Annotated in this window: 58 protein-coding genes (1 of these 58 cut by a window edge); 25 read left to right on the top strand and 33 right to left on the bottom strand. The window is 55.1% G+C overall.

The window, feature by feature from the left end; translation table 11 throughout:
- A protein-coding gene (locus tag ACR0KM_RS19175; protein WP_480861153.1) for a trimethylamine methyltransferase family protein crosses the window boundary here: on the top strand, positions 1 to 640 show its 3' end. Its footprint begins 929 nt before the window's first position; only the last 640 of its 1,569 coding nucleotides appear in the window; its start codon lies off the left edge, out of view; the stop codon is at positions 638 to 640.
- Positions 641 to 1,126: 486 nt separating this feature from the next.
- Here ACR0KM_RS19175 and ACR0KM_RS19170 read toward each other — a convergent pair whose 3' ends face one another.
- From ACR0KM_RS19170 to ACR0KM_RS19150, 5 genes are all read right to left on the bottom strand, one after another.
- Positions 1,127 to 1,990 (bottom strand): MBL fold metallo-hydrolase, encoded by an 864-nt coding sequence (locus ACR0KM_RS19170; RefSeq protein ID WP_480861154.1) that lies wholly within the window; start codon positions 1,988 to 1,990, stop codon positions 1,127 to 1,129.
- Positions 1,991 to 2,438: 448 nt separating this feature from the next.
- Positions 2,439 to 3,284 carry an alpha/beta fold hydrolase gene (locus ACR0KM_RS19165; protein WP_480861155.1) on the bottom strand — a complete coding sequence of 282 codons (846 nt, stop codon included), beginning with the start codon at positions 3,282 to 3,284 and terminating at the stop codon, positions 2,439 to 2,441.
- 1 nt (position 3,285) lies between these two features.
- Entirely contained in the window at positions 3,286 to 3,699 is a 414-nt protein-coding gene (locus ACR0KM_RS19160) for a winged helix-turn-helix transcriptional regulator (RefSeq protein ID WP_480861156.1), read from the bottom strand.
- Between the two features lie 34 nt (positions 3,700 to 3,733).
- Positions 3,734 to 4,120, bottom strand: coding sequence for a PaaI family thioesterase (locus tag ACR0KM_RS19155; RefSeq protein ID WP_480861157.1), 387 nt, complete (start codon positions 4,118 to 4,120; stop codon positions 3,734 to 3,736).
- Between the two features lie 591 nt (positions 4,121 to 4,711).
- On the bottom strand, positions 4,712 to 5,143 hold the full coding sequence (locus ACR0KM_RS19150) for a MarR family winged helix-turn-helix transcriptional regulator (protein ID WP_480861158.1): 432 nt from the start codon (positions 5,141 to 5,143) through the stop codon (positions 4,712 to 4,714).
- A 163-nt stretch (positions 5,144 to 5,306) separates the two neighbouring features.
- Here ACR0KM_RS19150 and ACR0KM_RS19145 point away from each other — a divergent pair, with 163 nt between their 5' ends.
- Positions 5,307 to 5,687: a hypothetical protein gene (locus ACR0KM_RS19145; protein WP_480861159.1), complete on the top strand. Its 381-nt coding sequence runs from the start codon at positions 5,307 to 5,309 to the stop codon at positions 5,685 to 5,687.
- A 183-nt stretch (positions 5,688 to 5,870) separates the two neighbouring features.
- On the opposite strand, the gene ACR0KM_RS19140 is transcribed toward ACR0KM_RS19145, so the two are convergent.
- The 3 genes from ACR0KM_RS19140 to ACR0KM_RS19130 are packed head-to-tail and all read right to left on the bottom strand — an operon-like array spanning position 5,871 to position 7,330.
- Positions 5,871 to 6,335 carry an MOSC domain-containing protein gene (locus ACR0KM_RS19140; protein ID WP_480861160.1) on the bottom strand — a complete coding sequence of 155 codons (465 nt, stop codon included), beginning with the start codon at positions 6,333 to 6,335 and terminating at the stop codon, positions 5,871 to 5,873.
- Positions 6,319 to 7,014: a glutathione S-transferase family protein gene (locus tag ACR0KM_RS19135; protein ID WP_480861201.1), complete on the bottom strand. Its 696-nt coding sequence runs from the start codon at positions 7,012 to 7,014 to the stop codon at positions 6,319 to 6,321. Before ACR0KM_RS19135 ends, ACR0KM_RS19140 begins: the two co-directional genes overlap by 17 nt.
- 7 nt (positions 7,015 to 7,021) lie before the next feature.
- Complete coding sequence (locus tag ACR0KM_RS19130) at positions 7,022 to 7,330, bottom strand: YciI family protein (RefSeq protein ID WP_480861161.1); 309 nt, start codon at positions 7,328 to 7,330, stop codon at positions 7,022 to 7,024.
- A gap of 83 nt (positions 7,331 to 7,413) precedes the next feature.
- Here ACR0KM_RS19130 and ACR0KM_RS19125 point away from each other — a divergent pair, with 83 nt between their 5' ends.
- The 12 genes from ACR0KM_RS19125 (at position 7,414) to ACR0KM_RS19070 (ending at position 18,149) form a co-directional block, all read left to right on the top strand.
- Positions 7,414 to 8,283, top strand: a complete 870-nt coding sequence (locus ACR0KM_RS19125; protein ID WP_480861162.1) for a LysR family transcriptional regulator — start codon at positions 7,414 to 7,416, stop codon at positions 8,281 to 8,283.
- 552 nt (positions 8,284 to 8,835) lie between these two features.
- The gene (locus ACR0KM_RS19120; protein WP_480825963.1) at positions 8,836 to 9,276 is read left to right on the top strand and encodes a VOC family protein; all 441 of its coding nucleotides are present in this window, start codon (positions 8,836 to 8,838) and stop codon (positions 9,274 to 9,276) included.
- A gap of 696 nt (positions 9,277 to 9,972) precedes the next feature.
- On the top strand, positions 9,973 to 10,344 hold the full coding sequence (locus ACR0KM_RS19115; RefSeq protein WP_480825961.1) for a DUF3768 domain-containing protein: 372 nt from the start codon (positions 9,973 to 9,975) through the stop codon (positions 10,342 to 10,344).
- A 251-nt stretch (positions 10,345 to 10,595) separates the two neighbouring features.
- A complete protein-coding gene (locus ACR0KM_RS19110) occupies positions 10,596 to 12,458 on the top strand; it encodes a ParB/RepB/Spo0J family partition protein (RefSeq protein WP_480825959.1) in 1,863 nt (620 codons plus the stop codon).
- A gap of 175 nt (positions 12,459 to 12,633) precedes the next feature.
- Positions 12,634 to 12,891, top strand: a complete 258-nt coding sequence (locus ACR0KM_RS19105) for an antitoxin (RefSeq protein ID WP_480457392.1) — start codon at positions 12,634 to 12,636, stop codon at positions 12,889 to 12,891.
- Positions 12,888 to 13,280, top strand: a complete 393-nt coding sequence (locus tag ACR0KM_RS19100) for a PIN domain-containing protein (RefSeq protein ID WP_480825957.1) — start codon at positions 12,888 to 12,890, stop codon at positions 13,278 to 13,280. The genes ACR0KM_RS19105 and ACR0KM_RS19100 overlap by 4 nt, the downstream gene beginning before the upstream one ends.
- Positions 13,277 to 13,819, top strand: coding sequence for a hypothetical protein (locus ACR0KM_RS19095; RefSeq protein WP_480825955.1), 543 nt, complete (start codon positions 13,277 to 13,279; stop codon positions 13,817 to 13,819). Before ACR0KM_RS19100 ends, ACR0KM_RS19095 begins: the two co-directional genes overlap by 4 nt.
- Before the next feature lie 332 nt (positions 13,820 to 14,151).
- Positions 14,152 to 14,688, top strand: a complete 537-nt coding sequence (locus ACR0KM_RS19090) for a hypothetical protein (RefSeq protein WP_480861163.1) — start codon at positions 14,152 to 14,154, stop codon at positions 14,686 to 14,688.
- A gap of 89 nt (positions 14,689 to 14,777) precedes the next feature.
- Positions 14,778 to 15,566: an HAD family hydrolase gene (locus ACR0KM_RS19085; RefSeq protein WP_480825951.1), complete on the top strand. Its 789-nt coding sequence runs from the start codon at positions 14,778 to 14,780 to the stop codon at positions 15,564 to 15,566.
- Positions 15,567 to 16,276: 710 nt separating this feature from the next.
- The gene (locus ACR0KM_RS19080; protein WP_480861164.1) at positions 16,277 to 17,143 is read left to right on the top strand and encodes a DUF932 domain-containing protein; all 867 of its coding nucleotides are present in this window, start codon (positions 16,277 to 16,279) and stop codon (positions 17,141 to 17,143) included.
- Complete coding sequence (locus tag ACR0KM_RS19075) at positions 17,140 to 17,343, top strand: hypothetical protein (protein ID WP_480825947.1); 204 nt, start codon at positions 17,140 to 17,142, stop codon at positions 17,341 to 17,343. The genes ACR0KM_RS19080 and ACR0KM_RS19075 overlap by 4 nt, the downstream gene beginning before the upstream one ends.
- Positions 17,340 to 18,149, top strand: coding sequence for an N-6 DNA methylase (locus tag ACR0KM_RS19070; protein ID WP_480825945.1), 810 nt, complete (start codon positions 17,340 to 17,342; stop codon positions 18,147 to 18,149). Before ACR0KM_RS19075 ends, ACR0KM_RS19070 begins: the two co-directional genes overlap by 4 nt.
- Positions 18,150 to 18,365: 216 nt before the next feature.
- Here the strand turns inward: ACR0KM_RS19070 and ACR0KM_RS19065 are convergent, their stop codons facing one another.
- Both ACR0KM_RS19065 and ACR0KM_RS19060 read right to left on the bottom strand, forming a co-directional pair.
- Positions 18,366 to 18,668, bottom strand: coding sequence for a hypothetical protein (locus tag ACR0KM_RS19065; RefSeq protein ID WP_480825942.1), 303 nt, complete (start codon positions 18,666 to 18,668; stop codon positions 18,366 to 18,368).
- 139 nt (positions 18,669 to 18,807) lie between these two features.
- Complete coding sequence (locus ACR0KM_RS19060) at positions 18,808 to 19,584, bottom strand: AAA family ATPase (protein WP_480861165.1); 777 nt, start codon at positions 19,582 to 19,584, stop codon at positions 18,808 to 18,810.
- Positions 19,585 to 20,089: 505 nt separating this feature from the next.
- On the opposite strand from ACR0KM_RS19060, the gene ACR0KM_RS19055 reads away from it, so the two are divergent.
- From ACR0KM_RS19055 to ACR0KM_RS19040, 4 genes are read left to right on the top strand one after another with little or no spacing between them, the layout of a single operon-like run.
- A complete protein-coding gene (locus ACR0KM_RS19055; protein WP_480861166.1) occupies positions 20,090 to 20,551 on the top strand; it encodes a MobC family plasmid mobilization relaxosome protein in 462 nt (153 codons plus the stop codon).
- Positions 20,548 to 20,886, top strand: a complete 339-nt coding sequence (locus ACR0KM_RS19050) for a hypothetical protein (protein ID WP_480861167.1) — start codon at positions 20,548 to 20,550, stop codon at positions 20,884 to 20,886. Before ACR0KM_RS19055 ends, ACR0KM_RS19050 begins: the two co-directional genes overlap by 4 nt.
- A gap of 27 nt (positions 20,887 to 20,913) precedes the next feature.
- Positions 20,914 to 23,343 (top strand): relaxase/mobilization nuclease domain-containing protein, encoded by a 2,430-nt coding sequence (locus ACR0KM_RS19045; RefSeq protein ID WP_480861168.1) that lies wholly within the window; start codon positions 20,914 to 20,916, stop codon positions 23,341 to 23,343.
- The gene (locus ACR0KM_RS19040; RefSeq protein ID WP_480825934.1) at positions 23,340 to 24,317 is read left to right on the top strand and encodes an ATPase, T2SS/T4P/T4SS family; all 978 of its coding nucleotides are present in this window, start codon (positions 23,340 to 23,342) and stop codon (positions 24,315 to 24,317) included. The genes ACR0KM_RS19045 and ACR0KM_RS19040 overlap by 4 nt, the downstream gene beginning before the upstream one ends.
- A 148-nt stretch (positions 24,318 to 24,465) precedes the next feature.
- Here ACR0KM_RS19040 and ACR0KM_RS19035 read toward each other — a convergent pair whose 3' ends face one another.
- Positions 24,466 to 25,356, bottom strand: coding sequence for a LysR family transcriptional regulator (locus ACR0KM_RS19035; protein ID WP_480861169.1), 891 nt, complete (start codon positions 25,354 to 25,356; stop codon positions 24,466 to 24,468).
- 103 nt (positions 25,357 to 25,459) lie between these two features.
- Here ACR0KM_RS19035 and ACR0KM_RS19030 point away from each other — a divergent pair, with 103 nt between their 5' ends.
- Genes ACR0KM_RS19030 through ACR0KM_RS19015 form a run of 4 tightly spaced genes read left to right on the top strand, consistent with a single transcriptional unit; the run spans position 25,460 to position 30,082 of the window.
- A complete protein-coding gene (locus ACR0KM_RS19030) occupies positions 25,460 to 27,073 on the top strand; it encodes a sulfatase (RefSeq protein WP_480861170.1) in 1,614 nt (537 codons plus the stop codon).
- Positions 27,070 to 28,062 carry a Bug family tripartite tricarboxylate transporter substrate binding protein gene (locus tag ACR0KM_RS19025; protein ID WP_480861171.1) on the top strand — a complete coding sequence of 331 codons (993 nt, stop codon included), beginning with the start codon at positions 27,070 to 27,072 and terminating at the stop codon, positions 28,060 to 28,062. Before ACR0KM_RS19030 ends, ACR0KM_RS19025 begins: the two co-directional genes overlap by 4 nt.
- Position 28,063: 1 nt before the next feature.
- On the top strand, positions 28,064 to 28,555 hold the full coding sequence (locus tag ACR0KM_RS19020) for a tripartite tricarboxylate transporter TctB family protein (RefSeq protein WP_480861172.1): 492 nt from the start codon (positions 28,064 to 28,066) through the stop codon (positions 28,553 to 28,555).
- Between the two features lie 6 nt (positions 28,556 to 28,561).
- Positions 28,562 to 30,082, top strand: a complete 1,521-nt coding sequence (locus tag ACR0KM_RS19015) for a tripartite tricarboxylate transporter permease (protein ID WP_480861173.1) — start codon at positions 28,562 to 28,564, stop codon at positions 30,080 to 30,082.
- 115 nt (positions 30,083 to 30,197) lie between these two features.
- Here the strand turns inward: ACR0KM_RS19015 and ACR0KM_RS19010 are convergent, their stop codons facing one another.
- The 15 genes from ACR0KM_RS19010 to ACR0KM_RS18940 all read right to left on the bottom strand — a co-directional run bounded on the left by ACR0KM_RS19010 (position 30,198) and on the right by ACR0KM_RS18940 (position 44,496).
- Complete coding sequence (locus ACR0KM_RS19010) at positions 30,198 to 32,378, bottom strand: type IV secretory system conjugative DNA transfer family protein (RefSeq protein ID WP_480861174.1); 2,181 nt, start codon at positions 32,376 to 32,378, stop codon at positions 30,198 to 30,200.
- A gap of 100 nt (positions 32,379 to 32,478) precedes the next feature.
- Positions 32,479 to 33,768 carry a TraB/TrbI/VirB10 family type IV secretion system protein gene (locus ACR0KM_RS19005; RefSeq protein WP_480861175.1) on the bottom strand — a complete coding sequence of 430 codons (1,290 nt, stop codon included), beginning with the start codon at positions 33,766 to 33,768 and terminating at the stop codon, positions 32,479 to 32,481.
- Positions 33,768 to 34,592: a TrbG/VirB9 family P-type conjugative transfer protein gene (locus tag ACR0KM_RS19000; protein ID WP_480861176.1), complete on the bottom strand. Its 825-nt coding sequence runs from the start codon at positions 34,590 to 34,592 to the stop codon at positions 33,768 to 33,770. The genes ACR0KM_RS19005 and ACR0KM_RS19000 overlap by 1 nt, the downstream gene beginning before the upstream one ends.
- Complete coding sequence (locus ACR0KM_RS18995) at positions 34,592 to 35,329, bottom strand: VirB8 family type IV secretion system protein (RefSeq protein WP_480861177.1); 738 nt, start codon at positions 35,327 to 35,329, stop codon at positions 34,592 to 34,594. Before ACR0KM_RS18995 ends, ACR0KM_RS19000 begins: the two co-directional genes overlap by 1 nt.
- Positions 35,330 to 35,488: 159 nt before the next feature.
- Entirely contained in the window at positions 35,489 to 36,568 is a 1,080-nt protein-coding gene (locus ACR0KM_RS18990) for a type IV secretion system protein (protein ID WP_480861178.1), read from the bottom strand.
- Positions 36,565 to 36,951, bottom strand: coding sequence for a hypothetical protein (locus tag ACR0KM_RS18985; protein ID WP_480861179.1), 387 nt, complete (start codon positions 36,949 to 36,951; stop codon positions 36,565 to 36,567). Before ACR0KM_RS18985 ends, ACR0KM_RS18990 begins: the two co-directional genes overlap by 4 nt.
- Positions 36,951 to 37,718 (bottom strand): type IV secretion system protein, encoded by a 768-nt coding sequence (locus tag ACR0KM_RS18980; protein ID WP_480861180.1) that lies wholly within the window; start codon positions 37,716 to 37,718, stop codon positions 36,951 to 36,953. Before ACR0KM_RS18980 ends, ACR0KM_RS18985 begins: the two co-directional genes overlap by 1 nt.
- Positions 37,719 to 37,742: 24 nt before the next feature.
- The gene (locus ACR0KM_RS18975; RefSeq protein ID WP_480861181.1) at positions 37,743 to 37,922 is read right to left on the bottom strand and encodes a hypothetical protein; all 180 of its coding nucleotides are present in this window, start codon (positions 37,920 to 37,922) and stop codon (positions 37,743 to 37,745) included.
- Positions 37,919 to 40,360, bottom strand: a complete 2,442-nt coding sequence (locus tag ACR0KM_RS18970; protein WP_480861182.1) for a VirB4 family type IV secretion/conjugal transfer ATPase — start codon at positions 40,358 to 40,360, stop codon at positions 37,919 to 37,921. The genes ACR0KM_RS18975 and ACR0KM_RS18970 overlap by 4 nt, the downstream gene beginning before the upstream one ends.
- Before the next feature lies 1 nt (position 40,361).
- Positions 40,362 to 40,652, bottom strand: coding sequence for a VirB3 family type IV secretion system protein (locus ACR0KM_RS18965; protein WP_480861183.1), 291 nt, complete (start codon positions 40,650 to 40,652; stop codon positions 40,362 to 40,364).
- Positions 40,652 to 40,954: a TrbC/VirB2 family protein gene (locus tag ACR0KM_RS18960; RefSeq protein WP_480861184.1), complete on the bottom strand. Its 303-nt coding sequence runs from the start codon at positions 40,952 to 40,954 to the stop codon at positions 40,652 to 40,654. Before ACR0KM_RS18960 ends, ACR0KM_RS18965 begins: the two co-directional genes overlap by 1 nt.
- A gap of 28 nt (positions 40,955 to 40,982) precedes the next feature.
- Entirely contained in the window at positions 40,983 to 41,621 is a 639-nt protein-coding gene (locus ACR0KM_RS18955) for a lytic transglycosylase domain-containing protein (RefSeq protein WP_480861185.1), read from the bottom strand.
- A complete protein-coding gene (locus ACR0KM_RS18950; RefSeq protein ID WP_480861186.1) occupies positions 41,614 to 42,942 on the bottom strand; it encodes a DUF1173 family protein in 1,329 nt (442 codons plus the stop codon). Before ACR0KM_RS18950 ends, ACR0KM_RS18955 begins: the two co-directional genes overlap by 8 nt.
- Positions 42,943 to 43,674: 732 nt before the next feature.
- Positions 43,675 to 44,088: a thermonuclease family protein gene (locus ACR0KM_RS18945; protein WP_480861187.1), complete on the bottom strand. Its 414-nt coding sequence runs from the start codon at positions 44,086 to 44,088 to the stop codon at positions 43,675 to 43,677.
- Between the two features lie 60 nt (positions 44,089 to 44,148).
- On the bottom strand, positions 44,149 to 44,496 hold the full coding sequence (locus tag ACR0KM_RS18940) for a hypothetical protein (protein ID WP_480861188.1): 348 nt from the start codon (positions 44,494 to 44,496) through the stop codon (positions 44,149 to 44,151).
- Positions 44,497 to 45,696: 1,200 nt separating this feature from the next.
- Between ACR0KM_RS18940 and ACR0KM_RS18935 the strand changes: the two genes are divergently transcribed.
- Positions 45,697 to 46,650 carry a helix-turn-helix transcriptional regulator gene (locus tag ACR0KM_RS18935; RefSeq protein WP_480861189.1) on the top strand — a complete coding sequence of 318 codons (954 nt, stop codon included), beginning with the start codon at positions 45,697 to 45,699 and terminating at the stop codon, positions 46,648 to 46,650.
- 510 nt (positions 46,651 to 47,160) lie between these two features.
- Here the strand turns inward: ACR0KM_RS18935 and ACR0KM_RS18930 are convergent.
- The 6 genes from ACR0KM_RS18930 to ACR0KM_RS18905 all read right to left on the bottom strand — a co-directional run bounded on the left by ACR0KM_RS18930 (position 47,161) and on the right by ACR0KM_RS18905 (position 53,078).
- Positions 47,161 to 48,195 (bottom strand): LacI family DNA-binding transcriptional regulator, encoded by a 1,035-nt coding sequence (locus tag ACR0KM_RS18930; RefSeq protein ID WP_480861190.1) that lies wholly within the window; start codon positions 48,193 to 48,195, stop codon positions 47,161 to 47,163.
- A 21-nt stretch (positions 48,196 to 48,216) separates the two neighbouring features.
- Complete coding sequence (locus ACR0KM_RS18925) at positions 48,217 to 48,654, bottom strand: ester cyclase (protein ID WP_480861191.1); 438 nt, start codon at positions 48,652 to 48,654, stop codon at positions 48,217 to 48,219.
- Positions 48,655 to 48,657: 3 nt separating this feature from the next.
- Entirely contained in the window at positions 48,658 to 49,497 is an 840-nt protein-coding gene (locus ACR0KM_RS18920; protein ID WP_480861192.1) for a carbohydrate ABC transporter permease, read from the bottom strand.
- On the bottom strand, positions 49,494 to 50,540 hold the full coding sequence (locus ACR0KM_RS18915; RefSeq protein WP_480861193.1) for a carbohydrate ABC transporter permease: 1,047 nt from the start codon (positions 50,538 to 50,540) through the stop codon (positions 49,494 to 49,496). The genes ACR0KM_RS18920 and ACR0KM_RS18915 overlap by 4 nt, the downstream gene beginning before the upstream one ends.
- Positions 50,541 to 50,608: 68 nt before the next feature.
- A complete protein-coding gene (locus ACR0KM_RS18910) occupies positions 50,609 to 51,838 on the bottom strand; it encodes an ABC transporter substrate-binding protein (protein ID WP_480861194.1) in 1,230 nt (409 codons plus the stop codon).
- A 28-nt stretch (positions 51,839 to 51,866) separates the two neighbouring features.
- Positions 51,867 to 53,078 carry a nuclear transport factor 2 family protein gene (locus tag ACR0KM_RS18905; RefSeq protein ID WP_480861195.1) on the bottom strand — a complete coding sequence of 404 codons (1,212 nt, stop codon included), beginning with the start codon at positions 53,076 to 53,078 and terminating at the stop codon, positions 51,867 to 51,869.
- A 183-nt stretch (positions 53,079 to 53,261) separates the two neighbouring features.
- Here ACR0KM_RS18905 and ACR0KM_RS18900 point away from each other — a divergent pair, with 183 nt between their 5' ends.
- Both ACR0KM_RS18900 and ACR0KM_RS18895 read left to right on the top strand, forming a co-directional pair.
- Positions 53,262 to 54,284: an ester cyclase gene (locus ACR0KM_RS18900; protein WP_480861196.1), complete on the top strand. Its 1,023-nt coding sequence runs from the start codon at positions 53,262 to 53,264 to the stop codon at positions 54,282 to 54,284.
- Between the two features lie 497 nt (positions 54,285 to 54,781).
- Complete coding sequence (locus ACR0KM_RS18895) at positions 54,782 to 55,210, top strand: hypothetical protein (RefSeq protein WP_480861197.1); 429 nt, start codon at positions 54,782 to 54,784, stop codon at positions 55,208 to 55,210.
- Positions 55,211 to 55,229: 19 nt separating this feature from the next.
- Here the strand turns inward: ACR0KM_RS18895 and ACR0KM_RS18890 are convergent, their stop codons facing one another.
- On the bottom strand, positions 55,230 to 56,246 hold the full coding sequence (locus ACR0KM_RS18890) for a GlxA family transcriptional regulator (RefSeq protein WP_480861198.1): 1,017 nt from the start codon (positions 56,244 to 56,246) through the stop codon (positions 55,230 to 55,232).
- Between the last annotated feature and the right edge of the window lie 104 nt (positions 56,247 to 56,350).

The raw sequence follows: 56,350 nt of genomic DNA, 5'->3' as shown, positions 1-56,350 counted from the left end.
CGACCTTCGGACCGGCGCGATGTCGGGAGGCAGCGCAGAACAAGGGGTGCTCATGGCGGCCTGCGCGCAGATGGCACAACACTACGGCATACCTTGCGCGGTCAGTGCGGGCATGACCGACTCCAAGTTACCGGATTTCCAAGCCGGTTACGAAAAGGGGATTACCGAGCTATTGAGCGCATTGGCGGGTGCCAACCTGATTTATGAGGCCGCCGGGATGTATGGCTCACTGCTTGCCGCAAGCAAAGAGAGCTTTGTGCTCGACAACGACCTCATTGGATCAGTTATGCGGGCCACGCGCGGTTTCGAGATCAACGAAGATGCATTGGCGTTTGATGTCATTCGCGAGGTGTGCCTCGAAGGCCCCGGTCATTTTCTTGGTAGCGACCAGACCTTGGGTAGAATGCAAAGCGACTACTACTACCCGGCCTTAGCAGACCGCGCGACGCCTCAAGCCTGGGCAGATGCAGAGACTCCAACACTTCTCCAGACAGCTCGTGAAAAGACACGAGATATTTTGGAGCAACCTGCGGATGCGGTTTTTGGCTCAGAAACGAATTCAGAGATCATGGCTAGGTTTCCTGAGATCCAAGAAGCTTGGTCTGATTTGCAAGGCATCAAATCGTCTGCACAAACTTAGCTTTTTCGCTCGTACAAAGTCTTGGCTGTTCCTCGATTCGAGCACTTGGAATTGGGTGGTGATAGTCAGTTTTAATGGCAGCTTTTGGGACTGCGCTGTCGCAAAGGCTGTTTAGGTCAAGGTCCGGTTAGGACCGGTCATCATGTGGAGTTGGACAGGGCGGCCCGCACTATGCTGCACTTTGGTCCTACGACTGCTCCTAGTCCAAAGTAGCTTCTATACAATGGGTCTTGGGTGCTAACCTGGACCAGTGACCGATCTTGTCTTATCCTACGACCCGCACAATTTAGATGCAGAAACATTATGCGGCGCGATACAAGCGGAGTATTGGGGACGTGATCTTTCGAAACACAGATCCTCACATCCTTTGAGCAATCTTATTTTATAATCGGCTTGATTGACGGAAGTTAAACTGGATTAGCGTGAGCTGTGCCGGATCGTTCAGCTTTCATGACTATGTCGATCTAACCGTGTAGTCCTCAATCATCAACCACCTGAGGCTTCATCTAGCCCCAGAGAGGCAGCACCGACAAAAAGCGTCGATAGGTTGTCGTGTAACGGAAACGCAGCCATCATTTTGGCAACAAATTCACCGGTTGATGGCTTCTCTGCCAAGAAGTGATTTGCTGTATTTAGATACGCGATCGTTTCTTCTATAGCGCGGATGTCGTTTACTGAATCCGGGGTCCGGTGAGAGGCCACGACAATCTGCGGCTCTAGATCCAGCAGATCCGAGAGCGTTTGGATCCAAGCCGTACGTTTGTCATGGTCACTATCAATCAACGTCGGGTGCACATGATTATAGGCTATGTCGCCCACAACAATTGCCGCAAGGCTGGGGATGTGCACGTAGCTTGATCGAGATATGTCCGATTGGCCCACTTCAACAGCGTTGATCTCATGACCTTCGATATCGAGAGTTCCGGTGGTAAGCTCAGGAATCGAAACTGTTTTTGCGATTTCTTCTGAAAAGAGCGACGCCCACATAGCGCGATCGCGCCCAGTTTCCTTTTCTTCTTCGATGAAATCTATCGTTGATTTGGTTCCGACAAGGGATGCTTCCGGAAAATGCTCCAGAAGTATTGACGCACCAATATAATGATCGAAGTGGCCGTGTGTGATGTAGATTGTGCGCAGTCGTTTACCCGAAGCTTTTATCCAATCAACGAGGCGCTTTGCGTCCTTCAAAGTAGGTGCCGTATCGACGAGGACTGCATCTTTCTCCCCGTAGATGAGTGTCGCGGTCGAATGCGGCCATGTCCAACCACCTTCAGGTGCCTTAAGGTCGGAAGGCATGTTCAGTGCACACGGAGGGATGTCAAAGGTTTCGATTGCGAGTTGCTTTTCCATGTTTGGCTCCTTCTGGGCGTAACGTGTTCGTTCGTATTGCATGGACTCTCAATTACCTTGGGCAAAAACATCGTTCAGGATCTGCCAAGACTGAGTTCTTTGAAGCCGCCTTAAGACTGCCGAGGCAAATGCCCATTGGCTGCTGAGGTATCCGGAATGCCTGGGCAGGGTGTCTCAAATCTTGCTGACGCGCCGGTGACAGAACTTGCAGAACGCGGACGCCGGGGCGCGATCCTGAGACCTCAACGTTTGTGTAAGTACAACGATCAGTTTCGGTACAAATAGAAAGCTGATTTGATCAGCTGCCCCGTCACCGCAGACAGGGCATTTGCCTCGATCAAAAACTGGCGACATCTGATGAAACTGATAGTCAATGCCTGTCTTAGGCCCTGGCAAGACACCCTTTGAACACGTCACACGAATATCCGCATGAAGAAACCGGGCGACATCATGCGCCCAAAAACTCCAGAGATTCTTGCACGAACTGATCGTAGTACTGGAAGATCCCACCGTGACCTGCATCCTTATAGAGCGATAAACGTGCGTCTGGGATGCCGAGCATCAGATGCGCAGAGTTTACACTGGGCACCATGATGTCATGTTCACCGTTCGCGACGAATGTTGGCTTTGTAATTTGGCTCAGATCGGGCGATGCGCTGCTTGCATATTCCGCAATGGCCGCTAACTGCGCGCGAAACGATTTCACTGATACCTTTTTGACCCGTCCGGTTTTCTTTTCGCTCAAGCGAGAAAGGAACTTGCGTGCCTCGCGCTTGCCGGTCTCAGTGCGGGTAAAAAACAAATACACCCGAATATCAGTGAACGTCAGAAGGCTTAGCAATTGATAGCGATAGGCTTGGCCCGGAATATGACGAATACCGATCCCTCCCCTTGGACCGATACCAGCCAAGACGATTTTTTGAGCAAGCTCGGGCTCTTTGAGGACGATATCCTGAACGACGGCACCACCAAGAGAGAACCCAAGCAGGCAGACTCGTTCGAGCCCCAGCGCCTTGATGAAGGCTATGCCATCATCCGCCATACCCGCGACCGTTTTTGGGGTGGCGCCTTCTGAGCCACCAATACCGCGATTATCGAAAGTGAAAACCTGATGCTGCGCCGCCAGCCCGTCAACGACCGCGGGGTCCCAATCGTCAATTGTACCCGCAAGATGATTGAACATCACGATTGGGACACCCGATTTAGGACCGATGGTCCGATAGGCAAACTTGGTACCATCTACAGAAACAAATTGTGTCTCGGCATCGACGTAGCGGGTTGTTTGCGTGCGCATTCTATGTGTTGTCCCTGATGAGCGTTTCGGTGACGGCCGCAATGAACGCAGCCTTGTCATCCTTGATGTCCTGGATGCGGCTGCGCAGCGCGTCCGTGAGATCCAAATGGGCATCCGACCATATGTAAATTTCCGCCATGATCGGGAGCAGACTGATCCCTTTCGGAGTGAGCCTGTAGGCAGAGCCTGATCTGGTTTGGGTTGAGTTAGACTGTTCTATGATGCCCTTTTCGGTCAGCATCTTGAGTCGGTCTGCGAGGATATTCGTCGATATCCCTTCCTCGGATTTCAAAAAATCGCTGTAGGTGCGTTTTCCCACGAACATCATGTCCCTGATTATGAGAAGGGTCCACTTATCCCCCCATATCTCCAGCGACAGGTTGATGGGACACCTCGATCGGTTGCCTTGTTTCATTGACATTCCCCCTGACAGTTCCTGCGGATGCACGTCATGCCGCAATATGAGTAGTGGTCAGGTCGAGCAATGTCCTGCCATCATCAGAGGAGACTGTTGTGCGTACAGTTGAAACGGTTCGACCCTTCTTCACAAACTCTGCCTTTGCATGAAGTGCGCCCTCCCGGCTGTTGGACAACATGTTGGCGTTAAGGGTGATGGCCAAAGGGAACCCTTTCATACCAGGCGTCGGGCGTTCGCCCCGAAGTGCAAGCGTTGTCGCCACGACATCTGCGAACCAGATCATCGCACCCGCGTGCACAGTTCCGAACGGGTTTCGGATTCCATCTTGGATCGGCATGAGGCCCGTCGCTTCACCTTCTGCAACGAACGAAATGTCAAATTCGATCGACCCATTCAGATTGGCAGTCAGGTGAGACATGCTCTCCGGCTCCTTTGTAATGGCGCTTGCGTTTTGCAAGTTCTGCGAACATGCGACATGAACTTGCATTTTGCAAGTCCTTAGACTTAACGGCAGGATCGAGAGGGTGAATGTCCGAACCGAACCGATTGTGTTGAAAACTCCGATTCTGCCGAAATTTGGTGAAGAAATCAGCCATACGGCGCTAGTCGGACAACTAAGCCAAGGGGTTGGGCCAAAACAATAGTTCGGCGATGTGAGAGGCGCTCACGGGATTCTGCGCGCAAATGGAGCCGACTTTTCTGATGAAACGGAACTCGGCAGAAAAATAGGTAGCAAAATATTAGAGTTTTTAAACGCAATCAGCCCAGAAAGACCGATGCAGCGCGAGAGGCAAAGCTCTGTTTGCGCTGGTTCAACAAGCCTCTTTTCTTGCACTCGCAGCTAACGGCAGGTTCGAAAGGCAGCATCTCAATATCGGATGGCAAAGCTCTATGATGGGTTAGGGCAGTCCGTTGGTCTAAATGATTTGCAGGTGTTCGAATGCTGCGTGACCTCCTCGGCTGGCTTAACGACGGCAATATTTGATGCGGTCTGAGCGTTGCGTGTCGGCTATTTCGGCACCGCGTCGCGAAGTGCTCTCTCCAACAGATTTCGCAGTAGGTTTTCTTCCGCTTCTGACATTGGCTGGAGGATTTCACTAATCGTCTCGGAGATGACTCGCTTAAGCGTATCGACGACCTGTTCTCCTTCCTGGGTCAACGACACGAAGGTAACCCGCGCATCGTCAGGCGATCGTTTGCGTTCCACTAACCCCTTCGTCTCGAGCGATCTTATGCTGCGTGTCATCTGAGACTTGTCGCGCGCTACCTGTTTGGTCAGTTCTTGCAGGCTGGGACAGCCCATATCGGACAGAGTTAGAAGTACAATGCCGCCACCTGGGCCAACTTTCTCGGTGTCGAAAGCATGTGCCTTGGATTGTAGGCCGAAGTGGATGCGTCGCATAAAGCGATCGATCAAGAGGGCCAGTTCTGCGTCTTGCATGGAAACACTTTTGTTGACAAAGTCCACAAAATATCAAAAGTGGACAACATCAACTTATCTATCCCCAAATGGTTGCAGACGAAAGGGTAGTCGCATGAATACTCGGACATCGCTTCCACTCAAGATTTCTGCGGTGCTATGGGTCATCTGGGGTCTGGTCCACATGTTCGCAGGCATCATGACAATTTCGCAAGATGCAGGCGGGGCTGTGGCAGGAATTGCAGATGCGGTCGACCCAAACCTACTTGCGGGTGAGTACCATCCAGCGGTCGGCGCGGTCTTGAACCAGCACGGCTTCAACTTGCTTTGGATTGGTGCCTTTACAGTCTTGGGTGGTGTGATGATCTGGCGTCATTCGGTAATGTTCATCTTTATGACAGCCGCTGTTGGTTGGGTCGCTGACGTCGGCTATTTCGTCTTCATGGACTTGGGTGGCTTCGTGCATTTTGTGCCCGGGACTGTCATGACGATCTTTTCTTCAGCCGCCGCCATTCTAAGCTTTTGGGCGTATTTTTCCGGAATGCGTCGCAGACCACTGGTTTGAAGTGCTTGTCGCGCACGATGAGCGACATCGACTGAACTGAATCTTAGTTCCGCTCCCCTATTTCCTATCGGGGTGAACGACGCGTGGGTGCTGCGCCGCGTCCGAGTTTAGAATTAGGACGTTGCATTCCCAAAAAGGTGCCGTTTGAATGTCATCCGCTTCAAACAAGGTATCATTTATTCGTCAAATCGGAACAATCTGATCGTTGGGACTGATAACACCGGATCTGATAATCCTGCAGTTCAATCCAGATCTGTGCCTCAGGCGATCGCAAACAGATTTCCCCAGGAGTTTATCCAAGTAGCGGCAGGGAGTGTTCAGTCGACCACCTTGAAGAATGACGTCACCTACTCGGAACTGCACACCAACCAAATGGTTCAAAGGTACTGAGCGGGTTGTCAGGTTTCTGCGGTGTTCAAAGGGTTCAAGGTCGATGTCATGATCTCTTTTCAACGCAATCAGGGTTTCCACTTCGACCAGAGTGACTTCCCGAATATCCGCAATATGCGAATAGAACCCGGTCCCAAGTGCATAGCGATCTCCGTCCAACCCTTCGCCGGCAACCGCTTCGACAGCATCGCGCTGCTGCATGGGTGCGCCACCTTTGTCGGCTGTATGAATGTGCAGTACTTCACCTGCGAATGTCATGTTCGCTTTCCCCGTTCCAGTTCATCATTTTGTTTTGAAGTTCATCGACCAATGGTCGGATTTTAGGGCGTTCGCAAGTCAAGTCGAAGCAACGGCGGACCGCCGGGAACGCGTTCAACACTGCGTCAGGCCGGGCCAACCCATAGGCGGCCCACATGGTCATATGGATATCTGCGAGGCTGAACTGCTGACCCAACGCAAATGGCCCTTCGTTTTTCAAGAAACGGTCGTAAACCTGCCAACGATCCATTGCCTGATCTTCCGCCCTGGCCTTGATACCCGCGCTGTCAGCTGGGTTGTTCGTATAGTCGGCAGGTTTGAAGTACTGGCGTACGGAAGGTTGGATGTCGTTAGTCTGAAAGAAGAGCCGTGACAGAAATAGGCCCCGGTTTTCGTCGCTTGGTTGGGGCACAAGCCAGGTCATTCGGTGATGTTCCGCCAGAAACAGCATAATCGCAGCGGCCTCATGCAGAACATAACCGTCCAGGGTGATCAATGCTGGGATGTATCCCGCAGGGTTGATGGCCAAGAAGTCTGGTTTTCGATGATCACCACGCAGTTCGTCCACCTCGCGCAGCTCATAGTCTAGACTGCCCTCTTTGAGGACCATCTGAGGTCCGATGGCTCGGGTAACCCCGCCACCGTACAGGACATATCGACCCGGTTTCTCTGTGTTCATATCAGCATCAACCCGGCACGTTGAAGAGGCGATTGCCGCTGGCAAAGACCTGTTTCCAAACCACAATTCGATAAGCCTTTCGAAGCCCTGTCGGCCAGAACGGGTCTGCACGGATCAAGTGTTCAACATCCCGCGGATTATCTGCTTCCACGATCCAGCAGCCATCCAGCCCTTGACCGGAAGAGGCTTTCAACGGCCCAGCGACATCAATCTGTTCAGCGTGCGTTTCGAGAAAGCCTAGATGCTGATCCATGAACTCCGTTCGGATGTTCGGGTCAGCATCTGCTGCGTCTTCAAAGAGAACCAAGTATTTCATTGAAGCCTCCATTTGATGCCTAGAACAGTTGCACAGCGTTTTTGCCAGTTGAAACAATATCTGTGCAAAACTAGTCTGCAAAAATGCAGAAAACGGCTTGGGATGATCTCCGCTTTGTGCTGGCGCTTTATCGCGCGGGACGACTGGCCGCTGCCAGTCGAATTCTGGGAGTTGCCGAGACCACCATTTCGCGGCGGATCGCCCGGCTCGAGACTGAGCTTGAAACGAAGCTTTTCATTCAAACTGGTGGTGGGACCTACATTGTAACAGACGCCGCCAAAACCGTTCTGAACCACGCCGAACAGATGGAAAGCCACTATCAGGCACTTTCCGAACAGGTGGATCGGGCGTCTGTCTCAGGTAGCGTTCGCATCAGCTCTGTGCCCGGGATCGTCTCGCAAATTCTTGTTCCAAGCCTGTCGAAATTGATAGATGAACACCCTCACCTCACGATTGAACTGGTGCCCGAGGCCCGCAACGTAGACCTGAACCGTCGCGAAGCTGATCTGGCTGTTCGTTTTGCGCGGCCTTCGACCGGCGGGTTAAATACCAAAGCGCAAAAACTTGGCAGCTTGGAGTTTGGCGTTTTCGGCCCGGCGCATTTGGACCAGTACAGTGAACCAGAGCTGCCGTGGATTGGTTACGATGACGACGGTCAAAGCCGACCCCAGGCCAAATGGACCGAAACGCTGCGGTCTCAATCCGGTGGAGATCTTGCGCCACTTCGAGTGTCATTTCTGGAAGTGGCGCAGGAAGCTGTAGCGAATGGTCTCGGGAAGGCCTTGCTTCCGGTCCGTATTGGGCAAAATGATCGCCGCCTGACGAAGCTGGAACAGTATAGCATAACGGGCCAGTTTGCCCGAGATGTTTGGCTGCTGCATCATAATGATACATATGAACGGTCAGCAATCATCGTTGCAAGGGAGTGGGTAAAGCAACTGTCTTGGAATTGAGTCACTGGCGTGCCGTATATTCCGTTAGGTGCCGAAACCCGGCTGCACGCTTGTCGAACTTGAAGTAGGCCTCCGATGAATTATAAGCCCAGTGGCCTTCGCTACGAAACGTGATCGTCGTTGCGAACCAATTCTCGACTATCAAAAGGCCAACCGATGCATATCGCAAGGTTCAGCTAACGTCTCTCTCGGGTTGATATCGGCAAGGAGCCTTCATCGATCCAGGCAGCCCTTGGGAGATCGGCGCTCGATGTTCAGTTCGTAACGAGAAAGCGTGATGCGCCTCCAGGAAGGACTGCCCATCACTGGACGCGGTGACAACAGCGACCCAGATCTTCGCTATCAATCATGTGTCCTGCAGCGAGATCATCGCCGATGAAACGCCTTTGGGCGGTTAACGGCTTCTGCTCCACTGGAATAGTCGTCGATGAGATGTGACGAGAAGTCGGGCTCAGAATCCAATCTGCAAAATGAGGCACTTTGCGCGGGTGTCCGGTCCTGTGTAGCGTTCAAACTGATGGGTCGTTTGTAGGCAAAGCAGGAGAGTCCGCTTTGAAATTGTCACATGTAAGCCTCACTGCGCGGGATGCTGATCAACTGTCTGCTTTCTACAAAGGAGTGTTCGGCCTCGTAGATAGGCGTCCGCCCAAGAAGCTTTCCGGCGAACTGTTTTCTCGCGGAAATGGTTTGCCAGATACGGGCATTTACTCCATCTGGTTGGAATTCCTCAAAGATCACGAACCCTTCTTGGAGATCATGGAATACACCGAAACACCCCAAAGGGGTGTCCCTGCTGTAAATGAACCCGGTTTTGGCCATCTGGCAATCTCAGTTTCGGATTTAGATAAGGCAGTTGATAATGTGCTGCGATTTGGTGGGTCATTACAGGGCCAAATCACCAACTTTGGCACTGAAGAAAAGCCGCACATGATGGTTTACGTCCGTGATTCTGAAGGCAACATATTGGAACTTGATCAGCCCTACTCATCTTGATTGCGATCAGCGGTAGTTTGGTCCTGCGACCTGTGAGTTTTTTCATGGAGTGAAAGTAGCTCCTGACGGTTGCAACCCGCCTTTTGACAAACTGGGCCGTTGTTAAGGAACGATCCGTATGACGGGTGCGGTGACGTGGGTAAATTGCAACGGGTCATTGTTAAATCGGTGGAGTTCCGCGCGGGGCGCGCGGCTCGCATGATTTAGTAGACAGGGTAGGGGATCGACACGGGCTTGCGCCCGCGCTCACCCCACCCCTGACATTCTCATGATTGGCTGAGCAGCCCGCTGATAGCGGTCTGCTGTGCTTGTTTTCCCGAGCGTCGCGGGGCCGAAAAGCTCTCGTATCTGATCCGGTCCAGGGGTAGGGCGCGAAGAGTGACCCACGCCAGGGGCGCGGCTCGCATGTCTCTTTTCTATGCGCTTCAAGCAGAAATCGCGAAAATCCCGGTTCCTCCCACGCGCAAGCGCGGGTCCCTCCCAAATTTGCCCAATTTCAGCCTGACCCCCAGTCCTCCGATCAGAGACGGATCTTTTCCATCGGCCCCCTCCTTCGCCGGGAAAAACGCGGGTGGGTGCGGGTGCCGATGTTCAGGCCATCGGGTCGTTTCCGTGACCCGATGGAATAAACCGAAACAAGGGCGGTGAGGCCAAACGCAGATCGGCCACCGCATCACCACGAAAGAGAGGTCAACCATGGCTGCAATCGCAAAAGAGACCGAGCAAACAGGTCAGGTCGATTATACCCTCATCGCACAGCAGAATGACGCTTTCCGCAAGCGCTTGCCCGAGGGCGGGGAGGGGATGATCGTTCAGACGACCGCTATCGACAATATGGGTCCCGTCTTTGTTGCTGCTTGTCTCGCCCAGATCGTCGCCTATGACGATTTCACCGAGGACAATGACCCCTACGGCACACATGAGATGGGTTTCATGGAAGTCATGGGTCACAAGGTCTGGTTCAAGATCGATCTGTACGACGAGACCTATCAGTACGGGACGCCGGCCCCCACCGATTTGAGCAAGACGCGCCGCGTCCTGACCATCTTATTCCCCAGCGATTATTGAGTTCGGTCCCGGCCATGCGGTCGGGGCTGGATGCGCAACCCGCGCAGGAAAGGAGGTGAGAACATGAACCCATACACCATTGAGCGTCAGCGCAAGTTGGCTTGGAAGAACCTCAAGAAGGGCGGCCTCTCCGGCAAGATTGCCCGCGCCTTCTTGAAACGTCACGGAGCCGCCTAAGCGGCCTCGCTCTACCCCGAAAGGGGTAGGGCACCCATAGCACAAAATTTCACCATGAGAAAAGGGTTACCCCTATGACTAAGCAAACCAAGATCACCGCGACCGAGGCCCGCTTTCCGCTGGCATCGCTGACACTATCCCCGATCAACCCGCGCCAGACCGTGCCAGAGGGTGAGGTTGTCGAACTGGCCGAGTCCATCTGGACCGTTGGCCTGATCCAGAGCATTGCCGGTCTGGCAGACGACAAGGGCGGCGCAGAAATCGTGGCCGGTGGACGTCGCCTGCGCGCGCTGCAATATCTGGCTGAACAGCACGATGACCTTGCCAGTATCCGCCCCGAACTGGCGAACCCGCTGGTGATGATCGCTAGGGATGTTGAAACGGCGCAGACATGGGCGACGGCGGAGAACATCACCCGCAAGAACCTGACCCCCGCCGAAGAAATCCGCGCCTATGGCAAAATGGACAAGGCCGGTGCGCCCGCATCCGGCATCGCCCGTGCTTTTGCCGTGACAGAGGGGCATGTTTACAAGCGTTTGAAACTGGCGGGGCTGCCGGAACAGGTCATCGACGCACTTGCTGCCACGGAAATCAACCTTGGCGAAGCTGCTGCGTTTACGATCTGCGACGATGCCGACCTGATTTTGCAAGTGCTGGAACAAGCCCGGAAAGGCCACCTGTCGGAATACCAGATCAAGAACATGCTGAAACCGGATGCGGTCAGCGCGTCGGATCGGCGGGCAAAATATGTCGGTCTGGATGCCTACAAAGAGGCCGGTGGCCGTGTGTCGGGCGATCTGTTTGCCGAAAAGACCCTATTGGATGATGAGGCCATTCTTGACCAGTGTTTTGCCGACAAGCTGGCGGTGGCCGCGCGCACGATCCGGCAGGAGCAGGGTTGGAAATGGGCTGAGACTATCGATGCGACCTATTTCAGCGGCTATGACATCGACCAGATGAAATGCGCCCGCATCTATGCGGAGCAAGGCGAACTGACCGAAGAACAGGCCGAGCGCTATGACGAACTTGCCGAGCTTGCAGAGGCCGAGGTTCTGGACGAGGCAGGCCAAGCCGAGTTGCAGGCGTTGCAAACCGTTCTGGACGGAGCCTATTCGGACGTTCAAAAGGACTGCGCCGGGATCATCCTACATGTCACCAACTCCGGTGATTTGAATGTGGTTGAAGGGCTGGTAAAGCCCGAGGACAAAGAGGCGGCGGTTGCTGCCGATGTGCTGGCCGCATCGAAGCACAAGACGTCTGACGCCGCCGACACATCAAGTAAGCCGCGCATGTCACAGGCTCTTGTCGATGATCTGAAACGGGTTGTTACGGGCGCGCGCCAACATGCCGCCGTCAACGATCCTGATCTGATCCTTGCCCTGCTGGCGTTTCAGGTTTCAGGCGGAACGCAATACGGCGATCCTATCGGTCTGAACGCAAGTGATGTGCCGAACTGGCCGACCACCGAGGCCAGCGGCTACGCGCTGGATGAGCGTCTGACGACACCGAGTGAATGGGACGGTGACGCCTTTGACCGCGATCTGGCGAAGGCGTTCCGAAAGTTCCGCAAGAAGGGCGACGACCACGTTCAGGCTGAGTTGATCCGGCATCTGGCGGGGCTTCTCAGCGGTGGCGACAAGAAGTTGAAAACCCTGATCGACAAAGAGGTCAAGACTGACATTCGCGCGGTCTGGACGCCGACCTTTGACAACTTCTTTAGCCGCATCGCAGGGCCTTACCTCAACGATATCTGGCGCACCGTTCTGGGTCTCAAAGAGGGCAACTATCAGCTGAACAATTTCGAAAGCCTCAAGGTTGGCGAAAAGCGCAAGAAGCTGGACGCGCTGTTCAACGACCCTGAGACCCGCGAGGCGATGAAGCTGAGCAAGGCGGTCGAGAAGCGGATCGCCACATGGCTGCCCGAGGGCATGGTCTGAAAACCGCAGGTGGGGCGCGTAAGCGCCCTGCCACTCCGATGACGTTCTTGCAGGCGATAAAAGGTTGAAAGCGAACGCGGAAAACAGCCGATGGAGGAGGGTTTTCACTCACCCATAGCTTGAATGGAGCGGCAAGGTGATATATACTAATGATAGTTACCAAGTGGAGATAGCAATGCCAGATACAGCGGTTGCAAAAGTGTTCATGACCGGTCGGTCTCAGGCGGTTCGGTTGCCAAAAGAATTCCGGTTCAAGACAGATGAAGTGCGGATCAGGGCCGAAGGCTCAAAGGTCATTCTTGAACCCATCGAAAACGATTGGGAGTGGTTGGACGAGCTGCACAAGTTGGGTCCGCTTGATGAGGATGCTGCGCGGGCTGCCGAGGAAGATGTGCCACCCCAAGACCGCCCGGAACTGGATGTGTTCAAGTGAAATACCTGCTCGACACCAACGCCGTCATTGGGATCATCGCGGCCAATAGCAGCCTGATTGACCGCTTGTCCGCGCACGTGCCTAGTGATTTCGGTGTTCCCTCTGTCGTCATGTATGAACTCTATTGGGGCGCATACAAAAGCGCGAAGGTTGCTGAGAATGTGGCCCGCGTCGAAGCGCTCCGGTTCGAAGTGCTGGACCTGTCAGTAGAGGATGCGAGAGCCGCTGGTCTGATCCGCGCTGATCTGAACAAGAAAGGCACGCCCATTGGGGCATATGATTTGCTGATTGCGGGGCAGGCGGTTTCGCGGTCCCTGACACTCATCACCAATAACGTCAAAGAGTTTCGCCGGGTTGAAAATCTGATCTATGAGGACTGGCAAAAATGACCAAAGTCACCACGCCAACCGCCGCAGAGAACGCAATCCGCCGTGTGTGGAAATCTGCTCAGATGTATATCGCGTTTCACAAGGACCCAAAAAAGCGCCAACGCGAGGAGCCGAAACTGTGGCCTCCGAAAAACGGCAGCGCGTCTCTGCATGATGATATCGCTGAGCAGGAGGCCATCGTTGTCGTCAAAGCAGTTGATGCTGAAGACACCCAGGATGTGCAAATCAAACTGCATCCCAGCCGGATCGTTGTGCGCCGTGATGCCGACAAATGGTGGCAGGGTGTTGCAGTGGACGATCATTCGGTGACCGTCCGCATGGCCGACAACACGATCATTGAAATCCGGCATGACGGTTCGATCAAACGCCGGTCTGCCGAGGATGAAACACATGTTGAAGCGGATGGCAGCATTTTCAAATGGACACCGCACGCAGAGTCAACGATGACCGGCGACGGGATCGAAATGTCCCGACGCACCGACGACCGCATTGCAGCCATCACGCATGACGGCGTTGTGGATCGGGCGCGGAAGCGCTAATCTGGCTTCAATACCTCCAGATTTTCCTCCGTTTAGACTGGTGGCCCGCATCGTCGGGCCATTCTTTTGCCCTTGTGCCAGCGTCGATGTTCCTCTGGTGTCGCTTGGCACCTGGGGCCGTTGCCCCATGTGCCGGCCCGACTGGCCGCTTCGCTGTGACGGCCGCCATTGCGTCCGGTGCATCGCCGAACCCTGGCGCCAGGACACAAACGGCCCTTCGCCTCCGCCGATAGAAAAGGGCGACTTGCGCCACCACGTGCTGCCCCAATCTCCTTCAGGTCATCCCGTTTCGGGAAGACCACCAGCTCGCGGATCTGAGCGATGCGCGTGTGATGGATCGACTTGGTTTCGCCGCCATCAGTAGTGGATCGGTATTCAAGCCTTTCGCGCGCATCGTTCCCAATAGTTCGTGCCTTTGTGCCGGTCTGACAGTTTTCACTCCGTTGCCAATGAAGATCCTCGCTCCCCCGTGTTTCTTCAAGATGAACATATGCGAGCAGTCGGGTTTGGCGCTGCTGAACTGGCAACAGATCAGCAGCTTCAACGGCTATTTTCCGCAGCCGGGCAAGCCCGGCTTTGCATCGCGAAACAAAATAGCCGCTGACACCCCCTTCGTGCCCGCAAAAGCCATGTTCATCGAAACACTCAAAAGCGAGGATCTAACAATGGCAACTCAAACTCTGAAACTGAACGTCAAAGCCGGTGAAAAAGATGGCACGAACTACTGGGACCGATGCGGGGTTCTCTTCGTAAACACCGACGACGTTTCCGGCGAAATCAAGTCGATCACCGTCAAACACAGCATGTTCCCCGGCGCTGAAATGGTGGCCTTCCCAAAACGGAACGACGACGATGGAGTAGCCGAGTAACAAAGGGCAGGGCGGCGCAAGTCGCCCTTTCCTGCGCTCCGGCTTCTGGCCGGTCGTAGATCCGCCGCATCACCACAGGCACCGTCTGGTTGAATCGCCGCGAAGGTCTGGATTGGAGCCAAGATGACTTAAGCTGCAATCTGTGCGAATGTCAGCTTTCTCACCATACAAACGATGCTAGCGATCAACAAAGCAACATGGATATCCCCTCTATGCGTCTTTCCTTTCCCCAAGCCGTTGTATTCGACATGGACGGCCTGTTGCTCGATACTGAGCGGGTATGCTTCGAGGGCTTCCGCACGGCGCTGAACATTCTCGGGCTACCGCAGGATGACAATTTGTTTCTGCGGTTAGTTGGGACGAACAATGTGCTGGGACGTCGACTGCTGACCGAAGGGCTGTCGGGAAGTGTCACATTGGAAGAATTCGAAACCCTTTGGGACAAAGAAATCACGCGACGGTTAGTAGATTGCATCCCCATAAAACCTGGTGTTCGCGCAGTGGCCGAACATCTGCGCGAGCGCGATATACCTTACATCATCGCCACCAGCACCCAGACGGAAAAGGCGCATTTGCATCTCGACCGAGCGGGTCTTAGTGCGCTTTTTCCCGACGTCGTAGGCGGTGATCAGGTCGCGGCCAGCAAACCCGCGCCAGATATCTACCTCCATGCTACTGCACGTCTGGGTCACGATCCCGCAACCTGTGTAGCGTTCGAAGATTCCCCCAACGGCGTCCGAGCAGCGCATGCGGCGGGCCTAATTACAGTGCAGGTCCCTGACATCGTTGTCCCCGATGCCGAATTACGCGCGCTAGGGCACTATATTGCCAGCGACATCATCGCCGGAGCGCGCAAAGTGGGGCTATTGGTGAACTAGGATTAGTAAGCCGGCACTGATGCTGATAAGGCGAACGGCTGTTAAGTCCCGCTTCAAAGCTGACATATTGGTTGTGGGCAAATCCCGCGCCTTCAGCGCGTGACCGCGTGCTAGGCTTCAGCCGGCCTTACCGGCTTACGCCCCGAACCGGAAATGCCCATTCTCCCTGCGGCCCGAGTGCAGTGAAACCTGTCTCATCCGAGCCAGCTTTCACCGCGGCCGCAAGTCGCCTGGTCGCGTCCGTTTCGGCCCTTCGGGTGACGCCCGTTCGCTTCGCCTTTTGCAAGGACCACGCTCGATAGACATCGAGCAAAGCGCAGATCGGCAAGCGATCTGCGGGGCTTGTTTTCCCGAACGTCAGGAGGCCGAAAAGCTCTCGTATCTGATCCGGTCCAGGGGGAAGGCGCAAAGAGAGACCCGCGCCGGGGGGCGCGGCTCACATATCTCTTTCCCATGCGCCTCAAGCAGAAAAACGGCTTTCACGCGCAGAGCGCGCAAACCTTCCGTTTTTCAGCCTGACCCCCAGTCCTCCGATCAGATCCGGATCTTTTCCATCGGCCCCCCTCCTTCGCCGGGAAAACGCGGAGGGGCGAGGGTGGCTGATGTCAGTCCAGCAGGCCGTTTCCTTGGCCTGCTGTGTTCACAACAAACAGCAAGCGGACAGGTCGGACGCAGATCGGCCACCGTACAACCACAGAGGAGCATTGCTGATGGCTTACAATCGTTACATGCGGGGCATGTCATGCGGCGGACTGGTGACAGGGGCGGCGCTGACCAACGACCAGCTGCACCAAGCTGTCCCGTCTATTTTTGCAACCGAAGGTCACGAAAGCCGCTCTGACCGCTTTGTGCCAGTTCCGACCGTGAACGTTCTGGACGGGTTGCGGAAAGAAGGGTTTGACCCGTTCTTTGCGCAACAGGCGAACACCCGTGTTCCGGGCAAGGCCGCGTTTACCAAGCACATGCTGCGGCTTCGTCACCGGTCGATCACGAACAGCGACGGCGAGTCCTTTGAAATTGTTCTGGTCAACGCCAATGACGGGACCAGCAGCTATCAGATGATCCCCGGTTACTTCCGGTTTGTCTGCGCAAATGGCCTGATGGTGGGCGATACCTTTAACGAGGTGAAGGTAAGGCATTCGGGGAATGCGGTGTCCGAAGTTATCGAAGGCGCTTTGACCGTTCTGGATGATGCCGAAGAAATCACGGAGCAGGCGCAGGGCTTCAAGGCCATCACCGTGAACGACGCGGAACGGAAGATTTTGGCCGAAGCCGCACACCAGTTGCGTTTTCCCGATGCGGCCAAAGAAGACGGAAAACCCGCACCGATTGAGGCGACACGGTTGCTCAGCACGCGCCGCAACGCTGACCGCAGCGCTGATCTGTGGACCGCGTTCAACGTGGTTCAGGAAAATGTCATCCGCGGCGGGATTTGCGGGCGTGTCCGGACAGCAGATGGTCGGACCCGCCGACAGCGGACCCGCGCCGTTGCCGGGATCGACCAGAACAAAGCACTGAACCGCGCCCTTTGGACGCTGACCGAGAAAATGGCTGAGTTGAAAGGGGGTGGCGCATGAGCGCCCCCATTACCGTCCATTGCTCGAACTGCGGCGGGCAGAACGTCAAGCGGGACGCCCATGCAGAATGGAACGCAGAGCTACAGCAGTGGGAGCTTGCCAATATCTATGACGCATGGGATTGCGACGATTGCGGTCATGCGGTTTCAGTCTATGAGCAGACTGTTCATGACCCGTCTGACATCAAGGCTTCAGCATGATTGCGGCGGTCAAAGATTTTGTCCGGGTCATCAACGAGCTGGACCGATCCAAGCACCGGGACGAGGTTTTCCGCGATTTCTGCGAACTGGCCTATTGTGCTTTGGTAAAGCGCGCCTGTCCTGATGAAGCCCAAAGAGATGCGCTTGAGACGCAGTATATGGAAGTGGTCGGGCGCTATCGCAACAAAGACGACATCCGCCGTATGCCCGAATTGCTGGCAATCATGGCGGGCACGATCGGTAACGGAGGGTGTGATTTCCTCGGAATGGTCGCGGGCGAACTTGGCGTTCTGGATGCCAAGCTGGGGCAATTCTTCACGCCCTACGAAGTATCGCGCATGATGGCGGAAATGACCTTGACCGACGCCAAAGCGATCATCGAGGCGGAGGGGTTCATAACGATTGACGAACCCGCGGCCGGGGCGGGCGGCATGTTGCTGGCCGTGGCCGACACCATCGAGGGAATGGGGTTTGAACTTGAAACAAGTGTTTGGGTCCGCGCAACCGAGTTGTCACGCGCAACCTATCACATGGCCTATCTGCAACTCACCGCGCGTGGGCTAGCCGGTGAGGTCATTCACGGCAACAGCATCACTTTGGAAACCTACTCGGGCGCTTACACCGCCGCTGCACCTGTGTTCTTTGCCGCGAATGGTGATCCGTTTGCGAAGCAACGCGCAGAACGGGAAGCGCAGGCCAAAGCTGATGCAGAAAGAGCCGCACAAGACGAAGCTGCCCGCAAGGAGCGCATCAAAACGCTGGGTGACGGTCCCGCGATCCAAGGCGACCAGCTTAGCCTCTTTTGAGGCTGGGCTATTTCTCTTGGAATGTCGTCTCCGCTGGTGGGGCCGAGGGTTATCCAGTCCGGTCAATTTCAACCTTGGGCGAAATTGGCCTGACCGGAGCAGGCTGTAGGCCGAGATCCCAAGTATCTCAGCGTCAGCCTGTGGGGAACCCTCGGCTAGCGATGCCTCGGTCGGAGGCACAACGCCGATGTTTTGCGAAGACAGAGCAAAACGGGATCAATGTTCCTCTGTTTCCTTTAATGTCGCGCGGATCATCGCAGCAATTTCCGCGTCGTTGTCTTGCAGGACCTCTTTGAAGAAGGCTCCAAGGTTAAAGTTTTTCTGGAAGGCGGCAGGTATGTTGCTTCGGACCTGTTCCAGTGCCGCTGCAATCTCACTGCCGTCTGAGGTGGAAATCTGAACCCTGATCGGTTGTCCTGCGGAACTTAGGTCTTCGGGCTGGGCAGGTTCTTTCTGCTTTGGTTTCGTAGGGGCCGGATTTAACCGTTTTGGCTTTGTGGTCGGTGTCGTATCTACCACCGGCTCAGTCTTGCCCGCTAAGGCAGGCTCAGATTCTGGCTTTGGGTCAGTTGAGGGCTCACCCTGTTCCCGCTTGCTCAGATCCGTCACAGTTGGCGCGATGTCTGACGCAGACCCGTTTAGCAGGCTATCGATGCTTTTAGGCCGGGGCATGCTGCACCTCGCTTTCCTTTAGAGCATTTAGGACATAATCAGCATTGCTCAGCGCCTTTTTGCACCGATCCGCCATGCGCCGGGCGTTCGACCGGGCTGACTTCGTATCCGCGTGTTCCGTGGCTTCTTCAGCAAATCCCATCAGCCTCCCGATCGTTGTCCCCGCCCTAAGCGCGTCGTCCATGGCCGCTGTGTCGGCGATTCCACCGACACACTGAAACTGCTTTGCCAGCGCTTGCTTGCCCTTCTGAATTCCGGCTGACTGCACGACAGATTGCCGGGTGAACACAATCCGAAACTTCTCTTTCGGGTCCACTTTGCTGCCGATCTGCTGCAATGCCGCCTCACAAGATTTGTAGGTGACCAGGATTGGATTGTATTCTGCCGATGAGCCGTCAGACGGGCACAACACCATGTCAGCCACTGCCATCGCCATTGCGGCGGTCATGCTGGGCTCACCTTTGGTGTCGATCAGCAGGTAGTCAAAGCCCCCCGCCTTTTCTGCCTCAAGAATGTGGGCATAAGCGAGTTTAGCATTCTCCGCATCTTCCCTGGCGAACTGCCCGGCCTCGATCAGAAGTTCATCTGCGGGGATCGGCTCCAACCCGTTATTCGGATTCAACCATCCCGATAGTGTACCTTGTGAATCCAGATCGAGGATACGGACACGTTTGCCTTGATGGTGCCAAGCGGAAGCGAAGGCGACGAGCATGGAAGATTTCCCAGCTCCGCCTTTGGAGTTTACAGCGGCATAGATTTTCAATTTGGTCTCCGGGTCTACGCCCGAAAGCCACGCCGCGCAGCGGCGTGCTACAACCGGGCTCGCGATTGCAAGTTATCGCGCGACCCGTCACCCGCGCTGACAAAGACGCTATTGCTTTTCTAAGCAATCCTCAAGCGTCTATAACCAAGAATGCCAAAAGAGTATTGCCAACAGACATTTGCCATATGCCAGATGGTTGGCGATAATCAGGCATGTGGAACTTGCCAATGGTCCGGTGCCATGTGCCATCTGGTAAAGCCCGCCAGTCAGACGGCGACACCATAATGGCATTTGCACTGGGGCAGACGCGAGGTGGCGATTGGTGCGCGGCAAGTGTCAAACGATCGTGCCTCGCGCTACGGACCATCTACATCCTAAGCTTTCTTTGCGGGATAATACAGATTGTGCTATCGACAATCTGTTAGACTTGCAGTCGGCTGCCAATTCAACTTACACTTGAAACACCATACGCGCGGTCTGACGGGGCCACGCACGATTTCTGATCGTGGAGAAAGCCCCGATGCCACAAGGCGTACCTAAATCAGTCACGACAACCATGCGCTTTGATGAGGACGAATTGGCGTTCCTCAAACAACGCAGCAAGGCCATGCAGCTGCGCAGTGTGACCGGATTGGTGCGTGTCTGTATCCGCATTGCCTTTGGTATTCCGTTGAAAGAAGAATTCCGAACACAGCAATTCAAAGAGCATCTGGCTCAGTTGGTCGGCATGGCGAACAACCTCAACCAAATGACCCGCGCCGCAAATGCCGGGAAGTTCCGGCTCAACAAGCGCGCCGAAGATCAGTTGGCGGCGATGAAGGACGAGGTTCGGGAATTGCGCCGTCTGATTGAAGATTATTCCGACGCCGCCCATGAGCGATCTTTTACCCGCGCCCTAGAGATCGAGCGATTTGCGGAAAAACAGCGTGCGTCACGTGTGTCACCCAGGGCGAAGGCTAAGGTATGACCAACCTGGCCTCCGCATATGATCCGGCCTGGGACGCGCTGTTTGGAGAGTTTCAACTCATCCCGAACCTGAAACCGCGTCCTGGTCAGAGCCCCGCGCGCTCACATCGCCGCCCGGCGCAACGGCAGAGCTCGTCAATTGGTGCGGCTGGCATGATTGCCAATGCGCTTCTGACCAATCAGGCGGTGGTCAAGGTTGTCCGAGGTGGCGGTGTTACCGAATCCGGCCGTTTGGGCGGCCAGCTGTCCTACATCACGCGCAAGGGTACGGTTGAGATGGAACGCGGCGATACCGGCGAGCTGTCGCATGGTATGGAGGGTCTGCGCGATGTGTAGGACGAGTGGGCGAAGGATTGGGTCCGAATGGACCCGCGGGTCACGAACTACAGCTATCACGTCATTCTATCTTACCCCAAGGACACAGACCGGGAGGCCGCGAAGCAGGCCGCACGCAGTTTCGGCGCGCGTCTGACGAATGGCGAATACGGCGACCGCTATAAATATGTGATGGCCCATCACGACGACACCGGGCATCCGCATACACACCTGGTGATCAGCCGGGCAGGGGCGTCTGGCAAGACCCTTCAGATCAGCCGGTACGGGATCACAACGCAAGATTTGCGAGAGCTGCAGGTTGAGACCGCGCGGGACGTCGGCATTGTTCTGACTGCGACCAGCCGGTTCAGCCGCAACCTGCGGCCGGAGCGCGAAAGCAGCGCCCGGGTTCATGCACAGCGCGACGGGCGGACTCTGCGTGAGCGGCCAGCCCCTGAACAGCGCGGTGGTTTTCCTTTCTTTGGCATCGGTCGACAGCAACCCGTCGCACGGGACCAGCTGCAGGTCATGAGCGATCAGCGCAATGCAGACTATGTCGCCCTTGGCGAAACACTGCGGTCCCATCACGCCGGTTTTAAGCAGGGCATTTTCACAACCCAATACCCAGGGCGTGCCGAGACCCTGGGGGCCATAAGCCAAGCTGTACTCGGCGCAGCATCAATCCTGGTGACGGACGGGGTTCTTAGATCAGAGGAAATCGACATGAATCAACAAGTCGCCAACCAGATGGACCCAACACATGCCTCGGCCATCGACGGTGAGATGAAAGCCATTGGAGCCGATGTACGTGAGTTTATCACAGGTATGGATGCCAAAGCCGAGGCTATGGAGGACGAGGACAAGCGCAGTCAAACAGAGGCCGCGATTTCGCGCGTCCTGCGGGACTATGAGCCACTTATGGATGAAGAAACCAGGACGTTCTTTGGTAAACGGCTGGAACGGGATGACGAAATTGAGGTAGGCCGCGATGACATCGATCCGACACGCCAGCGTCGCGCAGCAGAGCGGGATGCAGCAGATCCAACGCGCACCCAGCCCATCGGGCAGGACCGGACAGGCTCAGATCGTCGGGAGCACGCTGCTGCAAACGATCCGCGCGCTGCTGCCACCAAGGCTGTGCTGAAGGATGCCGACAGGCAAGTGGCCGAGCGGTTCGAAGCGATGGGCATCAATGGAGATCTGGTCTTGGCACGCATTCGCAATGGCGCTGACGTGGACAAGCAGACGCGCGAGAATTGGTTTGAACGCGATGTTAAGACCTTGGCCAACGCGCATTCGCTCAGCGAGAATCAGGCGCGGATCGACATGAAGGCCGCGTATAAAGATGCTTCTGAGATCTACCGCGATGCCCGTGGCGACATCCGTAATATCAACTGCGCCTTTGCAGAGGGCAGGGGAGACGACTTCCTACAACAGAAGATCAAGACTGGCGTTCAGGATGAAATCCAGACCATGAAAGGGAAGGGTTTTGATCGGGCCGCGATCGGTGGACGATTGCTTGAGATTGAAGACCGGGTGCAGGAGCGGGTGACAGATCGCGCACCGGATCGTGTTGAAGGCGAAGCACGCCCGGGCCGTGACCAGCAAGGCCAGACCCCGGATGTCCGTGCCGCCGGTACAGCACCGCGACGTCCCGATCTGGAGGCTGGTGTGCGTGGGCAAGTTATTGGAACCGGTGACGCGCTTTACAAAGAAGACGAGAAAGACAGCATGTCGCCTTATGTCGATCTGAAAGTGGACGGCCGGGACAAACCTTTCCGCGTTTGGGGCGTCGATCTGCCCGACATGATGCAGCGCGAAAATCTCAAAACCGGTGACACGGCTACGCTCGCCCATGACGGCTACAAGAGGGTGACGGTCAGCAAGGTTGATCCAAAGACCGGCGAAAAGAAGAGCACCGAGGCAAACCGACGGGCATGGAAAGCAACCGACATCGAGCGGGCACCGCGTGAGGAACAACGCGGGCTTGAACCCTTGCAAGAGACTGCGCGCATCAAAAGAGATACGCACCAAGACCGGCCAGAAGAAAAAGGCCAGCAGGCCCGCACCGTTCGGCAGGAGGTCTCCATTGAAGCCGGCGTCACGGGTGTCATCGTCGATGCCAAAGAGGCTCTGGTGCGCCCCGATGATCCAAACAGCAAATCCTACTATGTGGATATGAAGGTCGAGGGCAAAGGCGAGCCGGAACGGATCTGGGGCACCGCCCTGCAAGACCAGATGGCGCGAAACAACATCTCAATCGGTGACAAGGCCACATTCGTCAAAGCGGGCAAAGAAGAAGTCACCCGGTCACGCCGGAACCCCGAGACCGACGAGCCGGAGCGCGTCAATGTCACCCGCACGGCCTGGGATGTGAAAAACCTTGATCGACAGATTGACCGCGATCCTGTGGTGCAAGAGCAGCGGCGTCGGGAACGGGAAGAACGCGCTAAGGGCGACCGGGGTATCAGCCGATGAGCCGTCATCTGGAAAGCACATTGAATCGAGTGTTCGGAGGGCAATTGCTCTCCGATCCTCTCCTATCTGAAATCGTCCTGAATCCGGACGGCAGACTCTGGATCGAGCGCAGCGGTGAGCCTGCCATGCGTCTGCTGGACCAGCCGATGGGAGAGGAGGATGCAGAGGCGTTTGCACATGACCTTGCTGGCGGTAATCCTATTTCAGAAAAAACACCGCTGGCCGGTTCGCAGTTTGAAATCAACGGATCACTGTGGCGGGCGCAGGTCGCGGTCAAACCTGCCGTTGAGGCCGGCGTTGCGTTTGCCTTACGCCGGGCCGTGGCAAAGCAACTGTCGCTCGATGATCTGATGCGGGGCTTGCCAGATCTGGACGCCAACATGGGTGATCTGAAGTCTGGCGTTGATCCCGCCGATGAGGCTGTTTTCGACGCCTATGAGAACAAGGGGTTTGGTGATTTCTTGCGCGCGGCCGTCAAGGCCAAGTGGAACATCCTGTTATCGGGCGGGACATCCTCCGGCAAAACGACCTGGTTGCGCGCCTGTCTTGGCGAAGTCGATCCTTCAGAGCGGATCATGACCATTGAGGACGTGCTGGAAATTCGGCCCAGCCAGCCCAATGCGGTGTCACTGGTGGTCAACAAGAACGCATCGAGCAGCGATCTATTGAAAGCCTGCCTGCGGTTCCGGCCGGAACGCATCATCATGGGAGAGCTGCGCGGTGCCGAAGCTTATGATTTCCTGTCCGCCATCAACTCTGGACATCCGGGCGGGATATCCACGCTGCACGCCGCATCACCGGAATCTGCACTTTCTCGTTTGGCGTTGATGGTCATGCAGGCAGATACCGGGCTGACCTATTCCGAAATCCTTGAATATTGCCGATCCATGATCGACGTGATTGTGCAGTTTCGGAAAACCGGGGATCAGAGGCTGCCGGTTGCCGTCAGGGTGCTCAGGGAGAAAGCAGTATAGGTTTTTGAACACCCAATGGAGAAGTGGCTGAAGTGGGGTTTTTCGGTTGCGCAGATTGCCAAGGGATCAAGCCGACGTTCAAGCAACCTGCGGAGAATGGCTCCTCTGAGCCCAAAGTACAAAATGCTGCGGGCGCAACGAATGTCCGCTATCCAAACTCAAACCGCTCGAAGAACGCCAGACATGCCTTCATCACACCGTAGTTGAGCGCGCTGCGACGCAAGTGGACACCAGCCTGTCTCCTCGGCAGGCCTTGCTTGATAGGACGTATGATCAAACCCTCTTCTGCGACACGAAAAGCCAGTTGCAGCGGAGCCGACATGATGAATGGCCCTTCACGGACAAGTTGTAAGCCAGTCGTGAACGAGGTTGTCCGAATGTCGATGACATCCTGGCTGGGGGTCGTGGGCTTAAGCAATGTGCGAAACCTGCTTTCGGTCTCGGGATCGTTGCCGAATATGACCCATTGCTGTCCTGCAAGCTCGCGGATATCGATTGCGGCCTGGCCTGCTGCCGGGTGGTCCAGCCGCATGACGACACCGTGCTCCACCTCGGTCACCGAAGTGGATGAGAGTTCGGTCTCCAGGCCAACGCCGTCAAGGACACCGAGATACAGGTCGATCTCGCCGCTCAGCAATGCTTCGCGCGCATGCTGAGTCATATCGGTTTTCAGATCGAGCCGAAGGTCGGGAAAACGGGTTTTGAGCTCAGTGAAAAGGCTCGCGACGCAGCTGAGGTGAAAGAGCGGACCCGCTCCAACGCGCAAGATGGAAAGGCCCGGCGACGCGATGGCACCGATCTTCTCGCGCGACAGCCGGTATTCCAGTGCGATCCGTTCGGCATTGTCCAGAAGCATCCTGCCCGCTTCGGTAAGACGCATCCCCCGCCGATCCCTTTCGAAGAGCGGTGTGCCGTAGCTTGCTTCAAGGTTTGCGATCCGCTTGGTAACGGACGGTTGGGTAACGCCGAGCGCATCCGAAGCTTCGGTAAGCGATCCGTGCGCGGCGACGGCGAGAAAGGCGGCGAGGTTTCTTTCCAAGATATTCACTTTTTGAATTGATGTAGTCGATACTTTGATTTTACAGAATTTCTTGAATACCGCAATGTATGCGTCAGCCGTGGAAATTGCTTTGGGAGGGGCGATGCGGACCGTTTTCGTTCTATTCGACTCGCTCAACCGCCTGGCACTTGGTGCCTATGGCGGAACGGCCATCGCAACGCCGAACTTCGACCGTTTCGCACGGCGAGCTGTGACCTTCGACAAATACTATGTAGGTAGCCTTCCCTGCATGCCTGCGCGGCGTGACATGCACACGGGACGGTTGAACTTCATGCATCGACATTGGGGCCCGCTGGAGCCATTCGATGACTCTTATGCCCGCATTCTCAGCCAGAACGGCACCTACACGCATCTGATCTCGGACCATTTGCACTATTTCGAGGATGGTGGTTGGGGCTATGCAAATGCCTTCGATAGCTGGGATTACATACGGGGCCAGGAATACGATCCGCTGAAGGTTCTCGTGGCACCGCCGGTCGACCGACTAAGGGAGGCATTTGACGCGCGGCACTATCCGTTGGACGGACTGCCAAACGGCACGGCAACACGCGGAAACTCCTCAAAAGTCGCTTGGAAGAAATCCCGCGCAGCAATCAACGCCCAGTTCCTCGAAACCGAAGCTGATTTCCCAACTGCAAAGTGTTTCTCTGCCGCCTTCGAGTTCCTTGATCTCAACCGCGAGTCTGACGACTGGTTTTTGCAACTTGAATGCTTTGATCCACATGAGCCCTTCGTTGCGCCGGAGCGGTTCAAGGAGGCCTATCGAAGCGGATACAACGGCAAGATCCTTGATTGGCCAATTTACGAAAAGGCAACGAACTCCGCTGAAGAGATCGCCGAAATCCGAGGTAACTACGCTGCCCTTGTAGCCATGTGCGACGAGTATTTCGGCAAGTTACTGGATTACTTCGATGAACACGCGCTCTGGAACGATACCTGTCTGATCTTGACGACAGATCACGGGTTTCTACTGTCCGAACACGACTGGTGGGGCAAGAACCGAATGCCCTACTACGAGGAAATCTCGCACATTCCCTTGATGATCGCGCATCCGGATGGCGAAAGAGGGACCCGGCGGGCCGCTTTATGCCAGACACCCGACTTGATGCCGACGATGCTCGACATTCATGGTTGCAAGGTTCCTCCTGGTGTCACCGGAACGTCGCTGGTCCCCTCCCTGACCAGTGATGTTCCGGGGCACGCCTCCGTCGCACTTGGCATGTTTGGCGGGCCGGTCTGTGTAACAGACGGGCGCTATAGCTATTTCCGATATCCCGAGGAAGAGGAAGGCTCCGAACTCAGTATATACACGCTGATGCCGACTCACATGACAGGTCCCTTCGACGTCGGCGAATTGCGGTCGGCGGAGCTGGCAGGGCCGTTCGACTTCACTAAGGGCGTCCCGCTTATGAAGCTCACGCTCGACTCGAAGAACAGCCAAGTCGGTCAAGACGGTCAAACGCTCGAAGACTGCGAAACTGCGCTTTACGATCTCGATGCCGACCCGGGTCAGACGCAGCCTGTTCGCGACTCTGCCATCATCGCCCGGCTTTCGGCGCAGATTTCCGCACATTTTCAGAGGCACGACGCACCGCTCGAAATTTATGATCGGTTTGGGCTGTCCGATCCGAATTCCAAGAAACGCCCCATCAAGGATGTTGACAAACACACTGACAGGAGGAGACCCAAGTCATGAAAAAACCACTCAAAACCCTGACTGCTGCGGCTGTAGCTGGGCTTACGGCGACCGCTGCTATGGCCGAATTCCCGGAGCGCACCATCGAAGTCATTCACCCCTGGGGACCCGGCACAGGCTCTTCGGTGAGCCAGGTCATTGCCAAGGCAATGGGCGAAGTGCTTGGCGTCGACATTACCGTTCTGTCGGTGACGGGTGGACCGGGCACCAAGGCGCAGACGACCGCCATGAGCAAACCGGCGGATGGATACACCATCATGGATTCTTACGTGGCTCCGCTGGTTCTCGCACCGATCCTGGGTAAAGCCGAATGGGACTACACAGAATTCACGCCACTGCAATCGGCTCATTCGAACGCCTTCGCAATTGGCGGGCGCACCGAGGAGAGCCGCTGGGACGACTTTGCCGGGCTTATGGAATACTGCGCGGCCAATCGTGGAGAGCTTCGCTATTCCTCTGGTTCGCGAAACAACCTGCCGCACATGGTGATCTCGAAGGTGCTTCAGGCGCATGACTGTGTTGCCCAGAACGTGCCCTACACGCAGGACGGTAACGCCGCAAAAGACTTGAAATCTGGCGTTCTGGATTTCTCTTTTGTAAATGTCGGCAATTACAAGTCCGATCCATCCGCGTTCAACATCATGCTGGTTCTGTCCGAACTGGAAGACTCTAAAGCGGCATTCGACGGCGCGCCCGGACTGGATGACATTGAGTTTGACACAGGTCTATCCAAACTGGGCCCGATGGGCTGGACATGGTGGATTGTTCACCCGGAAACACCAGCGGACGTCGTGGACAAGCTTCGCGAAGCAATGGCCGCGGCAATGGCTCGAGATGATGTCAAAGCAGCAATCCGGCAAGTTGGCTTCGTGCCTTTGCCCTATGACTACACCATGTACGACGAGGTTGTCGGTGGTGTGAAAGACCAACTCGGGGCCATGGGCAGCGCGCTGGAATGGGAAGAAGAAGAGCTCAAAAAGCTGCAATAAGATGAAGCTGTCGGCCAAGCTTGCAGAATGGACGGGGCTCGCGTTTTTCGCGGGCCTCGGTGCGCTGGTCTTCCAACAGATAGCGACGTCCATGGCCGAGCAAGGGATTGCATCTGGCGGCCCATATGACAACGCAGCCAGCTATCCGCGCAGCATCGCGATACTTATGTTGGGGCTTCTTGCGGTCCAATTGGTCCGCAATTTCACCTCAAGCGATGCAGAACAATCAGAAACTAAATCTCCTGCGGCTTTGCGGAGGTCAGCCGGTTTGCTAGCCATCTTTACAACCTACCTGATTTGCCTCGGTTGGCTGGGATACCATCTTGCAACTGCGCCCATGGTGGCGGCAGTCATGATGCTCTGCGGAGCCCGCAACGCCGGCATTATTGTGGGATTCGCGCTTTCATTGGCCTTTGTTCTGGCATTTGTCTTCGAAAAGGTCCTGAACGTCGTTCTGCCGGGCGGCATCTTTGGTCTGAATATCCCCTGGTGAGCTTTGATGTTTGAATCCCTTCTCGGCGGCTTTGAGCTGTTTTTCTCGCCCCTCGCTATTGCTTTGACCTTCGCGGGCATCCTGATCGGTTTGCTTGTCGGTGCCTTACCGGGGCTTGGACCCTTGATGGGTATCATTCTGCTTTTGCCGGTGGCCATAGGCCTGCCGCCCCTAGCAGGGATGGGTTTCCTCATTTCCATTTTCGTCGGAGGCTCCTGCGGAGGCGCTGTGTCAGCAATTTTGCTTCGAATACCTGGCACACCCATCGCAGCAGCTACGTTGCTAGACGGTTTCCCAATGGCCCAGAAAGGACAGGCCTCCAAAGCTATTGGCCTTGCGCTTGCGGCATCCTCATTGGGTGGGCTTGTCGGCGGCGTTGTTTTGATCACCGCTTCGCCCGTACTCGCGTCCTTTGCCAGTAATTTTGCCCCACCCGAATATACGATGCTGGCCGTCACCGGGCTATTGACCATTTCGCTGATTTCCGAGGGCACTTTGGTAAAGGGCCTGATGGCCTGTTGCTTTGGTCTGCTATTGTCGACCATCGGATCCGACGCATTCTCAACGGGGTACCGGTTCACCTTCGGGTCGCACCACATGCTTGATGGGTTCCACATAGTTGCCGTAGTCGTCGGGCTCTTTGCGATCTCCGAGATGGTCTTTCAAGTCGCAAGGGGCGACCTGTTGGGTCGACCCACGATCGAGATCGCCAAGCCCAGTTTCAGATCTGTGTTTCTGGTGCTGAGGCACTGGAAGAATATGCTGCGGTCGTCTTTCGTTGGTGTATTCTTCGGCTCTCTTCCTGGTGCGGGCGGCGACATCAGTTCGTTCAGTTCTTATGCTATTGCCAAGTCATTCGCCAAACCGGATGAGAAATATGGCGAAGGCGCCGAAGGCGGCGTCATTGCGACCGAGGCAGCCAACAATGCAACCGTGGGCGGCACGCTGGTTCCCACGCTGGCCCTTGGCATCCCTGGGGACGCTTCGTCGGCAATACTGTTGGGTGCGCTTTTGATCCTTGGCTTCGTGCCGGGCCCCGAAATGTTCACGATGAATCCAGAGTTCGTGGGGGGCCTGTTTCTCGTCTATATGGCGTCGAATGTCATGTTGCTGTTTGCCGGCATTCTCGCGGCTCCACTTTTTATTCGAGTCTTGTTGATCCCGAAACTCTACCTGATCCCGGCAATTCTCATCTTGTGTTGTATCGGAACGTATGCCCTGCAGGGTTCGGTGTTTGACCTGTGGGTCATGCTGGGCTTTGGGCTGGTCGGCATTCTGTTTCGTTTGGCGAAATACCCGCTTGCTCCGATCGTGTTGGGATTGATCTTGGGTCCAATCCTTGAGGCTAATCTACGCCGCTCGTTGCTGATATCCCGAGATGGCTACTGGATATTCCTTGACCGTCCGGTCGCAGCCGCGCTGATCGTCATCGATTTGGCCATCCTACTCGGATTTGCATTCATCGCTTTTCGAAGTTGGCGCGTAACAAAGCGATCGTTCGGCTTAGAAACGCAAACAGATGACTAAATCACTGCGTCTATGATCAAGTCGAATTTTGGTGTAGGTTTTTGCAAGACAACTACGCAGAAGCGGTCGTTGGCGCACGCGCAGCGAATTAGCGCTATGTCCGCTTCTTGCCAGTTTATGCCCCACGCAGCGAATGGCCGCTGATCTTCGCGTTTTCGCCGCTGAACAGTGGCATCAACCGCCTGACCAGCTCGTCAGGTGAGAGCCGATGTGCCAGGTCGGCAAGTTTGGGTTCGCTGTCCGAACTGATCGGTGCCAGGCTCAAGAGGTTGCCGAGGTTATCCGCAAAGCTTGGTGCTTTCACCGTTTCGATTGCCTGCGTTAGCTGACGGTCTTCGGCCGTTTCTTCGTCACCGGCCGTCTCGCGTGGAGCTTCGAAATACCCGTAGTCGGCCACGCCATAGTCAAGGTATCCGTCATACTCAGGTGGATCGTAAGAGTGTGGTCCAGGGACAGCCGCACGCTGCGACAAGGACCGCTTGGCGGGGGGCTCAGGCTCCGGATCTTCGGCCTCGGCCAGGTTTGGAGAGCGGGCATCCTTCAGGAACTCATCATACCGTGTCACAACGCCATCCTTAACCACAGGCACATCTGGCCATGGCTTGCCCTTCTGGCTGTCATTGAGCGCTTTGAACCGATGGTCTTTGAAATAGGACACCCGATTTGTTCGGATCGGGAACATGCCCTTGCCGGTGATAATGACCTCCTCTTTACCCAGTCGGCCGATTTCTTCGGGTGTCATCAATGCCCGGCTTTTCTCCGACCAGCTTTCCGACCGGCCAGGCTCTTTCGACCAGTTGCGCCCTGATACGGATTTCTGCGTCACCGTCTTGTTGCCAAGCGCCTTAGACAACTTTTGCTTGGTTTCCTCGGAATTGGGCGTCAGCCACACATGCAGATGCGAACTCTCGGTCAATATCTCTTCACCTGCAGGTCCATAGTGTTCCCGAAGTGACGCCGGCGATTGCACAATCAGGCACAAGCGACCGCCATAGCCGGGCAGGGTGGTCACAGCATCAAGGACACCTTGCATTTTCCCCAGCGAATGAAACTCATCGATCAGAAACAGAACCGGCAGGAAATCTTCACCCGAGGCCATCAACCGTCGACGCAGCGCGTTGATAGCGCACTGGATGAACAGGCGGACGAGCGGGCGCGACACCTGCTTATGCGCTTCTGGAATCGAGATGTAGCAGGTATGAGGCTCCCAACGCATCGATTGAAAATCGAAATCGTTGGTCTTTGTCGCGCGCACGATCGCGGGGTTGCGCCAGGCATTCAGACCCCCGCCCATCAACACCGACAGGTAGATCCCCAGCTGTTTGTTGTCCTGGCCCGCCATGCGCAGCATCGCGCCCTTTGAAACCGAATCTGGCGCGCGCGGTGCGAGGGCCGCGAACATTCCCTTGTAATCCGGTATCTCATCATCGCCCGCCACTTCCGGCGTCAGCACCTGCAGCACCCGCCCGAGCGACGGTTCGGGTTCGTTGCAGACGATGGCGGCCGCGGCCTCAAAGATTTCCTGCGCGTCTTCCATCAACGATGCCTCAGCGCCGGTTGAACTCTTGGGCGCCAGCAGCGCGGCACTGATTTCTGATATCCGCACGAGCCGGTCTTCCAAGTCCGGCATCGCGGCGATGTCGATCAGCGGGTTGAAGCTGTGCGACCGGCCGACAAGGGAGCCTTCCGGGTTGTTCGGAAACTGCACGTCGAAGGGCGACAGCACCCGCACCTTGTCGCCTTTCGCCAATCGCCGCCGTGACGTGGTCTCAAAAAGCTCACCTTTGACATCATAGACGATGAGTGAACCGGGATAGTCGAGCAGGGTGGGGACAACGATACCAACCCCTTTACCCGACCGAGGCGGACCAGAGACCAGAACCGTGCCCTGATCATCTGTATGGGCGCGCAGGTGCGGGGCCTTTTTCTCGGGTTTGCCCAGCTTACCCAGCACCAGGCCCCAATCGCTGATCAACAGCGCTGAGCGGATCTCTTTGGCTGTGGCCCATCGCGCATCGCCGTGGGCGTCAGTCGCGGTCACCCCAAACACCATGCCGCCGAACAGATAGGCAAGGCCGGCGCCAGTCATTAGCCCGAGCGCAATCCCGCCCCAAAGGACTAAATCCCAATCTTTCTGATGCAGACTGTTGCGCTGGCTGAACAGGAGCCAGGGCCGCCATGTTTCGATGTCGCCATTCACTTTCCACGCGATCAGCAGCGCGGCCCAGAGCGGGATGCTGATGACGCCAGCTGCAATCGTGTAAGGAAGGTGGGTCTTTGCCTGTATGGTGCTCATGGCATTCTCCTTCAGGACAGGAGTGTTAAGGGATGGAAAGCTTGAAAACGCTTCGGGGCACGACCCATGTTGCGCCCCGCCTGGAATGATGTTCATGGCGTCACATATAGAGGTCTCGCGATACGAACACGTTGATGTGCTCGCCTTGGTTCACCCATATCGTCGGCGGGATCGACAGGTATTCTTCAAAGGCATCCTGACCGGAGTTCGCAAAGCCGTCGGTTCCGGTGGACAGATCGTTCTCGCTCAGAGTGCGATTGCCGAAGCTCGATATCCCAGAGAAGATCGAGATAAAGAACGCGGCTTCAAACTTGAGGCCAAAGTGGTGCTGTACATTGCCTGTCAGACCGGCGCGGCCCAGCCCGTCGACGCCGCGTGATCCGATCATGATGGAACGCTTATCCGTTGTGATCACCCGGTTCCAGGCCACAAGAACCCGGCGCTGTCCCAGCGAGATATCAGAGGAATACTCCCCAATCAGCGTTGAGCCTTTTGGTATCAGGATCGTGGTTGCATCTGCAGACCACACGTCGCGGCTTATGGTGGCTTTCAGTTCACCGGGAAGATCGGAAGATATTGCCGTATCTAGAACGCCCGGAATCATGGTGCCTTGCGTGATCAGACGATGCACATCCTGCAGCTGCGTGGCCCGCGCTGTCTGGACGCTACGAGACGCGGCGGCATCGAGGAAATCGTTGCCCGTGCTGTTATTCGCATTGCCGCCAGCACCCGCTCCAGCAGCACTGCGCCCAAGGCTATTGGTCAAAGGCTGGGTCAACCGATCTTCTTCAGCCGCAACGGCATCCTGTACCGCATTGCCGTCCTGTGCAGGTTCAGACGCTTGGCCCGGTTCATTGATCGACCGGTTGGCTTGAATCCGCGCAATCAGTTCCCGTTGACGCCGTTCCGCCGCTAATCGATCCTCTTCCAGCTTTTTCAGGAAGGCTTCAAGGGCCTGCTCTTGCCGTTCGGTGCGTTTTTCCAGCGCCGCGAGGGCCGCTGCGTCCAAATCCGAAGCGAGCCCTTGCGCGGCGACTTCCTCAACAGGCGCCTCAGCCTGCGCAGCTGCAATAAGTTCACGCAGTTCCTTCAGTTCAGCCTCAAGAATGGCGACGCGCGGGTCTGGCTCTCGTTCGACCTGGGGCAAAGGCTCCGTTGGCACGGCTCCAAATAGGGTGCCCCCCTGATTGCGCTGGTCCGGTGTCTCGTTGACTTCGGGAATGATGCTGCTGCGTCGGCCGGTTTTATCCCCGCCGCTGTTGATCCAGAAGAACAGGCCAACAAAGGCAATAAATGCACCGATGCCGAGGATCATGGGCAGGTTCAGGCCGCTTCTTTCCTCCTCAGAGCCTTCGATGCGGTTCTCAAGCAGTTTGTTTCGCTTAGACATCAGCGGTTCTCCCCAGCTTGACCTGCATTGCGCTGTGACGTGGATGACGAAACCCTGCGGGGCTTATTCGGGTCGCGGTTCTGGTCAATTTCATAGAGGGGGATATTGAACACGCAGACCACATAAGGCCCGTCGCGCAGGACCAGGCGCGGATAAACACCGGTCACAACAATGGTACCGTCTGCCAGATCCGTTGAGTTGACCAGACGTTCGCGCCCTTTTGCGTCCATGGCAAAGACAGCGGGCCGCACGCTTTGTTGTTTCAGGCGTAGATAAGTTTTGCGCCCATCATCAAACGCCACTGCCGGCCGCAACAATCTGTCACCGCTGGCGCTGTATTGCAGATTGGCAGGCCGCCCGGTGGTGTTGAATGCCGTCTGGATGTTACCGGCTTGTCGCGGTTTGAAGCCTTTTTTCTGATCCGGATAGCTGAACCGATAGAGGAACCCGACATTATCAGGTGGACCGGCTTCATGCGCCTGAATGAGAAATACATAACTGCGCAGGTTGGTTTGCAGAATGAGGTTGCTCGCTTGTGTGGTGGCATGTTTGGCCTTCAGGACAAAGCCGTTGCCAGCGGTCAGAGGGATGAAGTCCCAGGTCTTGGGGTCGCCCCGAACTTCATCAACCATCTGTTCACCAGCTTCGAGTTGGATACTGAGAGCATAGCCCCGTGAAACATCAATCTTGTAAACCTCATCAGGGTGATACACGAGGGTACGCACGCGAGCGTCCGTGCTTGTGCCCCGTCCTTTTTGTTCAGCTGACACAGAGGCCGCGCCAAGTGCCAGCATCACTGCCACAGTGCAAATTATGCGCAACATTATCGCGCCTCCTCATCCAGTCGGTAATTGGCGACACAAAAGCCGGTTGGGTTGTTCCAACGCTCTTCCAGTGTCATGTTTCCGGTGCGGTCGAACTCGTATCCCATCGTGACTACGAAATTGCGCGCAGAGACGGGTGCGCCTTGTTGTGCCCGGGCGCTTTTCGTGATGCGCAGCGTGGCCGAGTTTGAGTTGTTCAGCGTGACAGAGCGAATGCGGACATCGACGCGGCCATAGCTGCCGTAGATGTTCATGGGGCTGTTGGGATTGTCTTCATCATAGAGCGCAGCCAGATCCTCTGCGGCTCCGCCACAGGTCCGCCCATACACATCGGTCAACCGTTCCCGCTGATCGTGCGCGTCATAGGTTTCCCGATCGCGGGCATACTGGAACAACAGCGCCTGCGTGACATACTCATCATCGTCCAGCGTCAGATCACCCAGACGAGATTCCACGTTGACGAGACCGGTATGCTTGTCGACCGTCATTGTGATGGGCACGACCTGTTTGAGCGGAGCTAGCCCCATGACGGCCGCAACGCCCGTCACCCCGATCAGCGCTCCGATCCCGCCGACGACATAAGCAATCCGTGCCCTGCGCCGCATCGACAGATACATCTCATCTTCCCAGCGGTCGTGACCGTCGTGAATAGTAGTGGTATCGGGCAGGGGCGAGCCCTGATATTGCCCGTCAGGATTGAGTGGATCGGGCCTCAAATCTGCTGCGGCATGTTGCATCTGGTGACTCCTCGTCTGTTGCGGGACCAGCCCGCCAGTGTTTTCAATTGGTTACGGCGCTTTCTGGGATCATTGAGATTTGGTTGGCTGAGTTCGCGTTCGACCCGCAGGGGAGAGGCAGCGAAGGAGGCCTCAATCAAACCAGAAAGTGCATTCACATCAGCGTCCGCGCCGTCGTGCGTCTTCGTCCATGCGCTCGGCCCCGCGCCTTACGGAATCCTGAATGCGCTGGTTATTGGCCTCTGTTGCGGATGGCCGGTCAGCCTCATTCGCAGCACTTGCGCGTTGATTGGAAACGTCACCTAGGTTGTTCCCACCCGAGCCACCGCCAAGTAGCCTGCCTCCGAGAAGCTTTACACCATGTTCGCCAGCGCCTCTGATCTGAGACTCGCCGAGGTTCAAAGCCGCGCCACCGATCCGTTGCGCGATCATCGGACAGATCAAAAGCAATCCAGCAGTGATCCCGCTAATGCCTGCGAGCTTGAACATTTCCAGCGGTATATCCGCGCCCGACTGAACGCCTGCTGTAACTGCGTCAGATACGTTTTCTGTTGCTGCAAGTGCGATGCCCATGACACCAAAAAGCAAGACTTGAAACAGAACCAACATGGTAATGCCGCGCACCCAACCGTTGAAGATCTCTGCAGAACTTCGAAGATACGCCCAGACTGCCAGAACCGGGAAAATAGCCAGTAGTATTGCCAGCAGAACCTTAGAAGCGACAAGCAGAGCCAGCGCAATCACGATCATCGCTAGAATTGCGCCTGCCGCCAACAATGCAAACAGGAGCACTCCAAGTGCATCGCCTGCGATGTAATCCGTAACCCCATATGACCCCATGGCCGTTACGATGTTGTTGAAAGAAACTTCGGCCACATTGGCAAAAGCGGAGGCGATGCCGCCTGCGTCTCCGCTTCCTCCAAACCGGCTTATGACGGTGTTGCCGACATCGACCGGGAATTGTGTGATGAAAGGATAAATGTACTGGGTCCAGAGCGCTCCGCCGGAAACAGCCAGATAGAATAGCGTGAACCTAAACACGAACATTATGAAGCCATCGAGGGAGAAGCTGCCTCGATACGCCGCCGTGACCGCCCAGATTGCCAGTGCTCCGCCGGCGAGCAGGGTCAAAAATTCAGCGCTGGGGGTCGCAAGTGCCTGGAATACCTGCTGCGACCCACCATTGATGATATTGTCAAAGCTTTGATCGGTGCTAACAAGGAAATCTCTGATGCTCATGACCCATCATTCCTTTTTCTGTACTTCAGAATGCAGTCGTTCATGGATTTCTGGGAGGCTCTTTGTGCGTCCGATGCGAGCCCGAGCTGCTCAGAAATCTCTTCCACGGTCATGCCCATAAGATCATCGCTGATTTCGACCTCTTCGGTGATGCGTACATCCGGTTCCGGCATGGGTTCACCTGCAGCCAATGCGGCTTCGCATTTCTCTGCGAAAGCGAACCTGAGTTCAGCTGCCTTGCGTGCAATGGACACGTTCCATGCTTTGCTCAAGCGCGAGTTTTCCCGTTTCTCATCAGCCGTCAAAGCTAGTCCTGGCTGGCCCATCGCCAGCGATGTTGCGGCGGTTGCCGCGATAAGAATGGCGTAAGTGGGGAAGCGCATCAGTTTGATCCTTCAGGTCTGTACGCCTGGCGGGCGACAATGTCCTGACCACGCAGACGCTGGTTTACGATTGCGGCGTCCAGCTGACCTTGTGCAGATAGAGACTGCAACAAAGTGGCGAGCATCATGCCGTTCTCAATCGCTATGCGTGTGTTGAGATCAATGCTAGCTTTCAGATCCTCAGTTGCGGAAATCTGCTCACGATACCCGTCGTAGCGCTCCATCGCTTCGCCAGCCCCGGCAAAGCCTTCCTCAGCAATTGCCAACCCAGCCATGCTCGATCCGGAAACAAGATCATGTGACCTTGTGGCCGGATCTGCTGTAGAACGCCCCAACGCTTGCAACCCGTTCAACGGTTGGAAATCCACTCGCAATGCTTCCATATGGTTGCTCAAGCGGTTGTTCACCGAATTGCCGGTCATCGAGAGCGTAGACAGCGACGAGGACAGCTTGCGCGGGGTGATATCGCCACTAAACAGGTTGCCAATCGTTTCCCGGGCGCCGGTGATGGCATTATGTGTCGCTCGCGCCTGGCGTAGCTGTTCCTGAAGCTCATGCAGCTGCAACAGGGCATTATCCAGAATGTCGGTGTTTAAACCAACCATTTCCCCGCTGGAATTCAGCAACGCGATCAGTTCGGCGTGTTCTGATACACTGTAGGTTGGCAGGCCCGGCCCACTCTGTGCACTGGCCATGCCGTCGGCCCCGACAATTCCGGTCAGTGCAAAGGCAACAACTGCGGTGGTGTTTCTTAAAATGGTCTTCATTGTCTTGTCCTTTCAGGACAGGGGTCAGTTTTTTCCGACGCTGAGCGGCGGGGTGGTGGCAAGGCCGGTTTGGGGGACCGGCTCTGCATCTGTGATGTTGCAATTGGCCTTCAACTCGCGCGGCGGATCGACAACATCACCGGCAATTGTGCAGGCCCCGAGCAAGGGCAGACCGAGGACTAGGAAAAAACACGTACGGATCATTGGTGGGTCTCCTCCGGGGCTTTGGGGGTCATAAAGGCGTCCAGCCAGCCATCCTCGCCATGCTCGGCGCGCAGCTGGTCCATCTCGGCAACGCTGTCACCCGTTGCGGACAAGACCCGATAGAATTGCTCGGGAAGGTCAAGATGCGTCGAGACAACGGCTGATCCGTCTCCGTCATTGATCAGCGCCAGACGGGATTTGGGTGGCATAGATAAAACAGCGCTGAACTCGGCCTCCGTGAGCCGGAACGCATCAACATAGGTTTTTCGATCTGCTTTAGGATTGGCAAAGAAGATGCGGTTTTCTGTCGACTGGATCAGCGTGTCCGCGATGGAGGATCTTGCCGCATCCGACGTTTCCTGCGTCATAAACACCAGAATGCCATCCAGCTTACGGATGGTTTTGATCCAGTCCTGAATACGGGGGCCAAACCGGGGATCGTCAAACAGTGCCCAGGCTTCATCAACACTGATAATCAGCGGTTTGCCCTCCGCCAGTTTGCGCTCGATCCGGTAAAACAGGTAATCCAGCAGGGGCAGGCGGATATCTGAAGCTTTCAGCAGTGCCGTCATGTCAAAGGCGGTCACAGCCTGATCGAGACTGAAACTGTCCTCTGCGTTATCAAACAGCCAAGCGCGACTGCCGGTCCCAAACCATTTGCTCAGTGCATCGAGGAGCTGTACCGGCGCGTCCGCATCATCGACAGACCGCAACGTATCGGCAAAATCCGAGAATGTGCGCAGGGCCGGATCACCCGACGCTAGGCGGCGCAGACCAGTTGCGATCCGCCGTTCCTGTTCCGGGGTCAATTTGTCCGCACCGGTCAGGCGTTGAATGAACCCCTCCAACCATTCGATCCCAACCTCATCCGTTGCAACCGCAAACGGATTGAAGCCGAGGTTCATGCCGGATTTCAGCTGAAGGTAAATGCCGCCAATCGCCCGGATGAAGGTTTCCGATCCTCGGTCTTTGTCAAATGCAATAAGATGAGGGTGTTCGGGCAGCCGGTAGCAGCTGGACATAAGGAAGTTGGCCAGCAGGGTTTTGCCTTCACCGGTCGCCCCAAAGATGGCTGTGGTTCCTGGCCCCTTGGATTTGTCAGAGCCTTCGCGGTGGAAGGAGAACCAATAGGGCGTACCGCCCAGCGTCCGGAACGATGCCACAGGGCCACCCCAACGTAGTTTTTCCCGCGATCCCGTCGGCCAGGAATGCAGGTTGGCGAAATCGGCAAAGTTCTTGTCAGAGACAAAGCGCTTTTTGGCTCGCGCTTGATAGGCAAAGTTGCCGGGTAGCTGCGCCCACCAGGCCGCCTCTAACCCAATGTCTTCGCGTCGGGTGCGCAGATCCGTGCCTGTCAGACAAGAGTTCACCCGCGTGGCGGCATCTTCCATCTCCTCGCGCGTGTCGCCGAGAACGGATACGGTGAAGTGATGCCGCCCGATGGACATGGAACGGGATGCAACCGCATCGCGCGCCTCATTCAGGTCCATTTGCAGCGACTTCGCCTCATCGCCTGCATCTGTCATGCCGCGCTTGGCGTCACGAATCTTTGTGCCGCCTGACACGCGATCCATCGGCGCATAGCATTGGGTGGCAATGAACTCGCAGCGTTCCCCCAGGAGTTCATCGAACATGTAGTATTTTGATCGCTCTGGATAGGCGTTGACCGCAAAGACGGCAGCGAACCGATCTTTGTCTCTGCCTGGTGACAGGCTGTGAACATGGTCTTTGCGGAAAGTGATACGACCGTTTGGCACAGCATCGGCCAGATGGGTCCAGACGGATGGTGCACTTTGCCAAATCCCGCTTTGCAGCATCGACAGGAATGACAGGGTGCGGCTGCGATCCGCTTCCGAACCGGTGAGCCTACGCGCGCCGAAAACCGACAGATCCCGCATAGCCTGTTCTGCGGCCACGTGCAGGGCTTTGCGGTTCTTGGTACGGGCGGCGCTTGTGGCCGGGTCCGTTGCTGCAGAGCGCAGTGACCGCAACCCCGAATCCAGCAACCGCTTGCCGCTGGTGTAAGGGCGGCGCACGATCGTCAGGAAGTGGCGCAGCTGATAGGTTTCGTCCCGGTCCAGCTGGGCGCGATAGTGGCGGTCCAGGTCTTCGGAAAAGCCGGGGCCGTTTACGGGGGGCAGCGTGTCGGATAACTTCACTTTGGTGCGGAGAATATGGGCATAGAAGGCCGTTCGGTTGTCTTCGAAGCTGGAAACAAGCCGGGCGAGCGTATCATTGGCGCCCTTGCTTGCCGCCCGGTCTGCGGTTTCGTGGATGAACCCGGTGAGTTCCAACACTGCCACCAAATCACCGTTGCGCGTCGTGAACGTCCCGTCCGACAGGAAGCGCGCGAACGGGATATGGGTGGTCGCTGGCACCTCTCGCGCGGCGCGGCGTGCGGACGGCATAGCTTTTTGAATCTCAGGGTGCATGTTCATGTCAGTCTCCGGCGTAAGAATTGCCGCCCCAGTAGGGCTTGTTCGGGGTGAACAGTTTGCAGTCAGCCATGGTGGCGACATGATCCGGCAGGTATGGATCGACGCTCACGACCCAGCGGGCAGCGGCATAAGACGGGGCGATGGCGAGCAATCCCCAGAAGCCCAAAAAGCCCTGTGTCATGATGAACGTCATCAGGGGAATGCTGAGCGCCAAAATGTGAAACGTCATCGGCATCCCAGCCCTCTCAGAGGGCCGGGTAATCGCCTGGAATATGCGGTTATCGTCGCTCATCAGGCCGCGAAACCCTGAATGGCTTCGGCAATGCCAAAGGCACCATAGAAAATGCCCAGCACGACGAGGATCACAAAGAAATGGCCCCAGGTCACAGGAACACGCGGGCTGGCGGCCGAGATACCGGCAAGTGCGATGGCTGCACCGCCAAGCAGGATACCGTTGGCACCCGTCACGAAGGTCCGGATCTGGGTCAGGATGGACACCGGCGCATCAAACAAGGATTGCGCCATGGCCGGGCTGCTGAGTGCCATCAACGTCAGCAATGTCAGCAATGTGACGTTTTGTGGGTTGCGGTTCATTATGTGCAGGCTCCTTGGAGTGAGAGGATCAGGCGTCGGGTGGAAACCCAGCGCCTTCGAGAACGGTTGCGACGTAATGGGTAGTTTCCGGGTAGGGCGGGACGCCTTCATAGCGTTCCACGGCACCAGGTCCGGCGTTGTACGCAGCAAGGGCCAACCGCCATGAGCCGAATTTCAGGAACATGGCCTTGAGATACCGCGCGCCGCCATCGAGGTTTTGCACCGGGTCATGCGGATCGACACCAAGCGCGGCGGCTGTTGGGGGCATCAACTGCGCTAGTCCCAGCGCCCCTTTGGGGCTGACCGCATTGGCGTTCCAGCGGCTTTCCTGATGCACCAGTGCGTGAAACAGCGGCGCCGGAACACCGTGGCGTATTGCGGCGCGCTCCGCTTCCTCAGCCCATTCGCCCTTGGAGTGGGTGTTTGCGTTTCGGGAGATGACCTGTTCAGCATCGCCCCCAGCCTCATAGTGCAAGCAAACCATTGCACCTGCCCGGAATGACGGTTCCAGGCAGGTGCGGGCGGGGGCGGTCACACACAGCAAGCGCCCTCCACTCAAAATTGGCCCATCGCGACCCGCACAAATTGCAGCCTCGTCATTCTGAGCGAATGCCGGGGCTGCAACTGTTGTCAGAAAAACAAGAGAGACGAGTGCCGCCTTAGCCATGGTCGCTTGCTCCTTTGGGAAGAATGGGGCTATCCCAAATCGTGCGGCGCTCGACTACCGGTGATGGCCTCACACTCTGACCGGTAGCGCTCCCCTCCGGTGTGCGTGAGCGATGGCTGGAGGGGGACGCGCCAAGATCCGGGAACGGGCGAATCGGCGCCTCATCGAACCAGCACCAGCTTGGATAGCGTCCTTCTTCTGAGGCGCTGGTGAGCTGCGCCAATGCCCCGGCATCGTTGGGGTTTTCCGCAACGAACACGGCGACCGGGTCTGACGTGTCCAGCAGCACGGCAGAGGCGATCGGCGCGTCCAGCGGTAAGTTGAACCGCATTTGTTTTTGGAAGGCGCGGGACTGTTCGATTAGCGCGGTCACGACTTCCAACTCGCGCAGGCTTTCAAACGGAATCCAGTGGTCCGTCACCAGCATCATGCCGATTTCATGCAGAACCGGATAACCCGCCTTTGCGATGGAAAAGCTGGCGATCACGATGGCATGGCCGGAGCCCACAGCTTCAAGGAGCCGCAGCTGATCCCCGAACACCTTGTCGAACTTCTCGGCCAGATCGGCATCTGCGACGAACGCGCAGTCGGGCGCATGTTTGAAGATAAAGCGTGCACCTTGCGCTGTGGGTTCCATACCCTTGTATTCCGCAATCACCAGACCAAACGGGGTTGCCACGTGACTAGCTGGTCGCAGGTTGGCAAAGAGCCGGTTTCGTCTGGCTGCTATCTCCGCTTTGTTCTCAGGCTTGAAGTATTCCGGCACAAAGAGAATGCGGGACAAATCCTGACCTTTGACGATCTTCGCCGCCGCGGCCCGGCGGAGGGCGGAGTGAATCACACCCCAATACCGCTTTCCTTCCATTCTGGGATACCACTTTGCCAAGTCAGCCTCATGCCAGAGGAAGTGCAGGACAGAGGTGATGGTCAGCTTGCGTGGAGCGGTCTTGGCCTCGATTGGCTTTGCGCCGGTCTGTTCCGGCGCGGTACGGCTTTTGCTATTCTTGCGCAGTGGGAAGCCCAGTTTGAGCGTGATGGTGCCGTCGTCGGGATTTTCGGTGATGGCAGATGCTTGGACCTGTGCCAGTCCCGAGAGTTCTTCAGGTGGCAGGTAGGATGGGCAGTCAATCGCGTGATCTGGGCCGGTTCCGGGCATCCGTTTGACGATGAACTTGCCCGCCGTGGCCGCGATATACATCTCTGGGGAAGGCGAACGGCACCCGCATTGAACGCGCGTGCCGGCGCTATGCGCAGCCATCAGGGCGCGTTGTCCGGGTTTGTTCTCGACCACTAGGGCTTTGCCATTCAGGAATAGGCTCATGCTGAGGCCACCAAACTGCTTCGAGGCGTGTTGACAAATCCGTGATCGGCGCAGGTTTTAATTTGGATTGAAGAGGTTGGACTCAGTAGCCTGTGGCATGTCGCATCTGGTGGATAGCAGATTGCGGCATTGTGGTTGGTGCGGCGCAAACCGAACCTGGCCACATTCTCTCTTCGGTGTAGCACCACATGCATCGAAGAGAGCTCAATTCTCGAACCGCAAGGTAACTGAGTGGGAATTGGCATGATATCGTCAGTCACAGTTATTACCTCTTGAGGCGAAATTAGGTCGCAAAAGTTTACATAATATTCATTATGGCGCGCAGCTTAGGACCATTGGGGCAGCTGGTGTTCGGATGTCACGACACAGCACCGAGCCTTTCACTGGCTTTTTGGAAAGCCAGCGTTCTGCTCTGACCAATCAGCCTGAAGGTTTGGTCGAAGTGCTGGGATACCCTGCTCGCCTCGGTCTTTAGTCAGCGCTTGGTGACCTTACGCACAGGGATGCTGTCCACGACGCACCTATTGACTCTGACGCTGGGCTGCTCTTTGTGGGAATAGCATCACGGGTTGCTGTTTTCTTCATCGATACGGTTCTCTCTTGATGTTTGAGGAATGCCCCGAATAGCTTTGGGGCGTTTCTTGTCCTGTCGGTTGTTGGCGCAATCGACAGGACCGCTCACTGCTCAGTTGTTCGCTCCATTCTTTGCAAATCGTCATTCAGTCCTTTCGTTTAGCCGCACCAGGACCCGCGTTTGCCACCCGAATATGGGCGTGCAAGATCTTCAGAAATGAGGACGTCTCCCACGTTGTGACCATCCGTCCGCCCAACTGCGAGGAAACGGTCATGCAGGTCCAAATCAGGCTCTATTTCCAGTTCGATTGCGCCCGCGTGGTTGATGAGTTCCGTCAGGCGATCCTTGGTTCGCAGACCCAAAGCCCTCTCAGCTTCGCATTGCGCGCGGAAGGTCTCAGGCGCATCAAACCCGACGAGCCGATACCGGTCGTCGCCGTGGTCGATCGTGTCGCCATCAACGGCAATGACCTCGGACGCACTAAGGATCTTTGTTCGTTTGGTTGGTTCAATCCAAGCTACGGCAAACAACGACGACGCAGCTGCAGTGCTGAGAAACAAGAGCCGTTTCATGCGCCGGGTCCAAACTCGGGGCCAGGCTGTGCGTTCGTGGGCGACAGGAAATTAGGTTTCTTATTTTGCGTCCAGAGCCTGTGCCGCTTCAAGACCCGCTGGAGTGATCGACTCAATCGTGTAGTCTGCTTTGACGCAAAGAATGCGCCCATCCCCAAATTCCTGGTGATGCTTGAACAGGCCCGGCCAAAGGTCAAACTCTCTGGGCTCTGCACCCGCGCGAGAGATCTTCGATTTGCACAAGGCCCCGACATAGTTCGGAGAGCTGTATATGCAGTGGTATTTAGGTCGTCCAAGGGAAGCGAGTCCGATAAATTCGTAGCGGCATGTAAAGGGAACCTGATCCTCTTTCAGGCCCCGAACCATCTCAATGGTTACCACAGTGTATTGTCTCTTGTTGTCCGCCATGACGACCCCCTATGGGTCGCCTTCTACATCCAAAAGTTGTGGACTAAAACACAATCTAAGTCAATATAAGAAAATAGACTAATATACTATATTGGATTTGTAGAGGCATATTGGCCAGATATCGCTTTAGGCGATTCGCAGGCAGAAGAGACCATCATGAACCATTCAAAGCCCGGAATCCAAACCGAGCGAAGGCTCTTGCAGTTACGGTCATCACACTGCCGACGTCGCGGGTCAGTGCATATCCAATCGACTACACGATCTTTCTTTGTCTAGCCGGAGGTGGCCCGTTTCGCCCGATTGTGACGTTGTCCGATGACCGCATCTCACAATCCTTCCAACTTGGGTCCTATAGAACGGTTGGAAGCTTTCAAACGCCACAGCGACAACCCTATACCAAAGCGTCCACCGAACGATACCACTGAGCCATTACTAGCCGACTCAGCGATCTCGATAGAAGAGATTTAGGCACGTCGTGACGTCGATTGCCCGGTATCTTAATGTCATCGGCTGAAGCCTCGTTTCGTATTGTTCTAGGACAGGGCATGGCGGTCTTCCGTATTACTCACAAAGCAATCATTCGACGGCTAAGATATCATACAAGATCCAAAAGCTACTGCGGATGAAAAACCGTATTCTACACGAACCGACCTCACCCGAGCTGCGCATACATATCGATATCGCCGGGGGAGATCAGAATTCCAAGCCAAGTCTCTGTGCTATCGAGCCGGCCGTTTGGTCCCAGCTTTCAATTGCTGGCACCAATATCTCCGCCTGGCATGCGGCGATTGATCCGTTGACCATCCTGGGACGATCCTACTCGCGTGTACACGGATGCACGTCTGAGTGCTCCTCGGCTGCCGCCTCTGGTAAATGCTGGAGGCTATCTCCGAGTCATGGTTAAAACGAATACTCGCGGTGAGTTGAATCCGATGTCAGTTACATGTGGTTGCTGACGCGAAGAGCCGGGAGTGGGAGAACGGACGTTCGCAAGACCACAAGAATTCGAGTTAGCGGTACCGGATTATGTTAGTTAGCCGCTTAACTATGCATATTTCATCGGCAGGATTTCGCTCTGTTTCCACCACCAGAACAGAACCGTATTCTAATCTGTGATTGATTACGGGAATTCCCGAGTAGTTTATTCAGCTTTAGGTTGATATGCGGCCTTGACGGCAACGCAGAACAGGAAGGCGATCCATGAAAATCGCGGATATTGGCAATTCTGAGCTGGATTTCAGGCAAACCGGTAGAGCGCGCCTCCAGGAAATATGTTCAAGGTTCGCGCTGGAGAATGCGTCTTATGCCCATACCGACAAGCATCACAACGTTGTCCATGGTTGTACGACTTTCCCTGCGGAATGGGTCAGGCATTATGTTGATAACGACCTGGTTCTGGTCGATCCCCTTATTCGGTTTGGTGCTGCAATAATCGCACCAATCGACTGGGCAGTATTTGATGGCCAGCGCGAGCACGCACCTCTATTCGATGCTGCCAGAGAGTTTGGTGTGGGTCAGCATGGTCTTTCAATTCCGGTTATCAACCCGTTTGGTGAGCGCGGCATCTTTACGGTTACGTCCGACCTGCCCCGTTCACACTGGGACGCCTTAGTCGTAAAGATGCTCCCTGCCCTGCGCCATGAGGCACAGGTCCTACATCTACTCGCGATTGATGTGATTGATACGGCCTTCAACTTTCCTACGGATGCGCTGTCTAACCAAGAGATGGACGTGCTAAAGATGCTCGCATCGGGGCTGATCCCATCGGTTATTACGCGCCAGACGGGGTACTCCTCTAGAATAGTGCATGCACTGGCATCCTCGATCGTTACGAAGCTTAAGTGTCGGACAATAGAGCAAGCAGTCGCGCGCGCTGTCGGCACAGGAATTCTGAGATGGACCGATTTCTTTGCGGACCCGGTTGCCGAACTCGCTGATGCGGAAAGACAGACACTTTGCGGTGGGATCGTGCGTTGGTCCGGCAGATCACACGAGTTGATTACCTTCGATGAAGGTCGAACGGTGCGAAACTTGGATAATTTCCAAGCAGTTCGGATCCAAGACATTGCCAAAGACTTCAATTTGGAGGCTGAAGGAATCCTTGAAGAACTTGGGTGCAACCGGGATCGATGCCTGTGGATTAGGTATCTCTAATGCGCCTACCGTAGCACAAGACTACAATGCACGCGAGGCGCGCCCGAAATTTCCGCGCCATAGAGGTTTATTCAACGTCGAACCCTACAATATCGATCGCCGTCTTGAATGTGCGCCGTATGACACCCACCGCGCACCGGGCCCCATCATCTGGAGATACCGGCATAGTTTGTGCGGTAAGCTTCCTGAAGATTGAGCCAGAAAAGATGGCGATCATCAACTTCGAAATTGATAAATGATCTCGGGCCGCTAACCCGGTCGGCCAGTAACACTGCCCCCAAATGTGACGCAGTTCTGCGTTTCAGTTGCACAAAACACAATCAGCAATACCCATGGAAAAGTTCTCATCCGTGTTCTCTGCAATATCCGGTGTCTCGCCACTACAGCTTACACCAAGAGTAGCCACAAACCTTAGCTTCGAGCGCAGAATCAAACTAGCAGATTGGATGTCGGCTAACCCACTACGATGCGGTTTTCTTTTCGGCTCCAATCGTTGCCCCAGGCGTGTTCTTAGATATCCACACCCCTTGATTTTACGGTCTTTCTTTCGACAAGCTTTGGCGCCAAGGCGATGTTTTCACCCTCAGTAGAATTGTTTTTAACCAGTTCATCAATCTGGCGAACGGCGTTTGCAACCATGTGGTTGACGGGCTGTCGCAACGTGGTCAGAGAAAACTCGGGCATTGCAGCCATTGGAACATCGTCAAACCCAATAACCGAGAGTTCGTCGGGAATACTGATGTTCAGCTCGCTCCGCAGAATGCTGATTGCTTCGATGGCCATGTAATCATTCAATACGAAGAGAGCGTCTGGATGCGCATTCTTCGGGCCGTTGAACATCCGCCTGATTGCTTCTCCAGTCCACTCGAGATGAAAGTGACCGACCTCATGCGCATATAGAGAGTGGCCGTTGTCTCTCAACTCGGCCTCAAAGCCAAACTTCCGATCCCGGCTTGTGGACGACCGCTCCCATCCAGACAGGAGCGCAATGCGTTGGTGGCCCGTTTCAAGCAAGTACCGGGCGGCCATTCGCCCGCCTGAAACATTATCAGTTGTAACGCTCGCGATACCATCATGCTCTTGAAAGCGGTTAAACATGACAACGGGAATGTCGCGCTGAGTACAGAACTCTACGAGACTAGAGGATAGCTCAACAGACGCTGTAATGATCCCATCGACCTGATACTCTAGCAACTGGGAAACTGTGTCCTCAACGCCTTCGTCTGTGCTGGGCATCATGAAGACCAGCGCATGAAACCCTTTCTTCTGAAGCTCCATACATAGTTTCTCAAGCGCCAATGCATAAAACTGGTTGTCCAGATAGCTGAATAAGAGTGCGATTATGTTTGATCTCTGAGTGATGAGTGAACGAGCAATCGCATTGGGGCGATACCCTAACTCGTTTGCAACCTTGAGGATGCGTTTTTTGGTTTCGGGGGAAACACCGGATTGGGTCGGCGTACGGGAAAAAGCGCGGCTTACGGCAGACTGGGATACACCCGCGTGACGGGCAACATCAATTGAAGTAACCTTGGACTTTTTCAAAGGAACACGCGCTGATCCCTACTAACCTGACTTTACAGCCGCCATTAAATCAACACCCAGTTGTTTGAAGGTGTCAATATGGTCAACCATTACCCAGTTCTCTTTGAGTTTACCATCTACGACCAACCAAAAATCCGAAAACCGCATTTTCACCGGTAAGCCGGTGGGTTTCAGCCCCAGGTATTCGCCCTTTTGATGCCCGGTCAAATAGCCGGTACCCGCAATCCACGTCTCCTTGGCAAACTCGATTTCATGGCTGACGTGATAATCGGGAAACGCTTTATAGAAATCTGCGAGGACTTCGTACTTAAACCGGTCGCGACCATGGACGTCGCCGAACCCAGGAGGTCCGTGCCAGATCATATCTTCATGCCAATACTGGTCATGTGCTTCTAGATCCTGCGCATTGAGCGCATCGTACATAGCATGAATTAACTCGAGGTTGGCTTCAGCCGTCACTTTCTATCCTTTCACTGCGCCTGCGGTCATTCCTGAAACGATTTGCTTTTGGAATACGAATACAAGAATGATGATCGGTATCGTTATTGATACGGCTCCGGCAATACCGTGCATCAACCGAGCAAGACTTTGGTTTTGGCCCATATAGCTGCCAAGAGCTGCCGTCATAGTCGCCATATCACCGTTCATAAGTTGACTGGAAATGATGAAGTCGTTGTATGCCAGCAGGAATGAAAACAAGCCCGCGGTTACAATGCCTGGCCACATGACAGGAACAATCACCCGGAAGAAAGCTTGCCATCGGCTACATCCGTCGACGAGAGCCGCCTCATCGAGTTCTTGTGGAATGTTCATAAAGAACGCGCGCAACATCCATATCGTGAACGGCTGATTGATCGCGACCAGAACGATGATGAGGGTCTCGTACCGGCTCCATATCCCCAGCTCGAAAAACGCCGGACGATAAGCGGTGAGCAAAACAACATGAGGCATTGCGCGGAATATCATCGCGGCCATCAGAAGCCAAAACCCAAGCGAGCCCCGATAACGCGACAACGCATACGCGGCTAGGCAAGCGATGGTCAATGAAACAATAACGGTAAAACCGGTCACTATCGCAGTGTTTAGCGCGTATTGCCAAAACCCATCCTCGACCCAGATGTACCTGAAGTTCTCGAACGTGAACGGAGCCAGCAGCTTTGGCGGTGTAGAAAAAGCATCTACCGGTTTGCGAAACGAGATGACGAACATCCAAAAGAAGGGCAACAAGGCGGCAAAGAACCAAAACCAAAGTCCCAGACTAATCGAAGTTCGCGACACTATGCTTAGCTTGGCCGGTTTCATCTTTGGGCCTTTTGATCTTTGTAGGTTCGGATCATGATTGGGATCAGAAGTATGAAAACACCAATCACCGTCAGGACCGCGTAGGCAGCCGCTTTGTGGATGTTCCCCTCAAAAACAAGTGTATAATAGGTCAAATACTGAACGGAATTGGCAAAGACGCTCGATCCGAAGACCAGAATGGGTTCAAAGACCCGGTAGCTGTCCATCACATGAATCAGTGTAATGACGGCGAAGAGCGGAGACAGGTGAGGAATTACGACGTAGCGAATACGCTGCCACGGCGTGGCACCATCTATGAGCGCCGCCTCTAGGGGCTCTTCCGGTACCGTTTGCAGTCCCGCATAGAGGATGATGAAAGCAAAAGGTGCTGCAAACCATACGCCATAGGCGATAATGACCAGTCGTATCGTGACCTGATCAGCAAGAAAGTAGAATTTGCCCAGACCCGCGGCCTCCAACGTTGCTGCTATGACACCGCCATCAATAAACAGCCAATAGACTGCGAGCGATGAGACAACAGGGGTAACGATCATAGGCAAGAGGGTCACAAAGACGACCGAGCCGCGCAGTCGCCGGGTAACGCGATTGGTCGCCAGAGCGAGACCGAAACCCAAGATCAAAATGATCGGCGTTGTCATAAAAGTATAAAGAAGTGTGAATTCCAGCGCTGACCAGAAGTCGACGTCACTGATTTCGCGATACAGTGCATTGATAAAATCCCTTGGGGATTCAACCGTGGCCCCATCAATCGCCGTCTCAAGGCCTTGTAAGTCGATAGCGTTCTTTAGGTTTTCGTCGCCGACATATTGCCAGACTTTCACAGGATTGCCGTCGGAATCCAACACCGATTGCGGCACCATTCGGACCACTTCCCGCGTTAGCCCCCCAAACAGAGGAACCTCTGTCGTGACCTCTTTCAACTCGGTTTGAGTGAAGGATTGGTGCAATGCGAGATAAACGATCGCAACAAGAGGGAGCGCGATAAGCAGCAGCATTGACACCAGCGATGGTGCTACAAAGGAAAAGAAGGTTGAGCGCTTCATTTAATTGCCTCATCCGAGGTCGGTGCCAGCCTAAATTGGGTCCATAAGCTGGCACCGGGGGAGAAGGTCTACTTCAGCAGGCCTTGTTCACGTGCCGCAGCGCGATAAGCTTTTGTCGCATCAGCCAAGGATTCCTCGGCACTTTCTTTGCCGACGATGAAGTCCGAGATGTTTTCTCCCAGAGCCGAATGCGCCAGTGCCGCTTGCGGGTTCATCGGATATGGAGGCGCGCCTGCGACGACCGTATCTGTGATGGCGGTGGTATAACGCCCCGGCTGGTATGCGGACCGGATCCAAAGGGTTACATCGTTATTTGCTTGGACGGTTTCGGCCCGCATTGCGTGCATCATAACCTGGAACGTCAGATCGGGATCACCATCCAGGTTTTTTGGCATCACGTAACCGTCCCACCAAAATGTCGATGCAGGAGGCCCGCCATCAACCATTGTTGGCGATGGAGCAAATCCGATCTTGTCTACTACTGTGCTTTCGTCGGGATTGTCCATTGCAGATGCTTCATTCCCCCACAGAACGGCCATCGCGACATCACCCTGTTGCAGCTGGCGCTTTACATCACCGAAGTCCATCGACATCGAATTTGGCGACATGTACTTATAAAGTTCACCCATTGTTTCCAGAGCAGCGATTGCCTCAGGCGTTTCAAAGGTGGACTCGGAGGTTTCGGGGTCGAACAAGGTGCCGCCATTTGCCAGCAGCAAATTGATATATTCGTTCGCCAATTCCCAGCTGTTGCCAAATGCCGCTCCATAAGGGTGCTCGATACCAGCCTGTTTGAGTTTATCCGAAGCCGCTAGAACTTCTTCCCAGGTCGTCGGGACCGCGATGTTATTCGCTTCAAAGATATCCTTGCGATAGAACAGGTGCTGCGCGTTCACCATAAAAGCAATCGCCATAATATCATCGCCAAATCGGATCAGCATCCCATCTTCGATGTCGTATGTATCGCGGTATTTTTCGACCAGATCATTCAGCGGGCGAAGCTGTCCTTTGGCCTGCAGCAAGGTAATGGAACTGTTCGCAACTGCCGCTGCGTCCCAAGGAGATGTCGAAGATTCAAAGGCTTTGTTTGTTTCTTCCTTGTGATCCGTGGTCAGCTTGGTTTCGACGACCACGCCGTCCCGTTCACAGGTTTCCATTTCGTTAGCTAGCACTTCCAGCGCCTCGAAGAAATTGGACAAAACATTCACTTCGCCCGTTCCTTCAACGGCACATTCCGCCGAAGCGACCACAGGGCTTAGCGCCAGAGTTGTGGCCAAAAGTATATGCTTGAGTTTCATATCAACCTCCTTGTTGCCGCGAGTGCGGTTAGGCGTCGCCCAGGATCTGCATTAGAATCCCGAACTCATTGAAAACAGTCCATTCCTTTTGGACCTTGTTGTTATGGATATGCCATTGCGTGATGCCCCAGATATGGGCTTCCTTGCCGGTGGGTTCGCCATATGGACCGTTGCCGCGATGCGCGCCTACGCCACCCCAGCGAATAGAGACGAGGTATCCGTCTTTCGCATTGCCCATCCAATAGATGTCGTCGACGGCCACACGAATGTTCGGAAACATCGCGACCATGGACATCACATGAGAGCGCATCTGGCCGACACCCCGATATACGCGACTGGTCGAGCCTTCAAAGACAATCTCCGGCGCATAGACTTGGTCCATTGCAGCAAAGTTTCTGCGGTTCCATATGCTTTCAAACGCGGCATGAACGAATTCGCGAACATTTCCATCAACCACATCGGGGATCATTTGGCGTCCCGGAAAGGCCTGTCCCCCCAGGCGTTTGGGTTCACTTGCGGCAAAGTTTGGGGCGAATGGGCCCTGTGGCCGCTGAGACGCGATAAGCTTGGCCATTTCAGCAACATCAAAACCCATCTGCTGTATCAGAGCTGCGGTATCGTAGGCGACATGTTCGTCATAGATTTCATTATCGCGGGCAACGCAGTTGGCGATACAAAATAGTCGCAAGGGGCGGTTGGTCGGTGGACCAAACCGGGAGTACCCGGTATTCGTCCCAAGTATCATGGTGCGATGTGAGGTGTGAAAACTCACTTCATCATTGCCGGCCCAGATCACCTCGTCTGCGACAAGGCGCACATCCGGGATCGCGTTATTGGTGTGAACCGTATCGGCAACGATTTTGTCGCGGCCATATTGAAGACCGACGTCATCCCAGACCCGACAGTCATGGCTGTAAGTGTCATAAATGTAACCGATGTCCTTTTCTTCCCAAATCTGGTGCGTGATACGGACAATGTAATCGACGATATTCTTATACTTGGTCTCGAACCCCCGCATCGAGTGAGTGGTGAGGTGATCTGGTTCTGCTCCGAGAAACTCTTTCGTTCCACCGCGGCGATATTCTTCCAACGAGATCGCGTAGTCCGTTGGCATATGCTCGTCCTTAAGAGGGCTGAAGCGAATATGTGTTCCATTGTTCGTATTCTTTGCCTCGGCGCGCGCCGATGGAGTCGCTGAAGCTAGTGTTTCTGCTTCGGACGGCTTGCTTTTTTGTGACACGGGGACCTCGTGGAGTGAAATGCATACGTATGCTTACAAAGAGACGCAATATTCCCGATTCTGTCAATCTACTTTGTCAATCAGGTCAGATGAGACATAATATAAGCAAAAATAGTCCTTGCACCTATGCGAAAATCTAGAGATGTTGCCGCATACCTATTCTTAATTGTGATGGAAATCCAAATGACCGAACTTCGAGACGCGAAAGCGCTTGTTCGCAACTTCCATGCAGATTTGGATGCTGCGTCGCCCGAAACGGTCGCCGCTGTGCTAAACAATCACGTCGCACAGACCTATCGTTGGCGCGGATCTTATCCGTTCAATGAACTCAGCGGCGCTGAGCAGGTTGCCGACACGTTTTGGGCGCCGTTGAAGGACGCCTTTGGTCCCATGCAAAGGCGTGAAGATATCTTCTTTGCCAGTCGCAACAGGCTGGATGGAAACACGACAACCTGGGTTTGTTCCATGGGGCATTTTCTGGGTCACTTCCACCAACCTTGGATTGGGATCCGGCCGCATCATAAGATGGCGTTTCTGCGCTATTGCGATTTCCACAGAATCGAAAACGATCAGATTCAGGAATCATCCCTTCACATAGACGCCATGAGTATACTGTCGCAGGTTGGCAGTCGCGTCATTCCTGAGGCAACCGGGGTGGTAACCATGTCTCCGGGGCCCCAAACACATGACGGGTTGCTGATTGATGAGCACCCAATTGAGGAAGGAGAGCATACTCTTGACGTGATAGAGCGTATGCTAGGTCGCCTGATCGGAACGGGTGTGAAAACCACGATGGCTGACCTTCTGGCTGACTGGACAGAGGATATGCTGTGGTGGGGCCCAACAGGGATTGGGGCCTCTTATACGCATCAGGGGTATCTAAAAGGGCACACGACACCATTCGAAAATGGGCTGGAATTCGTGCGCCACAATGGCCACGAGGTTCGCTTGGGCGAAGGGAACTACGGTGGTTTTTTTGGCTATCCAAGCCTTACGATGCGTTCAAAAGGCGGTTATTTGGGTTTGACGTCCGACGGGGATACGACAGCGGACATGCGCATCGTTGATCTGTATCGCAGGCAGGGAGACAAGCTGGCCGAAAACTGGATTTTCATCGACCATCTTTGGTTCCTGAAGCAGTTGGGAATTGATCTAATCGAACGCCATCGTGCGCTCACTGCCCCGGCGTCCAACTTCCTTGAGTAATCGTACTGCACACCTCATGACCTCCCTTGTCGCTGGAATTTCGGGTACGTCGTCCCGATGATTGGGAAATTCCCTCTCCGCTGCTATTGGGGCGTTCTAGAGAGGCTCCAAATCTACAGTATTGTCGATCGGAGTGACCTCAGCGTTTCCCGAGTATCATACCCAACCACTGCGGTTTTACCGAGCCACGATGGCGCGACACGTCGGAGAAGGCCCTTTGTCTCAGTCCGTGCAAAGTATCTACATCAAATTCTGGTAAAGACAATAAATGGCGATGCAACGAAACCTGTGCACTTGGCCTGCAGCACCCACTGAAACAGTTTTTCTCGATTGCATGCCAAAATCGAAAATTAGGGCTGTCTGCGGCGCCGGAAATCTTGGAGAATACGCGCTATGACGAGCCGTGTTACACCAAATTTTGCGAACAGCTTCCATCGTAACCCGGCAAAGTTTAGTCCGATGTCCAATCAGGCTCGCAATGGCGATTAGGCAACAAGATGTTTACACCACAAAATATGCCCGAAGAAACCCAAAGCCCAAAAGAAACAAATGTGTTTGTCTTCACCGCAGAAGATGGAACGAATGTACGCTTAGCTGTAGAGCGGTTGCGCTCTTGGGCTGAACAGAACTTACCTGTTGTAGATGTCTATTTGGATTTGAGAAAAATTGAGACAATCTTGAGATCCGAACAGGTTTCGATAGATGAACTGCTCGCAAAAAAACAAAAAAATGACAAACTGCCTATCTTGGTTGCACTCAATTTCAAGAACGGCGAAACGGAGATAGTTGATGGCAGGCACATTTATTTGGCTGCAGCTTTTGCGGCCCTGAAAGCGAAAAGTGCAGGTAGGAGGTTTTCGAATGCTGTTTCAGCATATTGCATCCAACGTTCAGATTGGATGAGGTTCCTTGAGCATTCTGAGTGAACAAGAACGAACTTAGATGTCATCTACTGATGCCGTGAAGGCTGCACCTGGACTGCCGGATAGTTTCTCCATATTCCTGAATATAAATCTTCGCAAAATGCGAGTAGCTCTCGAAACCACTCGCAGTCGCGATTTCCCGTCCTGAAAGCTCCGTATCAAGCACTAAGTTTCGCGCACGTTTGAGACGCAGCAAACGGAAGTACTTTGCCGGGGTTGTCCCCAACCGGCTGACAAACTTTCTCTCGAGTTGACGAACCGATAGTCCGACTTCTTTCGCGATATCGGAGATTAGTTTTGGTTCCTCAATCGAGCTTTCCATTACAGAAATCACACGCGATATCTGAGCATCCAGAAAACTTCTTGTCGAACTGGCACCAAGCGGCTGTTCCAAGCCTGTACTCCGGGCACGCTCAAGAACCAGTAAGCTTGCAAGTTCAGCCAGATCATGGGCACCAAGAACTTCCGAGAGCGCTCTCAACATGAGTTCCACTGTGTGTCCAGATCCTGCGCACGTGGTGATCCCGGCGTTTTCTTCAGCGAGGCTTTTCGTCAGAGTGGGGAAATTACCCTGCATATGCAGCGAGTACGCGTCCTTCCAGTGTGTCGTAATCGGCCCTTCGAAAGGTGCACATGCTTTGATGAATGCTGTAGCCGCCTCAGATAGCAGATAAACTGGCAGTCTGTGTTTCTGCATTGACCTGACACGCTGCATCCAAACACTGCTGTCGCAAGACATACCGCCAACAACAATCAAGCAGTCTGGCAAAGAGTGCTTCTTCGCCCATGGCGCGGCGCGCACGATAAGGTCACAATCACTGGTAACCAATCCAGGCTTTTCGGATGTGATTGTCCAAGTCAGGGAGACATCTTTGGAGAGTGTATTTGCCAGTTTCAACACACTGGTGATCGAGGACACCTCCAAAGCAGAAAACCCGTCTCTGACAAAGATTTCAAAACTCCGATTGCGTATGTCGGCGCACCGGCTAACTCTTGATGCACTGGTCTGTAGTTTACCTATTTGGGAAAAGTGGGTCATCGAGACCTCCACTCTTGGGTTCGACTCAGGATTCCTTTGGACGCAATCAGGTGTAAAATCCGCGCCGCCGCATTGGTGTAAAAGATCATCATCCCCATCGCCGC

It is taken from the genome of Ruegeria sp. G10 (assembly GCF_056533645.1).
Note: the sequence above shows the minus strand (reverse complement) of the source record. Positions and strands in the feature narration are given on the sequence as shown.

Bases quoted from the DNA above. Each gene is read 5' to 3' on its own strand.
- ACR0KM_RS19170 (WP_480861154.1), bottom strand. From the start codon at position 1,990: ATGGAAAAGCAACTCGCAATCGAAACCTTTGACATCCCTCCGTGTGCA.
- ACR0KM_RS19165 (WP_480861155.1), bottom strand. From the start codon at position 3,284: ATGCGCACGCAAACAACCCGCTACGTCGATGCCGAGACACAATTTGTT.
- ACR0KM_RS19160 (WP_480861156.1), bottom strand. From the start codon at position 3,699: ATGAAACAAGGCAACCGATCGAGGTGTCCCATCAACCTGTCGCTGGAG.
- ACR0KM_RS19155 (WP_480861157.1), bottom strand. From the start codon at position 4,120: ATGTCTCACCTGACTGCCAATCTGAATGGGTCGATCGAATTTGACATT.
- ACR0KM_RS19150 (WP_480861158.1), bottom strand. From the start codon at position 5,143: ATGCAAGACGCAGAACTGGCCCTCTTGATCGATCGCTTTATGCGACGC.
- ACR0KM_RS19145 (WP_480861159.1), top strand. From the start codon at position 5,307: ATGTTCGCAGGCATCATGACAATTTCGCAAGATGCAGGCGGGGCTGTG.
- ACR0KM_RS19140 (WP_480861160.1), bottom strand. From the start codon at position 6,335: ATGACATTCGCAGGTGAAGTACTGCACATTCATACAGCCGACAAAGGT.
- ACR0KM_RS19135 (WP_480861201.1), bottom strand. From the start codon at position 7,014: ATGAACACAGAGAAACCGGGTCGATATGTCCTGTACGGTGGCGGGGTT.
- ACR0KM_RS19130 (WP_480861161.1), bottom strand. From the start codon at position 7,330: ATGAAATACTTGGTTCTCTTTGAAGACGCAGCAGATGCTGACCCGAAC.
- ACR0KM_RS19125 (WP_480861162.1), top strand. From the start codon at position 7,414: ATGCAGAAAACGGCTTGGGATGATCTCCGCTTTGTGCTGGCGCTTTAT.
- ACR0KM_RS19115 (WP_480825961.1), top strand. From the start codon at position 9,973: ATGGCTGCAATCGCAAAAGAGACCGAGCAAACAGGTCAGGTCGATTAT.
- ACR0KM_RS19110 (WP_480825959.1), top strand. From the start codon at position 10,596: ATGACTAAGCAAACCAAGATCACCGCGACCGAGGCCCGCTTTCCGCTG.
- ACR0KM_RS19105 (WP_480457392.1), top strand. From the start codon at position 12,634: ATGCCAGATACAGCGGTTGCAAAAGTGTTCATGACCGGTCGGTCTCAG.
- ACR0KM_RS19095 (WP_480825955.1), top strand. From the start codon at position 13,277: ATGACCAAAGTCACCACGCCAACCGCCGCAGAGAACGCAATCCGCCGT.
- ACR0KM_RS19090 (WP_480861163.1), top strand. From the start codon at position 14,152: ATGGATCGACTTGGTTTCGCCGCCATCAGTAGTGGATCGGTATTCAAG.
- ACR0KM_RS19080 (WP_480861164.1), top strand. From the start codon at position 16,277: ATGGCTTACAATCGTTACATGCGGGGCATGTCATGCGGCGGACTGGTG.
- ACR0KM_RS19075 (WP_480825947.1), top strand. From the start codon at position 17,140: ATGAGCGCCCCCATTACCGTCCATTGCTCGAACTGCGGCGGGCAGAAC.
- ACR0KM_RS19070 (WP_480825945.1), top strand. From the start codon at position 17,340: ATGATTGCGGCGGTCAAAGATTTTGTCCGGGTCATCAACGAGCTGGAC.
- ACR0KM_RS19050 (WP_480861167.1), top strand. From the start codon at position 20,548: ATGACCAACCTGGCCTCCGCATATGATCCGGCCTGGGACGCGCTGTTT.
- ACR0KM_RS19045 (WP_480861168.1), top strand. From the start codon at position 20,914: ATGGACCCGCGGGTCACGAACTACAGCTATCACGTCATTCTATCTTAC.
- ACR0KM_RS19040 (WP_480825934.1), top strand. From the start codon at position 23,340: ATGAGCCGTCATCTGGAAAGCACATTGAATCGAGTGTTCGGAGGGCAA.
- ACR0KM_RS19030 (WP_480861170.1), top strand. From the start codon at position 25,460: ATGCGGACCGTTTTCGTTCTATTCGACTCGCTCAACCGCCTGGCACTT.
- ACR0KM_RS19025 (WP_480861171.1), top strand. From the start codon at position 27,070: ATGAAAAAACCACTCAAAACCCTGACTGCTGCGGCTGTAGCTGGGCTT.
- ACR0KM_RS19020 (WP_480861172.1), top strand. From the start codon at position 28,064: ATGAAGCTGTCGGCCAAGCTTGCAGAATGGACGGGGCTCGCGTTTTTC.
- ACR0KM_RS19015 (WP_480861173.1), top strand. From the start codon at position 28,562: ATGTTTGAATCCCTTCTCGGCGGCTTTGAGCTGTTTTTCTCGCCCCTC.
- ACR0KM_RS19010 (WP_480861174.1), bottom strand. From the start codon at position 32,378: ATGAGCACCATACAGGCAAAGACCCACCTTCCTTACACGATTGCAGCT.
- ACR0KM_RS19005 (WP_480861175.1), bottom strand. From the start codon at position 33,768: ATGTCTAAGCGAAACAAACTGCTTGAGAACCGCATCGAAGGCTCTGAG.
- ACR0KM_RS19000 (WP_480861176.1), bottom strand. From the start codon at position 34,592: ATGTTGCGCATAATTTGCACTGTGGCAGTGATGCTGGCACTTGGCGCG.
- ACR0KM_RS18995 (WP_480861177.1), bottom strand. From the start codon at position 35,329: ATGCAACATGCCGCAGCAGATTTGAGGCCCGATCCACTCAATCCTGAC.
- ACR0KM_RS18990 (WP_480861178.1), bottom strand. From the start codon at position 36,568: ATGAGCATCAGAGATTTCCTTGTTAGCACCGATCAAAGCTTTGACAAT.
- ACR0KM_RS18985 (WP_480861179.1), bottom strand. From the start codon at position 36,951: ATGCGCTTCCCCACTTACGCCATTCTTATCGCGGCAACCGCCGCAACA.
- ACR0KM_RS18980 (WP_480861180.1), bottom strand. From the start codon at position 37,718: ATGAAGACCATTTTAAGAAACACCACCGCAGTTGTTGCCTTTGCACTG.
- ACR0KM_RS18975 (WP_480861181.1), bottom strand. From the start codon at position 37,922: ATGATCCGTACGTGTTTTTTCCTAGTCCTCGGTCTGCCCTTGCTCGGG.
- ACR0KM_RS18970 (WP_480861182.1), bottom strand. From the start codon at position 40,360: ATGAACATGCACCCTGAGATTCAAAAAGCTATGCCGTCCGCACGCCGC.
- ACR0KM_RS18965 (WP_480861183.1), bottom strand. From the start codon at position 40,652: ATGAGCGACGATAACCGCATATTCCAGGCGATTACCCGGCCCTCTGAG.
- ACR0KM_RS18960 (WP_480861184.1), bottom strand. From the start codon at position 40,954: ATGAACCGCAACCCACAAAACGTCACATTGCTGACATTGCTGACGTTG.
- ACR0KM_RS18955 (WP_480861185.1), bottom strand. From the start codon at position 41,621: ATGGCTAAGGCGGCACTCGTCTCTCTTGTTTTTCTGACAACAGTTGCA.
- ACR0KM_RS18950 (WP_480861186.1), bottom strand. From the start codon at position 42,942: ATGAGCCTATTCCTGAATGGCAAAGCCCTAGTGGTCGAGAACAAACCC.
- ACR0KM_RS18945 (WP_480861187.1), bottom strand. From the start codon at position 44,088: ATGAAACGGCTCTTGTTTCTCAGCACTGCAGCTGCGTCGTCGTTGTTT.
- ACR0KM_RS18940 (WP_480861188.1), bottom strand. From the start codon at position 44,496: ATGGCGGACAACAAGAGACAATACACTGTGGTAACCATTGAGATGGTT.
- ACR0KM_RS18935 (WP_480861189.1), top strand. From the start codon at position 45,697: ATGAAAATCGCGGATATTGGCAATTCTGAGCTGGATTTCAGGCAAACC.
- ACR0KM_RS18920 (WP_480861192.1), bottom strand. From the start codon at position 49,497: ATGAAACCGGCCAAGCTAAGCATAGTGTCGCGAACTTCGATTAGTCTG.
- ACR0KM_RS18915 (WP_480861193.1), bottom strand. From the start codon at position 50,540: ATGAAGCGCTCAACCTTCTTTTCCTTTGTAGCACCATCGCTGGTGTCA.
- ACR0KM_RS18910 (WP_480861194.1), bottom strand. From the start codon at position 51,838: ATGAAACTCAAGCATATACTTTTGGCCACAACTCTGGCGCTAAGCCCT.
- ACR0KM_RS18900 (WP_480861196.1), top strand. From the start codon at position 53,262: ATGACCGAACTTCGAGACGCGAAAGCGCTTGTTCGCAACTTCCATGCA.
- ACR0KM_RS18895 (WP_480861197.1), top strand. From the start codon at position 54,782: ATGTTTACACCACAAAATATGCCCGAAGAAACCCAAAGCCCAAAAGAA.
- ACR0KM_RS18890 (WP_480861198.1), bottom strand. From the start codon at position 56,246: ATGACCCACTTTTCCCAAATAGGTAAACTACAGACCAGTGCATCAAGA.